This window comes from Nocardia sichangensis (assembly GCF_047200615.1).
Lineage (GTDB): Bacteria > Actinomycetota > Actinomycetes > Mycobacteriales > Mycobacteriaceae > Nocardia > Nocardia sichangensis.
Genome location: NZ_JBJZOK010000043.1, coordinates 1 through 49,174, shown reverse-complemented (window position 1 = coordinate 49,174; position 49,174 = coordinate 1). Strand labels below are relative to the sequence as shown.

Sequence of the window (49,174 nt, the reverse complement as noted above, 5' to 3'; positions counted from 1 at the left end):
CTGGTCACACCACGGCAGGATTCGTTCCGAAGCGGCGTTCGCCTGCCTGGCCGGGGTCAACCCCATCCCCGCCTCGTCGGGCAACACCGTCCGTCATCGCCTCAACCGCGGTGGAGACCGGAGGTTGAACCGTGCCCTCCACATGGCCACGATCACCCGCATGATCCACGACCCCACCACCCGCGAATACGTCGAACGCAGACGCGCCGAAGGCCGAACCACCAAAGAAATCCGACGCTGCCTCAAGCGCTACCTCGCCCGCCAGATCTACCGCCACCTCAACGCCACCAGCGGCAAACCTCTCCCGGCTTGACAAACATAGGAGAGTCCACCGCAGACACTCAGCCCTGGGCTATCAAACCCCCGCGGGATACGCTGCTGCCTGCATCCACCGATAACCGACTCACCCTCACGGTGGACCGATCAACGGGGTCCCGTCAGTACGCCTTGCCGTCTCTTGCTTGCATGATCGCGGCTACCAGCTTGTGGTTAGCGGTCATATCTCACCTGTCGGGAAGGTCGCGCGGACTCGCAACCTGCGCAAACGCCCAGGGCCACAAGTAACATACCGTTAGGTACGGTAATCTAAAAGTCGGTTGCCGGAAGTGGTCTTGAACAGCTATAGTTGACGAGTGTAGTAATCAGACGATAGCCTAGGTATCGTCAAGCTGACGCGACTGCAGGTGACTCGGCATACGCCTGCGGAGCGCAGGTCGATGAGGCCGCTGTGATGGCGTAGATCGTTTTGCAGAGGAGGTCGATGCGCTGCTGCGCATTTCGTAAATGCGCGGTATGGCCAATGCGGCACGCGCGCTTTTCGATGTTGGATCGCGGTGTATGATTCTACGACGCAACTATTCGGCTATTGAACGCGGATAACATGCTTTGCTGCGAAAAGTGAGCAACCTGTTCAGTTTTTGAGTAAACCGCTGCTCGGCTTGGCGCTCTATCCTGTTTCCTGATAAGCGAAATCGATGGCTTTTGTTGCCAGTTCTCCTGTCGAAGAAAATTATGCGCGCCGTGGACGTGTGTGTCGTTGCCGAGTTGATCTGCTAGGAATCGAGTTGGAAGCGATCATGTTGTGATAGCGAGGGTAGCTACTCTCTGGCGAGGTGCCGCTCGGTACGGCGAACCAACCGACTATGTGCGCAGAAGCAGCGCGCCTCCGGTCGTCATATCGACTGTGCTCTCCTTGTCTTCATCCGCTATCGTAGCGACGCAAAGTATGGTCCTGCCTGTCCTCCCTGAGCTCGGAAATTCGATGGGTGTGACACTTGCGGATGCATCTTGGATGCTGACCATTAATATGGTGGCTGCGGCAATATCCACACCACTGCTCAGCTCACTCGGGGATCTGCTGGGCTGCAAGCCAGTTCTAGTCGTCACGCTATGGCTAACCACGCTCGGTTCGGTACTGGTCGCGGTGGCGCCCACGATTGCTTTCATGCTGGCAGGTCGTGCACTGCAGGGAGCGGGCTTTGCCGCGACGCCTTTGGCAATCAGTATAATTCGGTCGATCTTTCCGCCCAAGAAGGTGGCGTCGAGCACTGCGATGCTCAGTTCGCTGACCGGGATAGGTGTGGGCGCAGGGCTTCTTGTTGCCGGAATCATGATCAAGCTCGGCATCACTGCTCAGCACATGTTTTGGATTCCAGCCTTCATAACATTTCTAGGTCTTGGCGGAACATGTTTTTTTGTTCGAGTGGCAAATAATGCGACACCGCTCGATATCGACATTCGAGGGGCCTTGGCGTTGACTAGCGGATTGATGTGCACGATTGTCGCGATCAATCGTGGATCCAGTTGGGGATGGACATCCCGCCGTGTACTTGTGTTGTTTTTGAGTGGTTTGGTGCTTCTGATCGTGTGGGTTTTAACTGAACAGCGGGCCCGGAATCCGCTCGTCGATATCCGATTGATGCGCAAGCCAATGGTTCTTGCCACGAACATTACAGCTTTCCTGACCGGCGCTGGAATGTACGGTGCCTTCGTTCTCATCGTGCAATTCGTGCAGACACCGAGCGCGATGGGGTACGGCTTCGGTGCCGATGCCCTCGGTGCAGGGCTGACCCTACTGCCCCTTACGCTGGGGAGTGTAATCGCAGCTGGAATTGTGTCGGTGCTGATCAACCATGTTGGACCGAAATGGCTCATGCTCACGGGGACTATAGTCGCCTCCACAACGTTCATCTGCTTGTTCTTCTTGCACTCCGAACACTGGCACTTCTGTTTGGCCTCCGGATTGATCGGTTTCGGGCTGGGCCTGTCCAGGGGGGTGATGCCTACCTTGCTGAATAGCGATGTGGGAACTGATCAGACCAGTGTTGCGAATGGTGTCAATCTCACGCTGCGGTCTATCGGCGGATCTATCGGGACCGCCTGCGTGCTGACTATCATCGCCACCCGCACGGGTCCAGGCGATGCCTTTCCCGCACTGGATGCGTACGTGACGGCGTTTGCGGCATCGCTCGGCGTCTGTTTCCTTGCAGTAATCGCAGCTGCGTTGGTTCCATATCGCCATCGTGGTGAGAACATCGGGTTACTCGCCCGATCGGGTACCCTGCGTCATTCTGATCGGACACGAATCTCGCCTCCGGACGAGGTGTAATCGAACTTCCCGATAGTGGAATGGGAGTTTTAAACGGTGCGGCCAGGGGCGGTGTCGATCCCGGTCGCGGTCAAGGCCCGGTACACGCCGAACCCGGTCGGCCAGGCTCGTAAACCGCTAGGACAGGCCTGCCGGGCCAGCCAATCACGCCAGGAGCTGTGCCGGATCCGTGCACAGCCGCTGCCGCGTCAGCTGTCCGGGCTCGTTGTCGATGCCGCACGCCACCACCGACAACACTGCAACTGCCTGACGACGCGGTGCGCGCCTTTCATCTAATGTTGGTGGCCATTTGAGACGCCCCAGTGCGGGACAGGAATTGTCCCGGTGGCGGACAATGGTTTTCCCCATCCGGTGGTTGGTTTATGTCCAGTTGGTGGCGCGGAGGAGGAGGTGGCCGCGTACGGCGGTGGTGGCGGGGTGGGTGGGGCCGCTGCGGCTGGCGAGGAACAAGGTGTTGATAGGTGGGATATCGGGGTGGTGGAGTTGGTGGAGTCGTCCGTCGGCGAGTTCGCCGGCGCACAGGTAGGTGGGTAGGACGGTGATGCCCGCGCCGGCGGTAATGGCGGTGAGCACGCCGCGGAGGTCGGGGACGACGACGGCGGGGGTGCGGGTGAGTCGGGTGTCGAAGACGGTGCGCCAGTAGCGGCGGAGGATGGGCAGGTTTTCGGCGTAGGCGATCAGGGGTGCGTTGTCGATGTCATCGAAGGTCCAGGAGGGGGCGGCGACAAGGGCAAATTCTTCGTCGGTGAGTGCGTCGACGTGCAGGCCGCGGCGGCGGGGTCGCAGGGTGCAGATGACCAGGTCCAGTCCGCCGGAGGACAGGTCGGCCAACAGCTGGTCGGGCAGCCCGAAGGTGATACGCAGCCGCAAGCCTTCGGTGACCAGTCCGGCCAGCGATGGCAGTACGCGGGCACAGACCAGTTCGGCGGGGCCGCCGAGATGGACTGTGTGGCTGAAGGTTTCGCCAGTACGGTGCAGATCGTGGTGGACTGCTTGTCGGAGATCGTCCAGGGCCGGGCCGATGCGGGCGGCGAGGTGATCGGCGGCGGGAGTAGGTGTCATGCCGCGGGCGACGCGCTGGAACAGGGGCCGGTCCAGGTCGGCTTCGAGAGTTTTGATGTGTGTGGTAACGGTGGGTTGGGCCAGGCCGAGCAGGTCGGCGGCGGCGGAGACCGAGCCGGCTCGGTAGACGGCCAGAAAGGTTCGCAACAGGTCGAGGGAGAGGTCGCGCATGACTGCTGTTGTATCAGAATGCTGATATCAGGCAGCAAGAGTGGCTATTGGTTTCCGATAGGTGCGGGCGGGCAGTATCGGACGCGTCGCAGCGCAGGGGGTTGCGGTAGTAGTTCGAGACGAGGAGATCGACCTTTATGTCCAAGCGCATTCTCATCGCCCTCACCAGCCATGCTGTCCTGGGTGACACTGGCCGTTCGACCGGTTTCTACATCGGTGAGGCCGCGATCCCGTGGGAGGTGTTCACCGCCGCCGGATACACGGTGGATCTGGTCAGCGTCGCCGGGGGCAACCCGCCGCGCGACGGCGAGGATCCTGCCGACCCGTTGCAGCGCCGGTTCCTCACCGACACCCGCGTCGCCGCCCAGCTGACGAACACCCCGGCCCCGGATGCGGTGGACACCAGCGCGTATGAGGCGGTGTTGTTCGCCGGTGGGCACGGGACCATGTGGGATTTCCCCGCCAACCCCGCGCTGGCGCGGTTGGCGCGGGAGGTCTACGAACGCGGCGGTGTCGTGGGCGCGGTCTGCCACGGCCCGGCCGCGCTGGTCGGCGCCACGCTGTCGGATGGGTCGTATCTGGTGGCGGGCAAGAAGGTCGCCGCGTTCACCAACGACGAGGAAGCTGCGGTCGGGCTGAGCGGCGTGGTGCCGTTCCTGCTGGCCGATCGCCTCACCGCCCAGGGCGCCACCCACATTCCCGCGGACAATTTCACCGCTCAGGTTGTAGCCGACGATCGTCTGGTAACCGGGCAGAACCCGGCCTCGGCGCGCGGCGTCGCCGAAGCGATAGTGGACGCCCTCGCGCGGTGAGGTTCCGGCTCGGGCCGGGGCGAGTCGGCGTGAGCCGACACCCTGGTCCCGGGACCGGAACTCCAACACGTGTCCGGCCCTGTGTCGCAGTGACATCCGCGGTCGACGAGCGAGGGCTGTCGATGGTGTAGGACACCGGCGAATCTATCGGCCGGCGGCGCGGGTGGGTGGGCCGCTCGGCGGCAGCGAGCGCACCACCCGCCGCGCGGTCGCCGCGCCAAAGACTCCCACCGCGGTGGTCACCGCCGCATCCATCGGTCCTGGGTCGCTGAGCCCGGGCTCTGAATGCAATGAGACTGGGGTGAGTGACCGCGTATCGGTGATCGCCTCACCTCCTTACGTCGGTCAGGAAGTCTTCGTCCGCTGGCACGGACGACGACCTGGTCGTCACGGCCGTCGTCGACGGCACCGCCACTGAAATCGCCGACACCCCGCTCCGCCCCGAGCAACCCGGTCATCCTCGACGAGCACTATCCGAGCAGGTCGATGGTGTCATCAGAGGTGGTCGCGAGTTCGGCGTAGTAGTCGGCCACATGTGGGGTGGTAATGCTCCGAGGGACGCATTAACCTTTCCACTATCTCATGCGGTTGAGTACCAACCTCGGGGTTTTCGCGGTGCGCCGAGAGGCACGGCTGTGGCTGCGCGGGTAAAGGGGAGAGCCGGTCGGCGGCAAAGCAAGGTTCTGCGGCTACGCCCCCGACTTCGCCGTAAGGTACGGCTTCTCTCTGCTCGCCGGCATCCAGCCAGCACGGCATGCGACGCGCTTCGCGATGTCTGACGTGCCTCCAACTCTCTACGTGAACTCACCGCACACTTCACCCTTGCTACCCGATAATGACTCCTGCCGGTTGGTGACGGTGATCCGGGGGGACGACGTTGTACCGCATGCCAACGGCGCGTTGATGACCGACCGGAGCACACCCGGTGGTGGGTGGTCAGCGTTGGATCAACAGGGCGGTCGGGTTGAGTACGACCCACTCCCTATTCGAGAAGGTATCGGAACCGTCGATGGCGTCCCAGCCGCGCACGACACCGTAATGACCGATGTCGGCCAGCGCCAGCTCCTTGTCCAGCAGCGCATAGTAGCGGGCCATCTCTTCGTGCGTGGGGTTGGCTGCGTTGCGCACGGACCGTAGTTCATGGGCGACTTGTGTCAGAGTGCGGGTACGTTCGGACTCGAGTGCACGCAGAGTGGTTATCTTGGCATCAGGGCGTAGTGCCATCCGCAGCAGCCGGGCATGCCGGGTGGCGAGGTCCTGTGTCCGGGTGGGATCGGTGTAGTGGAGTGCGACCTCCTCCAGCGGCGAGGCATATGTGCCGGACCCGGTGGGACCGCCACCAGGTCGCACCGGGCCGGCGATGAAGGCACCGAGGTGGCGGTCCTCCTCGAACCCTCGGAACAGCTCTTGCCCGCCCGCCGCGACTGCCGCGTCGACCTCGTGCTGTGTGGCGACCGTGACGGGGCCGTCGAATCCTTGCAGGCGTTGGATCTCTTCGAACGTCGGGTAGGACCCCAAGGACTCGGTTCCCCTTGCCCGCCGCAGTGCGCTGTAGTCCACTTCGTCGATCAGGTCGCGGCCGCGTACGTAGGTGGAAGACGTTGCGGTGGGTGGCGATACCGCCGGACAGGTCAGAAATGCAGTCCGCAGAGCCGGTGCGTTCGCCGCATCTGCATCCACGGCCCTGGCAATGGTCTCGGTGACGCCGCGGGCGGCGTGCGCGGGCACTGCGGCGACCGCGGCGCTGGCATCCTTGGCTGCCGCGCCGAGCACATCGCGCACAGACCGCCATACTGCTTCCAGATCGCCGCCCATACCCGTCACTGTGCCGCAACGCCCCCGCACGCGCTATGACACCCGCCGCCGCTCCTTCCCCACAACCACATCACGCCTGGAAACTACCTCTCGCCACCTTGTAGCCCATGTGGTGGTGGACCCGCGAACACACTGTGGTTGCGGTCGGCGAGACTCGGCTGCAGCCGCTGGTCTCGCCCGGGGGACGACTGGCCGGGCGGGCGACAGTCCGCTTCACGGCGGTGAAACCAAGGAGGCGTGGGTTGACTCTGGCGGCGGTGCGGGATCTGTGGCAACTGCATGCTCCGGTGACCAAAGATGCGATCGTCGCGTTCAATGCCGATGCTGCTACCCCGGTTCGTGCTGGCGCGCGCGTCGGCGAGACTGGTGGAACCCGAGAGCCGTGACGATGCAATGATCTCGACTTGATGCGGGATCGGTTCGGTTGGCCGTTGGGGGATGCAGCTGGCTGACACGGAGACCTACCTCGAGAAGGTGGTACGGAGGCGAAGGGATCCAACAGGGAGGCCGCAACCGATGTTCTCCTACTTCCGGAGCTGCGCCACAAGGTCGAACTGCGCGATCTCACCGGCCACGTCGTCGATTGCTCGCTGGACGAGATCAACCGCCCGCGCGGATCGGTGAATGCGCGAATGCGGATTCCTCCGACAGCCAGAGAGCGCGATTGTTCGATCGATGCGAAAGAAGTCTGTTGACCCAGCTGTCGCGGCTGGGATTCTCCAGAAGAGGTATGCGGGCGGATGACCGTGCGGAGCGAGGATCCGACGGCAGATGAGGAAGTCCAGATCGACTACGGATATTGCCTCGTGGCACTACCATCCGGTGCGCCGTCGCTACCCGATCCACGTCCTGCGTGTCCGCCCCTCGTGAACCGGTCCCGATACACTGCCTCTTGCGGTCTGTACTCCTTGACTCCGTTGATCTGGATATCGGCGAATGAGTCCGCCACTGCCTCGGACCCGCTTTCGCGGCCATATCGGCTGGTCGACAGCGCGGTGACGCGTGCGAGAGCCAGTCTGAGGCGGACGTCGAGTCGGTCGGCATGGGTCCAGCCGTGCCGCAATATCTCACGACGAGCCCTCGGAGCCGTGACTGCTCGCCGGTCCCCGGATGGGCAATAATTCGTTCAGTCGGCACAGTAGATCGATGAGCAGCTCGCTGGCTCCATCAATGCGGCCGAACGCGGCAGCCTTCCGCTCCGATTCGGTGGGGCGACTCCCGCGCTGGAACATGTTCCCATCCGGCTCTGACTCGGCAGCAACTGCTGCCGCCGGCTCCAGGGGCAGCCCGCGTTTGCCGGCGATGTGGTCTGCCATACGGCGGACGGCACCATGAGCCATGAGCTCGATCGCAGACTCTGCGAACGGCACCACAGCCGCCATGTCGGTGAGTCTTTTTCCTTCACTGAACAAGCCGACGACAATTGTCTTCTGGTCCGTCCCGAGTTGTTCGAGTGCATCCCGCACCATCCACGGGGTCGCCTGGGACATCGCTTCGCTCAGGGCGGCGAACCGCTGGTACTCGGCACTACCGTGAACGAGCGACTCGCCTACCTCGTCCGCGGCCTGGTTCGCGAGTTCGATAACTTCGTCCCAGCCTCGGGACAGCTGCTGGACGATGTGGTCGGCCGGGCGCCCAGCTTGCAGGTGCCGCAGAATACTCAGCTGGTCGGGCAGGATCAGGCCGAGGGCCGCCTGCAGCTGTGGCGCGGTCGCAGCCGCCAGCAGCTCGCGTATATTGGGGTGCCCAGCGGTCTCTGCCAAGGCCGCGCAGAGCGCGGCGCGGAACTCCGGGTGGTTCGGTTGCTGGGCGCGCCGGGGTGGTGCTGTTGCGCCCATCCCGGTATTCGGTGAATCCGCGGACAAGCCGACAGGGTCGGACGTAGGTCTGTGTTGCTCCGACCTTTCTACGATGCCGCTGGTCGAGGGTGGGCCCTCAGGCGTGGGGTGCTCGTCTCGGCTCGTCGGAGTGGTGGTCGGGCCGAGTGATGCTGGCCGCGTGTCGCCCACAGTCGAGAGGTTTTCGAGCTCCGAATGGTTCGACGGCCGGTGGTGGTGTGGGCCGTTCTGAGGGGGGCCTTGGACTTTGCCCCTTTTGCGTGGGAGTGGTTGGTTGGGTTGTTCTGGGTAGAGGTTGGTGACTTTTGTGGGGTTGCCGTCGTCGGTGGTGTGGTGGGCGACAGGGGTGGTGAGGAACGCGACATAGGCCTCTTTGATGTCGACGGGGTCGGACTGTTTCCATTTGTCGCGGGTTCGGACGCGGGGGATGCGGTCGGGACTGTTCAGGTTGTTGGCCGGGTTCGTGATGTTGGTGCTGAAGATCACGATGTGGCCGCCTTTACGGCCGTCGGTGTTGGTGGCGGTGTGGCAGAGCCACTCCTTGCCGCAATTGACGAGGATGACGGCGGTGTCGGCACCGTCTTTCAGGTTCTGGACGTCGTCGATGATGTGGCCGAGGGGGTCTGCGGTGTCGGGGCCGAGGTGGATCTTGACGAGTTGGGTGGCGATCGCATTTCTGAGGTGTTTCCATTCTTTGTGGTGTGATCGGCTATTTTTCCCCGTCTCGAGGCCGAGTGCCCACACTACCTGGGCGTTGATGCAGTCCAGCAACTTCGGGCGACGGAGAAGCTGAACAAGAGACCCGGCAGCGATGGCGCCGAACGCGGCAGCGGTAGACCAGCTCGCGGGTCCGGCTCCCGTTGTTTCGCTCAGGGCGCCAACGATCAGTCCTCCCAGCGCAAATGAAGCAGTGGTTTTCATGGTAAGGAACGACCTCACCCGCGCCGACACCTTCCATGGGACCGCCAGTTCCTGGTAGGTGTTGATCGGTCTACTAGTGGCTCCCTGCACTGCATAGAGGAAAACCGAGCCCGCCGTCGCTACCCAGGGGCTGGTGGTCGATGCCAGCACCGCGGCGGACCCTGCCACGCCGACCAATCTGGTGGTGAGCGCGGCATTTGTGCCGAGTTTCGTCAACCACTTGCGTGGTATCGCATTCCCGATCAGTACACCGGTAGGGCCGATTACCAGTAATGCTCCGGCCTGCCAGGGCGGAATATTTGAGTCATTGATCATCGACAGGAGGTAAAGCGGCTGCGCTCCCGAGTAGAAACTGGTGATCGCTGCGTTGCGGTGGCTCCTGCGGAGCAGCCTATCGTTCCGAATCACAGGCGGTGCTTCGGCGAGTGACCGGCGCACCCTGGTAAAAGCATTGACCCCGTCGGGTTTCGGCGTGGTGGGAAATTCTGGCAAACGCGACACTATCGCAAGGTTCAACCCGAATGAGGCCCCATTGATGAGCCACGGCAGCCCCGGTGTGGCACTCAGTGCCGACGGTCCGGTCGCCTGTCCTGCGGTTTTGACGGTCCACGATTCGAAGTTCTTGTAGCGGCCCCATCCATCTAGTCGTGATTCGTCGTTGCCGACAATTTGTTTCATTACCTTTTGGGTGCTGGTGGCGAAAAGCATGGCGGACGAGCCATCCACAAGTGCCGTCGCCCCCATTATGGGAATGATATACGGAGTTCCGCTCATTATGGCAATCCCCGCGGTGAGCGCCGCTACTCCTCCCCCGAACTGGCTTATCATCAGCATCCGTTTCAGCCGGTGATGATCGGCGAAATACGCAAAAAACGGTGCACCGAATAGAGCTGGCAGATTCGAGATCAGGTGGATAGCACCTGCCGCTGTGGGTCCGCCTTGTTCCAGCACGTATAGCATCGCTGCATATGACCCCACTCCGGTGCCGATTCTCGTGCTGAGTTGGCCGATGGCATGGTAGCGGAACAGGCGGTCGGTACGAAACATGTTCAGCAGTCCGTCGTCCTTGCCCATTGCGGTCTTGCGCTGTGGCGGGTTGGGCGCCTCCGCGCGAGCGGCAGATTCCGGGATCGTGGTGCTCGGCGTCTCGGGTACGGCGTCCGGTCCGGGGCTGGGTTGCGCCGCTTGGTCCGCCTTGCTGTTCGGCCGATCCGACCGCTCGTCGGCCTGCGGTGTGGGTTCGCGATCGTTCTCTTCCGGGGTAGCGCTCTGGGCATTGCCGTGCATGCCGGTGCTCGGTATCTGTTGTTCGCCCGCGTGCCTCGGTCTGTCCGGTCCGGGGGCGTCGCCACCGAAACGATTGAATACCCAGGGCGCCGCACCCCTGTCTCGCCGTCCACCTGCCCGATCGACTGCGACATCGACGAATTCGGTTGTTCTACCGTTGTCCAGTACGCCATCGAGCAGAGATGGTCTGGCGCCCCATGGGGTCGGTCGAGGCTCGATGGTGTTGGTGGCGGATGGTTGTGGGGGTTCGATCGCAGTGCTGGGGGTGTTTGGTCTGTGTGGTGTTCGGTTGGCGGGTTTTCCTGCAGCGGCCGGGAAGGAAAGTGTGTTCAATGGCCAGTTTGCGAGTTGATCTGCGGATGGGAAAAGTCCGAAGTTCACTATGGCCGAGTCGATTTCGAGTGCAGCCCAGATGTCGTAGCTACCAGGATTTGTCGTCGCTCCGGTGTCTATGGCGCGCAGGCCGAGTCTGGTCAGGTCCGGCTTGCAAAGCGCGTTCATCCGCAGATCCGGCGGCTCACCGGCGTCCCAGACGCGGAGGCTGATGCGGATGATTTCGGCTTGGTCGCCGTAGTTGTCCTGATCGTTGACCATGACCATTGTGCACAGCAATGCCGCGCGGGCACCGGGCTCGATCCCGTGGCGAATCATTTCCTCGACAATCGAGTAAACCGTGGATTTGATTTCGTCCGCCCAGAACTCGGACATCACTAGATGAGCGTTGGCGCGCCCCATCCCCTCGGCCGAATCCCTGTCCATATCAGGCTTGATGTCGAGTCCGAGCATTTCCACATAGAGTTTGGTATCCCCGAGCGCGGCGGCGGCGTCAAGGAGCCCCAATCGGTCGCAATCTTCGGATATATTGAAGAGAATTCGTCGGTCGCCGGTAGAGACTTCTGTGCCGTCCCAGACATCTTCGCGGGTAATAGCGAACGACGGTCCGGTAATTGTGATGGCGTCCGATCCCCGAGCGTACAGATTGGCGTAGTGACCCGAAAGCCGACCGGCCACCTCCAACGCCGTACCCGCAGCCGCGTCCTGCGACCCGCTGACCAATGCGGCCTCCAGCAGACGGCGAGTCTCATCGACGACATAATTGCAAGCAGGACCGATCGCCACACCAGACCCAGGGGGTGCCTCGCCGGGTCGTGCGCCAGACTGTGGGTCCTCGGGATGTGCACCCGTGGGATTCGGTAGTGAAGGCGGCGCCTGCCCGGACTGTTTCTTACGGAGGGGGTTCGCGCCGCCTGCGTCGGCCGATGCCTGCATCGTCGGCATCGGCAGGATGGGCTCTGGTCGTTTCGGCTTCGGCTCCTGTTGGTCCAACTGCGTGCGTGGGACTTTTTCAACGGCGGGGATGCCGCTGTCGTCGAAAATGTAGGCGAGGTTGTCGGGGTGCAATTGCGGCGGCTGCGGTGCCTTAGGGGCTTCCGGGTCAGGATGAATGGCGTAAGGGGTGCGTAAGGGTAGTTCTTTTGGCAGTTCCCCGGCTGCAGACAGACCAGTGGTGGGTGCGGCGTCGTGGCGGGGAAAGGGGGCCGAATCGGGTATCGGCAGTGGTCGGTGCCGGTCATTGTGGTGGCCGCGGGGGCCTTCGGGATCGGCCGCGATCGGTGGTGTGTACGCCGGAGGCAGGGCGTTGGGCTGCTTGGGGAGCGCCGGATGTTTGGTATGTGGGACGATTTCGATGGCGTCGTGGGGCGGCTCGCCGGACGCCTTCGGGGCTCCGGGGATCAGTATTTCGGTGGCAGGCGGCTGCTGATATTCCTCCGGTCCCTCGTCGTTGGTCGGGTGTTCCGGTGTCCGGTGGGGGTCTTGGACGGTGATCGGGACGTGCGGGGTCGCATCGGCTGGCAGTGGAGGTGTGAAATCCGGGGGCCGTTGCTGGACTTCGTCGTTACCCGGCTGCTTACCTGCCAGCGTGAAGGCGCCAGCGGGTATCGCGGGCCCGACCGGGTGATTTGACTGCGCAGCCGGATCCGGTGCGGGCGGTATCCCGGCAGCGCCCACCGCTGCCGGTGTGATGGGATACGTAAGGCTGGTTCCGTAATCCGCCAGCGGGCCTGTCGCGGCTACGGCGTCGCGTGAACTCACCGACGATGTCCGAAGGTTCGTTACCGCACCAGGTTGTGACGAGGTGGGACTCGACGCCGACGGGGGTTGATGTGTCGGGGAGATCGGAACATCTGCTTCGAGCGTGGCATTCGCCGATATCGGGGCTACATCGGATGACGGCCGAGATGATTCCGGTGGTGCTGCGGTGCGGGCGGGGGTCGATGTCAGGTCATGTGATACCAATTCGGGCGAACCGTCCAGCCTGCGTTCCGCCGGCGGCGTCCCTTCAGTGCGCGTCGCCGCGTCCAAGGTAGGTGGCTTCCCTCGCGTCGGGGACGGTTCAGACCTGCTGTCGAGATGGTCTATGTGCTCCCTGAATTGTGTCTCGAATGTGTCGAGAAGATCGAGCGGAGGTTCTTCGGCATTCGTCTGGCGCGACGGGTACCGGTCAGCCGTTCCGGGCGTGGACTCGCGTTCAAGAATCGCGGTGCGGTAGCCCATGTTTTCCGGCGCGTCGGTTCCGGATCGGGCTTGGGATTGGCCTCTTTGCGGCTCTACTTCTGGGCGCATCGCCGACCCGGGCTCAGCCTCGTGGAAGCGGATGAGACCCACGGAGTCGACGTGCGGATCGAGCTGTCGAAGCCAGCTGTCGACGGCGTTGCTGTCGTGCACCTCGACGCGGTGGGTTCCGGGGACGCGTCGTCCGTCCGCGTCGACGGCCCATGACTCTTCTATGTTGCCCTGTCGTTCGTGGACCCGGTTGCCGATCCGCTCGTGCATGAGTACCTGGCCGTCGTTCCTGCTGAATACGACGGCGTGCCCGCCGACGTTCTTGAATTGCACGCCCGTGATTGCCACGCCGCCGTGTTGGTGCACCTCGTCGACGACCGCGCGCAGCGAGGGAGCTCCGCCTTTGCGCCAGTCCCCGCCCGTCGCGCGGGCGAGTTGGTCGTAGCTCACACCCTCGGTGGCAGCCTGGTGGCGGTTGATCGCCCTCGGATCGCCACCGTCGTATCCGGTGATCTCGTTGGCGTGGGCTTCAGCTTCCACACCGCAGTTGCGTCGGCCCGCAGCAATATCGGGTGAAGACGCGTAGCCGTCGGCGCCGTCAGCGGACATCGAAGGGCCGCCGCGCGTGTCCGGGCTGTCCCTGCCCGATCCGGCAGGTTGCGGCGAATCAATCAGGCTGCCTGGCGTTTCGGTTGTGTATCGACCCCCATCACCGGGAGCGCCGGTGCCGCCCGCAGCCCCTCGACCGCTGCCGTGCGAAGCACCGCCGTCCGCGGCAGGTGCCGGATGGCCGCCTCTACCGGGTTCGGCTGGCGCCTGGGCACCGGCATCCGTGGTAACCGGGTCGCCCAGGTGGGGGCTGGTCCGTGGCGGTGCGTCCACATGGGGTGCCATCACAGTGGCGCGGGACTGGGCGACGCCGGTCTCGCCGACAGGTGGTACAGAATCCGTCGGACGCCCCGATCCCGGGGCCGAGACGACCGAGGCAGGCCCGTCCTGGCCGACGGAACCGGGTGACCGACCTATCAACTCCGACACCGCGTCCCAGGCGCGCCATGTCCTCGGGCCGCCCGACCCTCGTGTGCCACCCGATGACGGTGACTGGTTCGGCGAATTAGACAGTTCCGACCGTATCGGCGAATCAGCGGCACCGTGCGAGCCGGTGAGATTTTGCATCGCCTCGGCGTCGGCTATGAGCTGCAGATCCGATGGCTCGGCGGCCTCGGCGTCGGCGAAGCCTCGAAGCTCGGCACGGCTGAGTCTGCGCGGCCCCCCGGGTCCGGCGGTGTTGTCTCTACCATTGTCGGAGAAAACTGTGACGGCATCGCGTTCCGCCCCCGGCAGGACTTCTCCGGCGAGCCGTCGCGGGACCTTGTTGATCTCGCTGATGTTGCCGGGGTGCAGCTCTGATGGACGTGGTATTCGGCCGTCCCCGGAGTCCGGTGTAGCCAGCCGCGGGGCCGACCGTACGCGGGGGTCGCTGGCTGCTCGAATGTCGGCTGCCGAAAGACCGGCTCGCCCGGTGCGGAGCGCTGCGGCGGAGCCGCCGAAGAGCCCGCCGCCTATGCCCATCAGCACCATCTCCGCGAGGTTCGCCTTCTCGCCGGTTATCAGAGCCTGTACCCCTGCCCCGGCGGCGCCGCCGGCGGCGCCGCCGGCGGCGCTGGCAATCAGCGTGGCCAGCACTCGTCCGGTCGCCGGTGCGAGGGCAGGCATGACGACGTGGGCGACTGGTGCTCCGATGAGGCCGCCGGCACCGCCAGCGGCCGCGGCCAGCAACACCTTGCCCATATCCATTGATGTCCGGTGTCCGGGATGCCCGTGGCCGTCGCGGATCTGCTTGTACTCCGCGAGTCCGACGGTGGTGCCCATGGTAAGCGCACCCAGCGCCGCCGAACGGGCAGCCAGTACGATCAGCGTGCTCCGGCGGGCCAAGAGCGCGGCTGTTTCGGCGGCCATCCGGTCCGCTGCCGCCGTCGGCGGGAAGACGACGGCGGGCAATTGAGCGGCCAGGGCGATCGCGATGCCCTTGACGATGTACTGCTCCAGTTGGAGCGTATTTGCGTTCTCGTACAGAAATTTCGCCAAGTGGTTCTCGTGATCGATTTGCGCCTGCATCTCGGTGACCCGGTCGCGCACCTGCTTGGGGACTTCGTCGCCGACTCGTCCCTCAAAGGCGGCCGCGGCCGCGCCGGTCTCGAGGCTATGCAGCCGATGCAGTTTCTCGGTCAGAGCCTCCGCTGCGCGGACGTGAGCATCGGCGGCGCGCCGCATCGCGTTGATCTTCGCCACTGGGCTGTGACCGATCAGCCAGCGCAGCAACCAGGCCGGAAGCTCCGGAATATCCGGATCGCTCATGCGGTAGCCGATCCCTGCCGTGCGATATCGACCAGCAGTCGGTGCAGCACCTTCGCTGGCCCGCAGGCCGCTTCACCGAGCACTTCGACCTCGGTGAATGCTGACACCAGCGCTGCGCGGGGGTGGAAGGCATCGGCAGGTCCGCTCGTTCCGGTCAGTTGCGCACGCCACTGCCGGTAGCCACGGACGACTCGAGCCAGGGTCTCGTCGCCGTCCCATGGCCCGCTGATGCGCCGGTACTCGGTGATCAGGAACCGTTGTGCCTGTTGCAGCGGACCTGGGCCGGCCACGGTCACCATGATCTGGCCGAACTCAGCGACAACGACCGAATACAGCGGTCGATTACCAAAATTGGGCGGTACGCTGGCCAATCGCTGTGCGGTACTGATTTTTTCGGCTAGTACGATCCCGTTGCGCGCAGCGTGGCGGTCGAGCAGTATCCATGGTGGCGGGTTCGGTTCCGATTCGGCTGATTCGGCGTTGGCTCGACCCATTGTGACGCGAGAGACGGCCTTGTCGCCGAGATCGGTGATCTCGATGCCGCCCAGTTTGAGGAACGGATAGGTGGTGAGGATGTGGTCGACGGCCGCAGCCAGTTCTCGAACGGCAGCTTCGGAAATACCGGCGCAGTCGAACCCTTCGATACGCAGCCGGTGCCGCGCAGCCAGCGCCCGTGCTGCAGTGAGGGCGGCAACATCAGTGGGAGGGGCCGGTGCTGCCGTCGGTGGCGGTTGTTTCCTCTTGCGGTCCTCTATCTGTCGGCCTGGCTGAGCGGACTTCGCGGGCCGACGCGCCGGACCGGCCGGCCCGGGCGGTATGACTTGTCCGGGTCGAGGCGATAGCGAACGCTCCCTAGGTGTTCCGGACTGGCCCTGTGGCAGCACTATTCCGCTCTGTGAACGCGACCACGGCGTGGTCGAGGACCTCCCGGTCGCCGCCGGCCTGCCGCCGTTCCTCGCTTTATCGGCGGGCTGCTGCGCCACGGCACCGGTCGGCTGGGCGACGAGATTCGGTAGTGCCGAGGGCACTGTTGCGCCGTATCGTTCTGCGGCAGCGCTGTCTGAGTGTGCGGTCGTGCTGCCCGGCTGCGCTGCTGCGTTCGTTACAGGAAGGGGTAGGTCATTGCCGGATCCCGCCGAGGGATCCCGGAAAAGAGCCGCCGGTTGCCCGTCGGAAGGTGAGGGCACCGTGGCACCAAGGTAACTTGTCGGCACCGGCGCGGCAGGATCGGTGCCGTTGTCGAGCTGTGCGGATTGTGCGCCGGTACGCCCCACAGCCGGATCCAAATTGCGGTCTTGGGTATCGGAAGTATTGCTCGGCCAGGTCGGCATGCCGAGCCTCGTGCCGACAGGCGCGATCCTGTCGGTATCGAAAGGGCTCTGCCGGGCGCTACGGATGCGACGGGCGCCATCTCGGTCCTCATCACGGAAGGCGTCGGCAATATCCGCGATTCCTTCGCCCAGCTCACGAATGTTGTCGACTAGATTCCGGTAGGCCCCTAGGCCCTTGCGCAGCTGCGGCAGGTAGGCGTCGCCGACCATCCGTCCGGGCTCGTCGTGACCCCAGGGCTCGCCTTCGCGGTCGAGCGCCTCCTTCAGCTCGGCCAAGTCTCTTTGCGACGACTGCGCGATATCGGCGAGCTCGGTGATCAGGGCATGAACCTGCTCCGCATCGATATGCAATGACTGACTCACGAAGAAACACCTCACCAGTGGAATGGAAAAGGAACTTTCGCAACTGTTCTCACAACCGATACGGCACTGCACTGATTACTAGGACGATAATGGCCCCGGTTCAGAATCCAACGCGGTGCGAAGACTGGGCGCACCGGGTACCAGATCGGGCAGATCCGGTATGTTACCGGCGGCCGAGACGATCGGGGCCATGATCTCCTGTGTCTGCTCCTGCGCGCGTGCTACCGCATGACGCGTGGCTTCACGCACCGATTCGCTGAGCCGCTCCGGGGTGCCGCGCAGTGCTTCCGGTTTGAAACCCACATCCGTGAGTTTCCCGGTCGAGTCAACTGTTACCTCGACCAATCCGTCGGCCGAGCTTCCCGTTGCGCGTGCTGCGGCAAGTCGGTCCTGGGCTTCAGGTATGCGTGCCTGCAGCTCGGTGAGCGCATCGAGCATGTGGTCTATCTGGTTGCGCATCCCGTAGTTGGCCGAGCGTAGTCCCTCGCGTTCCCAGCGATCCACCGGCTACTCCTCTTTCCCGTCGGTGTTGTAAATTTTCAGACCCTGACGTTCGGCGAACCGCTGTTCGAAGTGGGTGATGAAGAGCGGTGGCGCCGTGGAGGACGACGAGTGCTCCAGAAAGCCGTCGTCTCCGATGTAGAAAATCGCTCTGCCGACCAGGTGCTGCCCGTCGGGTACCGGGACGTACACCATCCAGCCGACGCTGAAGCGTTCGGCGATCAACTGGCCCAGCGGGTATTCGGTGGTATCCAAGCGGTGCGCGGCGATGTAGTCCCGGACCCGCGAGATCGCTTCGCCACCTGGCATCGTTTGCGGCGCAGGCATCGTCAGTCCGGCGAGAGCATACTGATAGAGCGCACCGTCGACGTCGGCGCGCTCGTCGTCACCAAACACGCCAGCGAGCAGATCGCGGGTCACTGTGCCTGCTTCGGCGGCGGCGACCAATGCCGCGATCGCTTCCCGAGACCCGCTGTCGCCATGCAGAGTCAAGCCACCGGCGGCAGCAGCCACCGTGTCGCCCGTCCATATGCCTGGAACAGCGGTCGCGCAATCCACCGCTGTCGGTGACTGCCCGCGATACCAGCGTCCCGCCTGCCACCAGTAGCAGAACGAAAGCAAACCGGTCGCGGCTCGCGGGTTCAAGACGTGATCGGTCAACCACTCAGGGGCACCCCCATAGAGCCTCGGCATAGGAGCGCCGTCGTTATAAACCGCGTCCAGAGTCGGTGCGTTCCAAACTCCACCTGAGAGAACCGCACGCCCGCCAGGAAGGACATGAAGTGTCGATCCACTGGCCTCGGCGCTCTCGTAAATCGCAGTCCACGGGGCCATCCGGGGACCCCGGTCCGACCGGGCGGCGACGAATGCCGCGGCTATCGTCGCCCACCGCGCCCACATCACCGGAAACGGCGGAAACTCGTTCTCGGCTAATGTCGCCCACACCTCATCCGCTCGGTCCGAACGCGCCTGCGCTGCGGCTTGCTGCGGAGTACGCAACTGCCTGTCGTCGTGGCCGATATAGGCGGCCAGCCATACCGGAATACGGTCCCGTGGATACGCTGCCAGATCAGCGCGATATTGCTCAGGGGCGAACAGCTGACCCGGCGGGAACGGCAGCTCGCCGTAGTCGTACTCAACCTCGAGTTCACCGGATTTCGTCAACGACAGAAGCATTCGCCACCACGGACCCGCATCCATGGATGCCCAGGCGGCGCGATGTTCCCGGACAGCAGTAATCACCGAATCGGGTGCGCGCGCAGAGATAGATTGCTCGCCAGTGTAATACGTGATGGTTCCAATTTCCTGGCCCACAGTTACCCCGAAGACTGCGTCGGCGCGGTGCCAACCTTCTGGTGCACAAGCCGTCATGGCCCGGCCGATGGGATGCGCGTCGGGAGGCATGCCCGTTTGCTCCGTCATCATCTCCCTAATCACCGGGAACCGGATATTCGTATGACAAACACGGACAGCCGACCGCTAATCGTCGTCTCAAAAGCTGAGCCCCTTGAATCAAATCTTCGCGCCAACTAGGTTGTTGCTGGCTGAGACAGAAGTCTGCGTCGCCATCAGGGTGACCTCGATTAGATGGCGAAACCTGTCCCTCTGCGTAAGATAGGTACACGATGCCCAAGTCGAGCCGCTCGACGGTTGATTGCGGCTGGGGCAATAGCCGTGGCTCATAGAGTGAGGGTGTCAGGCGGGCCTTCTGGCTCGCGAGCCGACGGCAGCTTGTTGCCAACGATCGATATGATGGGGATATCAACGCAATCTCCTGCGACGCCGAGTCGCACTGCACGACCACATGGTTCGCCAAGGATGTAGTGGCGCGCATCGCAACCACGCCCAGCCAGAAGTGACTGACGCACTTGAGCCTGGTTGCGTGAGGGCGCTAGGAGCCAGTGGCAGTTGGACCCACCAGAAAGATAACCGCGCCCGAGCTGGTCTTCGCGGGTGCGTTTCCGGCCTGGGGCGGGCGGTGCCGATGAGGGTCTCGGAGCAAACAGCCGCCGCAATAGTCGATGAGTTGATTGATTGAACTAACACGTCTACTGTTGGCGGCGCTGGCAGTTCTGAGTCGGAAGACTGGTTGACATGAGGTGGTTGTATGTACAAAGCGTTCGTTGCTAGGCAGATCAGACATGCCTTCGCTCAGATGAACGCAGGTGACCTCACGGCCGGGGTTGGCAGGATGGCCCCGGATGCCGTGTATGAATTCGCCGGGGAGCATGCCCTCGGCGGTCGCCGTCACGGCCGGGAGGTAATCACGAAGGGGTTCGAGCGGATGGGGCGGCTTTTCCAAGACGGGCATTTCGAGGTACGCGACGTGATCGTCAAGGGTTGGCCATGGAAAACGAGAATCGTCACCATCGTGGACATCACAGGCAGTCTCGCCGGTGAGCCCTACGCGAACAACATGATCCAAGTGCTCGACATGCGTTGGGCTCGTATCACTTCGATCTATACCTTGGAGGACACCCAGCATCTGGCCGCAGAGCTGAAACGGGCTGGTGATCGCGGGGTCTACGAGGCGGTCGCTGAGCCGATCGTCGGTTGATCTGGGACGTTTCTGCCCCCGGGCATCCGAGCACAGTGAAAGTCCCACCGTCGGTGGGTCTGTACCGGCGGAGTTCCGCTGTCAGGAGCGTGCCGGCAGCGCGGCAACGAACTTCTCTGGATCAAGACTGGTAAGCACAGCTTTACGTTGAAAAGATAATCTGCAATCGAGGAGGTGCAGTTGATAATTAGCAACTTGCAATCTTCTGGGGTGAACTTCCGCGGGACTGAGAAATAGCGTACTGCGGCATTCTCAATCAGCTGTCGCGAAGGGGGTGGTGATCGGCGCGACCAGCCGCATTGCCTCCGGCGAAGGCCTCGATCCATAGGGTTGATGCTCTATTTGATAGTGATGGCGTAGTGGTCTCTCCTGCGGCAGCCTGGTGCGAGGTCGCTGTCGAGTCTGTGAAAGCGCGGAAACCTGCAGGCTTCGGGTCGTTCACTACGTAAAGGAGCGGACAGGTGAGCTGCTTGGCGTGTGCCGCGACACGCTGGGCTTGGAGACTATGTCGGCGAAGTGACAAGCACGGGCTGCGGGTCTCCAGGTCGAAACGGACGATTTCGTCGGCCGCGATCTAGAGTTGGACAGAATTTTCGGGTCGCGCTGTCTTCTGCCCGGCTGATTGCAGCGCCTGGCGCTCGTCACACTGTTGTCGGATCGGCTGCCGATAGACTACCCAGCCCGTAAGGGAACCCAGTTTCGCTGGCATGAGCTCTCGACCGCTGAACAGCAGGTAGCGACATTGGCTGCGGCAGGGCGGACTAATCGCCGCGCTGCGGGGCAAATCGACCTGAACCATCGGTGCGCAGATTGTGGCGATTCTACGGAACTCGTGATTACTTGGCGCGAGGGCATAATGAAACTTGTTCCCGAGGACAGTATGGAGCAGGTGCGGTCGGAGGCGACGAAGCATCAACTCCGATCTGGTAAGAATCAATCCGAGCCAGGGTCGTATTGAGCGATCGGGTGGGCTTTGTTTGCCATTGCAGGGAAGTGTGGCCGTTCGAAGAGGCAGCGGACAACCAAGCCGTACCACACCTACCGATTCCACTGCGGTGGACCGCTTGCCTACATCGAGGGTGGACGCGCCTTATTCGCGCACCGCTGTTCGTGCAGATCGCACATCGCATTCCACTCTTCGGCAAAATTCGCGATCCACTTCTGCGCCAGCTCTGCCGAGCGCATCGCCGGTCTTTCTCCCTCGACTTCGTTCTCCGCGTGCGCAGCATGGTCTACAAATTCCAGCCAGCGTCTGAAGTCTTGGTGCAGCTCGTTATAAATATGGAATTTCATTCCAATCTCCTAGCAGGCCGAGGTGTGAAAACTTCGGCCACTGATCCGAAATACACCGAATGCCGCGGCAGTTTGCCCGATCATGGTTGTGTAAGTGGCCGTGTTCTAACCACTCCCAATGGAAGGCGGAGACGTCGCGAACGTATTTCCTGCACCATTTCGGTGTAGCCCTCATGAGCTTCGCTCAAATGGAACCATGCCTCGTGCCGGCGTTCGACGTCCACGGGATGTAATACCGCCCACCACGCTTCGGCATAGATCCTTGCAATGTGGCTCATCACGTCGCCCAGCGAATGTGTATGTTTGCGCGCGCTTTTAGTGTACGGAACATTCCGGGCTGCCCACTCATTGATCGCGCTCACCACTAGATCGATCCCAGCCCGTAGCCGCTCGCCATCCAAGCCTGCAGGTCGCGAACCTGGGTCGACTCGCAACCGTAGAAGGCTTGCGTGTAGATCGCTGAGTTCTCGTACCCATCCGACCAGAGGCGAGTCGCAGCCCAATCGGCCGGAGAGGGCTTGCAGCAACTGCGCTGGCTCCAATAGTGCCCATGGCGAGTGCATCGAGGATTCGGCACTCGGCTGCTCAGCCATTGATGCGCAACCATGCAGATACATCAGTGGGCCTAACTGGTGGGCGGCTCGTCCGGCGACCAGGTCCTGCTCCTCGGAGCTATCATGGAGTAGGGAGAGCGCTGGCCGTACGTCACACCGCGTGTCACCAGAATTTCGTCGTCGATCATGGGGCCGGTCCTTTCGTCTACAAATTCCCTCAACACTGAGTGTGCATACCTATGGGTGGATCCCACATCGGGAACCGTCAGTGAGATTCTCGACTCACCTAGCGACCCACCTACCTACTCGGCTGGGAATCCTTACAGTGACAGGAGATCGGTCGCCGATGAATCCGGCAACTTATCTGGGAGCTTCGTTCCTATGGTCGGCGCGCCTGTTGCGCGAAGTCCGGGACTTGGTCGTCTCTCTGCGTAGCCGCAACCGGATCTCGGCTGAGACGAGAAGATCGGTCGCTGCTTCAAGGGAAAGCATAAGTAGGCCAGCAAGGATCTTTTCCCAGTCGGAGCTGGGAATAGCTTGGCCGTTGCCGTAACGGGGTATACCCGAAGCGGGTCTCCGCGCGCGGTCAGACGCGGCAGTGGTGTCGCTATCGGCATTGGTGTCGGTCTCGCAGCCCTTTGGCTGCGCCCCGATTTCGTAAGTGTCACGTGAGGGATGCATGGTTGCGTAGTTCTCTATTTCGATGCAGTTGAATGAATGCGCAGGCGCTCCTGCACAATGGACATAGATCCTCATTTCGATTTGCGCGGAGCTGTCGCCGAGTGAAGAGCGCTTGTGGGAGGGCTGCACCGCCTCTCGGTCGCCTACGTCGAGGCCTGGTGAAGGGATCTAGCAAAAGACTAAGTCGCAGTACACAGGAAGAGTAAGTGTCGGATCCGACAGCTTGCGTGCGGTTTCCGACAGATCGCCGGTCGGATGCTTCGGATCCCCGTCCCTGGGTCGTAACGTGGTTGCCGGTTGTGCTGACGTCGGAACGACGACCTACCTCCACGTATGGAGGTTGATTCGTCAACGATGAGCTGGCTATGTTCCCCATATTCATGCGGCGATGTTCTGCGCCCACCACTCGTTGTACATAGTGGATGCCGCGGTCACCTTTGTGGTCATCGCACCGACGGCACATGGACAGCCACTCCCAAACCGGGCTGCCTTGCGCGGCATTCGACGGGCTGAAGCCAGGAGATCAATTTCGTCGTTTTCCGGTAAAGCTGCAAGGGCCGGTCCGCAGGTAGTCGCTCGCCGTAGGTTTCGAAATCGAACGATGCCGACGTCTTGTGGAGCGGGATCGAAACATGCGCCAGTGAACAACTCTGCGCAGTGCGGACTTAGAACGCGCTCGTATGCTGCGCACCTCGACCGAGCACCGCGGGCGGCCTGCCCCTGACACGAACCCGAACTGAGAGGTACCCAAGTACAGAAATGGCACTTGTGCATACAGTCCGGCGATGTCGGGCCAGAAGTGTACGAGCCTGCGACCAGCGGATCGTCACATTCCGGGTCGGACATGGTCAGCCCGACCCCGCCCACGAGCGTCTTTCGCCAAGCTTGCGGGCAAAGTCGGCCAGATTGGTCGCCATGAGGTGCGGGCGTGGCGCCGGTACCATACTGCCTCCCAGCGCCGCCGACGTTTGCGCATACGTTGCGGTGTTCAGTTCCGCTCACCTGAGCCATTAGCGTGGAGGGGAGTACTGGGAGGGAACGTAACCGGGAGCGCCGTCAGGGCTCGGTGGAAGGGGCCGGGACGCCAGGCGGGTGCGCCGGAAAACAGGTCCAGTCGCATCTCGGGGAGTGCATCGAGAAGTTGATCAATCGCGTCCTGGGCGATCATATATGCCATGGGCTGCGCCGGGCAGGCGTGGGGGCCGAGGCCCCAGGCGAGGTGGGATCGATTGCCCGTCTGATCCTCGGTGCGGATCCCAGGGTCGTTGTTGCAGGCGGTTATGCTGATGACGACCGGTTGATGGGCCGGCAGCCAGACGCCGTCGACGAGAATCGGATGACGGGGATAGGTGATCAGCAGGTTCGCCAGGGGCGGGTCGTTGAAAAGGACCTCGTCCAAGGCCTCGCGGGAGGAAAGATTGCCGCCCATCACGCTGTCGCCGAATCGGTCGTCTGTAAGGATCAGCAGGAGAGTGTTCACGATCAAGTTCAGCAAGAACTCGATACCGCATCCGTAGACCTGTGCGACGTGGTTGACCAGTTCCATTTCGTCAAGTCCGGCGGGGTGCTGGAGCAGTCGCGTGGTGATGTCGTCTCGGGGGACGGCCCGTTTTAGTGCCACCAGTTCCAGCAGTGCCTCGTAGAGGATCTTGTTGCCGTTTTCGGCGTCGACGCCCTCTACGATCGCAGCCGTAGCTGCGGCGAGTTGCTGCCCTATCGCAGGCGGGCAGCCGAGCGAGGCGTTGACCGCCGCGAAGACCAGCGGAAACACGTACTGGCTGATCAACTCGGCAGTGCCGTCCCGGCAGAACGCGTTGATAAGCGGGACGGAGGTCTTTTCGACCGTGCCGTGCAGCGCGTACAGGTCGACTGCTTCGAGGCTCGTGGTGATGGCATGGCGGTACCTGGTGAAGTCGGCGCCAGCGCTTCTGCTCGCGGTGGGCCGCCATTCGAGTAGAGGGAGGATGGGGCAATCGGAGGGGATACTCTTCTGCCAGATGCGTGGGTCAGCGGGGAAGTGTTCGGGGTCGTTGAGGATGCGCACCGCAGTGCCGTAGCCGATCACCAACGTGGCCGGCACGTCGGGGGCTAGGGTCACAGGCACCAAAGAACCATATTGTCTTCGCATTTCGCGATACGAGTCGTGCGGATCGGCGGCGAATTCCGGCGCGTGCAAGGCCACTCGAGGACCGTTGGAATTGATCGGCGAACCGTGAACGACCGGACAGGTTTGGGGGTTCAGGGACGGCAACATATTCAAGAAAGGAGCTCCAGTCAGATCGTGTGCAGTGCGGGAGTTCGGTACGGGTGTCTAATTCTCGCTGCTCGCGACATTGTCACTGATTGTTCGCTTTCATGGCAGAACCTATCCGGCGATCGGATCCTCAGAGAGCTGAATTCGCTTCGGAGCTTCTGACAGATACCTGTGCTCTGTGCTCGGATCCTCTCGCTGTTCGACTGGATATGGCTGCCCGAGATGCGATTTGTCGGGCAGCCGCCACGTATCTGAGTTGCTGTAGGTGCAAGCACCGCGTCAAGCTGGTAGCGCCAATAGCATGGCTTCCGGACATAGACTCCATGAGGAGGCTGTCTCGTAGATGTAGCTGACTAAGGCGTGATCGAAACCAGCGTCGTACAACGCCATACGAGCGGCCTCACCCGTATCGGGCAGTCCCGGCGAGAAGTCGGCGCTTCTCGAATCTCGTCATGCCCGTCTCCACGATGAAGCTCGCTCGATCATAGCGTTCTTCCTTTCCCGATTGGCGGCTTCGCTGACTGGAATCACAAAAAATGATGCGGCTCCTCTACCTTTGACCTAGTCACTCGACTGCTCGGCTGTGATCGCTGACGAGTTCGAAGAATGCGATCGCTCTACTGTCGGTGTCGAGGACATCGGTCGGTTGCCACGAGGGCATGGCGCGAATCATTCGTTCTCGCACCTCGTCGAGGTCAGCTGTCTCGATGTCGTATACGGCGAGGTATTCATGCATGCCCGAATCGAGCCCCGTGCCCACTTGCGAAGCCCGGTATCGGCTCACTCCCGTAAATCCTTCCACCGCGAGCACCTCGGGGACATGAATTTTGTCATACCACTCGTTGAACTGCTCATCGGTTGCTGTCGAGCTTCGGTTGGTTAGCGCCACCATTACTGCTCGCAAAATATCTCCTTTACCGCTTCGAGGCTGCTTGCGCTGCAATTTCTTCAAGCACGTCGCGCATGTGATCAATAATTGCCAGGTGACCGGCATCCGGCCAAACTGTCAATAGTGCGCCGGGAATGGACGCCGCTAGCCGTCGCGCGTCGTCGACGGGACAGTTCCGGTCGAGGGCTCCATGCCAGAAATGAACCGGTACCGAGATGTTCTTTATCTCGATTCCCCACGGCTGACTGAGTAGCCACCACTCGTAACCGGTGGCAACGTCGTCCTTGGCCAACGCTGCGGGAATTGCTTTGAATATCTCAGCCAATTCTGGCCGTTGCATCATTTCCATGTCGACATCCGCCAGTCCGGCCTCGGCTTGGAAGCCATTGCTGTCGCCGGTAGCCAAACGGTCGACGAGTGTCGACGACTCCCGTGCGGTGCTGGGGCTCGGAGATGAAGCGCTCTCGTCCAGCTGTGTGCGCAGTTTGCTGACTTCGCTGGCCGAATGTGTGGCGAGGCCTGGTTCGCCGGGGCCGGAAACGATGTGGATTGACGTCAATCGGTGGCCGAGGAGCGCGCACGCCAGTGCGTGGGGTCCGCCGGCGGAGTTGCCTACCGCAGCGAAGCTGGCCAGTCCGAGATGGTCGGCGACTGCACTGACGTCGGATGGCCAGTCGGTGAGCCGACGATCCGGTTGTGGGTCGCTGTGTCCATAGCCCGGCCTGCTCAAGCAGATCAGTCGAATGCCGAGTTGTTCGGCATCACGGCCGTGTGCGGCTCCGGCAACCATCACGACCGGGGCGCCAGGGAACAACATGACAGGGACGCCATTCGGCGTGCCGAACTCGGCGATGGTCAGGCGTCGGCCACCGGCAGTGGGTACCGACTCCTCGTAGCGTGGGACTGGCAACGCCACGGCGAACTCCTTTGATGACGCGCATGGTTTTCGGATTCCGGTCCGCGGAGACAAGATGGATCGTCGCGATCGTTCGCCGGAACCATGTCTTCGTCGAGGACTCAAGCCATGCTAATAAGCGATTACATCACGTGTCAATATGACTCTAGACGCGGCTGGGATCGACATCTGGAGCCATGTATCTAGCTAATGCCTTATTACTTGCAGCAGTCTCGCAGCGCCCCCGATGTCGCGGTCGGCTCGGAGCGTGAATCTTTAGCGCGGGTGCAACGCGGTGCCGCATCTGCCTGACAGTGGTCTTGCGTGAGCCGCATTGCGGTTGCGAAGACGATGTTGGCTGGGATGGTCGTTTCCGAGGGGGTACCGGCGGCCCCTGGCAGCCGGTGACGCTCGGATGTGACTACGTCGCGCGGAGCAGGATCTCGAGTCCGATCTCGACCAGGATGTCGTCCAGGTCGGCCGGAATCGTCATTGTCGTGCTGCGTGCGTTGTCGTCGACCATGCCGACCACGCCGTGAGTGAGGAAGATGGCCTCGGATTCGGTCAGTTCTGGTCGGAGTGCCAGGATGAGCCGCGCCCACTCGGGCAGATAGTCGTCATGGACGCGCCGGTAGGTGTCGGGCGGTGCTACTTGCTCGCGCAACATGAGACTGGTGAGATCGGCGTTGCCCAACACGAAGGTGACGTAGGAGCGCAGCAGCCTTTCGAGCTTCTCTTTCGAAGTTTTTCCCGACGCCAGCGCGTCCGACAAGCCGAGCTGAAGCCACTCCGCCCCACGGGTGAGCACGGCATCGAGCAGAGCTGTCTTACTCGGGAAGTATCGGTAGATGCTCGGCCCTCTGATGCCTACCGCCGCGCCGATGTCTTCCATGCTCACGCCCTGAAAGCTGTTATCGGCGAAAAGTGAGATGGCTGCTGTAACGAGCATTTCGCGTCGAGAGGCTCGCGGCACCAGATGATTGTCGGTGCTGACCGGCCGCGTGCGGAAAGTGAAGTCGTGGGAATCGAGCGTGGAAGCATCGGACGACTCGCGGGGGAGCGCCGTCGAGGTGAGGATGGCCGTGGCCATCCCGTAAAGCAACGCCTCGGCGCGCTTCCGCGGGAGGACGATCGCATGGTACGCGGGGCTTGCCAGGACCGCGAATACACATCGAACGAGGCGGAAGGCATCGTTGTCTCCCAGTTCAGGACGCGTGACCTGCAGCAAATTCTTGAACCGCGCGAAGACGGTGCCGACCCGCGTACCCAACTGTGTGAGCGTGGTGGCGTCCAAATGGCGCGATTCGCGCTGAAGAAGCAAGCTGAGGCTGCGCCGTTCGTAGAGAAGCTGGATTACCGAACGGATCGAACTGTCCAGCGCATGGCGCGCGACCGGCTCATTGTCGATGATCGCCGCATCGAGCAGATCCATCGCGTGGAGGACAACATAGCCGAGAAGCTGCTGTTTATTGGCGAAATGCTTGTACACCGCGCCCGAGGTGATGCCGACTTCGGCGGCGATGTCGTCGATGCCGACGCTGTGATAGCCGAATTCGCTGAAGGCGGTCGCCGCCACGGTGGCGATCTGGGCCTTTCGATCACGGGGCCGTGCCCTGGCCACCGTGATGTCAGCCGACCTCCGCTGGCCTGGCATCATCCTCCTCTGAAGTAGTGACAACGATCGTACTGCACCCGTGCCACCTTCCCGGCGCAGGGGTGAACGCGCTGCCCTGTATGCCAGCTGGCTTTGGCCGCCGATCTGCCGCATCAACCTTGGCCAGAGGAGAGATAGATCGCTTCGATCTCACGTAGGGACCCGGTGAGTTCGTCGCGAGTGCCGCTCAGTGCGATACCGCCGGAGCCGAGCACATACCCGCGGTCGGCGATCTCCAAGATCAGCCCTGGGTGCTGCTCCACGACAACGACGGCCACGCCCCCATCAGCAGCTGTCCGCACAGCCTGAAGCAGCCGCCGGGTAGCCATCGGCGCCAGGCCTAGAGAGAGCTCGTCGATGAGGAGCAGCTTCGCGTCGGCGGCGAGACTACGAGCGAACGCCAGCATCTGCTGCTCGCCCCCAGACAAGAGACCCGCGCGCCTGTTCATCAACGGACGCAATTCGGGAAAGTAGTCGAGTGCCTTGGAAATGCTTTTGGATCCCAGCCGGAGGTTGTTGGCGACAGAGAGGCTGCGGATGATCGCTCGTTCTTCGGGAATGTAGGCGATGCCGCGTCGCGCGCGCCGGTGTAGTGGACCTTGCAAGGAGGACCCTTCGAACACAATCTGCCCACCCAATATCGGCAATTCGCCGGCAAGGGTCCGCAGCAGCGTAGTCTTGCCAGCGCCATTGCGCCCGAGTAACGCGACAACCTCCCCCTGTCTGGCTGCTATGTCCAGCCCTGCAAGCACCTCTCGCCCACCGTGGCCGACGCTGACGTCGCTCAGATCGAGGCACTGGGCGTTCATTCTTCTCCCGCCTTTCGCACTGATACCGAGTCGACCGATATCTCCGTCTTACCGAGGTATGCCTCGATCACGCGCGCATCGAGACGGACCTCGGCGGGCGGGCCAGAGGCAATGATCCGCCCGAAGTCCATCACGATCACCCGATCACACGTTCTGAAGACCAGGTCGATGTCGTGCTCCACCAACAGCAGACCGACACCCCAGTTCCGGGTCAAATCACGCAGGAGTTGACCGAGTCGTGCACGATCTGCGCCCTGCAGGCCCGCCGCTGGCTCGTCCAGGAGGATCAGCGATGCGTCGGAGGCGCATGCCCGCGCAATCGACAGCAGATGCCGCCGACCGTAGTCGAGTTCGCGGGGCAGCCGGTCGGTAACGGCGTTCAACCCACAGGCCGTGATAACGGACAGAACCTGCGTGCTCGGAGGGCGGTTAGCTGGTCGCAGCAGATCTGTGGCGTAGCGCCACCACGGGGTGTGATCGGCGGCCAGCCGCACGTTCTCCATCACTGTCAGGTCCTCAAACAGCTCGAGTTGCTGGAAGGATCGGACCAACCCATGGTGGGTACGCGCCGCCGGGCCCAGGCGCGTGACGTCCTTTCCGTTGAGGATGACGCGTCCCGAATTCGGTCGGCGAAAGCCCGATAGCGTGTCGATCAAAGTGGACTTTCCAGCGCCGTTCGGACCGATCACCCCGACGATCTCACCGGTGGTGAGCACGATGTCGATATCGTCGAGTGCCGCGACGCCACCGAAACGTACGCCGACGGCCTTCGCGGTCAGCGTCACCGGCGGCCGGACTGCAGGGGAGCCCAATGTGCTTTCCAACGCCAGTGGAGTGAGTTGGTGTCGGTGTGTCATGTGGAGACGTTGTCTCAACGTCGTTGCCTGTGCGGAGATCAGCGCGCTTATGCCGTCCGGACTGCACAGGATGATGACCAGCACGACGAACGCGCCTATCAGCACCATCCAGCCACTGCCACCCGAGCCGTCGCCGGTGAGTATCTGCGCCTGCACCGTACCCGGTGCTCCGGTCGTCCCGACCAATGCTCCGGACACCCACCCGACGCCGCCGATGGTGGTATTGAGAATGGCGGTGATCGATCCGAAGACAGTGAAACCGGTCAGGTCGGTGGTCTCGACCCTGGCCTCCATCAGCGCTCCAGCTCCGGCCGCCACGCAGGCGGCAAGGCAGAAGGCGTAGATCTTCACGGATACGACCGAAACGCCGAGCGAAGCGGCCGCTCGTTCGTTGGCACGCACAGCGAGCAGTCGGCGGCCGGTTGCGCCTCGACGGAGGTTCGACATGACCACCGCGATGACGGTCACCACCAGCAGGACGAGCACCGCGAATGCAGTCGGATGGTTGACTGCGTCGAGTCTTAGTTCGCCGACCGCCAGCGGGCCGATCTGCTGGCCTACCAGCGCACTGAGCCGTTGCGGGTTGGCGATGACGAGTGCGTCGATGGCGACTGCCAGTCCGAGCGTTGAGATCGCGAGGCTGGCGCCGCGTGATCTTGCCGCGACGATACCGATGAGCAAGCTCACCGGTATGCACAGCGCGACCGCAAGTGGTATGGCGAGTGCTGTGGGAACATCGGCCTCGATCGAGAGAACTGCGGTGAAGTACGCACCCAAGCCCGCGATGGTCATCTGCGCGAGCGAAAGCTGTCCGGAGTAGCCGGTAACGATCACGATCGACAACAGGATGATCGTGAGTAACAGTGTCGCGGTGATCGAATCCAGCGCCGAAACAGGCGCGGCGACGATCAGTGTCAGCGCTGCTGCGAAACCCGCAACCGCCGGCCATCCGACTCTTCCGCTGCCGACGGACGGACGTCTTTCGGAAACGTCGTCCTGACTTGGCAGATTCGATCCGCGCACCGTCAAGACCACGACCACGAGCAGTAAAGGCGCGGCGGTTCCCCAGCCCGGCGTGGAGACATAGCGGGTCAATTCGGACTGGGCGATGCCGATCATCAGTCCACCGGCCAGAGTGAGCGGCAGCGATCGGAAGCCGCCAGTCAACGCAGCGGCCAACGCGGGTACAACCAAGAAGGTCAGCGTGCCGGTGCTCAATCCGGACAGTGGCGCCGTCAAGATGCCGGCCACTGCTGCGAGGGCAGCGCCGGACGCCCAGGTAAGGTTGCCGATCGCATCCGGAGACCAGCCCATCGACGCGGCGACGAGCCGGTTTTCGGCGACTGCGCGGGTCGCCAGGCCGAGCCGTGTGTGCCGTTCGATCATGACCAGAACGAAACACGCAAGAATTCCAGTCAGTACGAACAGCAGCCGGTCGGCAGTGACCGATATCGACGACGCGATCGTGAGTTGCGTTTCGGGAAATGGCGACCGGACCGAGAGAACCGTACCGCCCTTGGCCCACGTCATGTCGACTACTTGCAGCATCAAGGTCATCACCGCCAATGTTGCGACCAGTCGGCTGGTGGCGGGCGCTGAACGCAGCGGGCGGATGACGAGCTGGTAGGTCACCGCGCCCACCGCGCCCATTGCCAATAGAGTGATTGCCAGCGCGAGGACACCCGGAATTTCGTAATCGTCCCGCAGTCGATAGAAGAGGAACGCGCCGAGCATGGCCTGTGCGCCAGCGGCAAAATTCAGCACGCCCGATCCCTTGTAGACGACGACCACCGACTCGGCGAGCACAGCGTAAACTGCTCCGAGACCAAGGCCGAGGATCGCGAACTGGATCAATTCCATGTGGGCTTCTCCTCAGTCGCTCAATCCAGTGTTTTGCCGGTATACGGATCTATGAACGTCGGCGAGTCGAGCACCAACTTTCCGCCGTCGTAGTGGGCGAACACCACGCCGGAGTTGAACAGTCGCGGACCGATCGGGTTGGTCGCGGGGCTCGCGAAAGACACTTTGGGAAACACGCCGGGATCGTAGTCGGTGAGTTGATTGAGTTCGTCCAAGATCGATTTCGCGTTGATTTCGGGAACGCGTGCGGCGACATCTGCGAACAGCTTGACCGCAGCCCATGCATTGGCGCTCTCGGCACCGTAGTCGCGATTGGAGCTGTGGGTCTCCGTCTCCTTCACCCACTTCGCGACGCCAGGGTCGGTGGTTGCTGCAGATTTCGGCAATGCCAGGTTGACGACGTTTACCCCGTCGAGCAGTGAGCCGAGTGCTTTGACCGATGCTTCGGACAGCTGGGCTCCGAGCGTGATGATCTTCGCCTTGGGGGCGACGGTGTGCGCCGCTTTGATCTGGGCGACGACGTCGGCCGGCATAGCGACGAGCAGCAGGCAATCAGCCCCCGCTTTGGTCGCCGTCGCGATTTGCGACGTCCAGTCAGGAGTGCCGGCGGGTGCTGAAATCGGATCCCCGGTATCTACGCCTGCGGCACGCGCAGCCCCATACGCAGCGGCCGCGGTCTCACCCGCGCTCGCCACTGCTCCAGCGTCGGTCACCATGGTCGCCTTCTGACAGCTGAGTCGGCCCGCGGCTGCGCCCAACCCCACCAGGTTGCCGGCCCCACCCGCCCACAGTGGGAAGGAGATGGGTGAGGTGAACTGGGCCGGTGACGTCATGGACGCGCCGACGTCGGCGATATTGGCTTCCTGCAGGATGGGGGTGAATGCCGTTGCCCCGAAGGAGAGATCCATGACTGCAGGTGCGCCTGCCTCGATGGCGCGACGCGCGCAACTCGCAGCAGTGTTCGGATTCAGTGCAGTATCGCAAATTTGAAGTTCCAGCGGGCGGCCGTGAACACCTCCCGCAGCATTCACCGCATCTGCCGCCGCCTTGTATTCGGCGACCACGCCGTCGTATGCACCCTGCGTGTTCGATTGGTCGATCAACACCCAAGGAGTCACTGGCTTGCCGTCGAGTCGTGCGGCTACATTGCCGCTGGCATCAGGTGAACTCTCCGACGCCCCCCCACACGCGCTCACTGCGACGCAGCAGGTCGCTACTGCGGCATACCACAGGCTGGCTCGCATCTTCTATCCCTTCGCTTGCGCCGGTTGTCGACTCCGGCAGTAGTTGCGTGCGCCCGATGCTTCTGCGTGCTGGTGGAACACACGCGATATCCACACGCCGCCACTTTGGTGTTGCAGAGACGCAGGCGATCCGGAGGAGTCAACAACCGGCGCTGTCGACCGCTTCTGCAATGTAATCGACTATTAGCGGTCGGGGCGCGATATGTACTTCATATTATGAAGGTGTACTGCATATTATCGGTGGGAAGTACACAGATGATAGTCTGTACCCCTCGGGGATGAGTGTCAAGCATCACTTCGCGTCCGCGGATCGCGGAATTGTGTGCAGCAACAGTTGGCAAGCAGGCCGTTCCAGCGGCGGAGTCCTCGACCTCAACCTGGGGCGGTGTGCGAGGCGAAGTGCCGCCGCCGGGCATCTGGTCGCCGGTCCAGCGATTCGGCGCCGATTCAAACTCGGCCGTTCTATCGCGGATCCGCAAGGCGTCGTGGCGGTTCCGGGTGTTGGCGGGTGGCCCCATGGCTTTCGTCAAGCGGCTACCGTCTCCGGCATGAGGTAGGGGTGGTTCCTCGGGCATGGCGTAGAGGACGTCGCAGCGTCGTCGGATCGGGCGGATGGGGCGGCGTTGCCGGATCGGAGGGGGTGCCCGCTGCGGATGGTGCTTGTCGGTGCGGTTGCTGAGCGAGGCGATGTCGGCGTAGGAGGCGGGGTGGTCGGCTGAAGCGAAGGCAGAGCCGTCGCCGACCATCAGCAGATGCGGGCGCCGGCCCTGACTTCACTGCTGGGCATCGAGGGCACCGCCTCGACAAAGGGTGATGATGGAGCATCTTCTCGATATCGGCAGCAACTTTTCAGGGAGCCTGCGAGTTGCGGCAGCACGATCCCCGCCGGGGTCTATTCCTACCCTCTGCGTGCAGCCCGCCGACTCGGACTGCAGCAATCACCAGTCCCTGAATATTTGAGATACTATGTGTAGCTTGAGTTTTGGCGTTCCGACAGTATCCAAGGAGGCAATCATGGCAACCGAACCCGACGCTCCCACCCCGCAGTCCGCATGGCGCGGAGCGCGGATATATTCACGCCCCCTGTTGTCCTTCTACGACCTCGTCGTCCTTGGGGTCGTTACCCCGAAGGTGTGGGGGGTTCCCATTCGCCGCATCCTCGATCTCTACGACCGGAATGTTGGAGCCAGGCATCTGGAACTCGGTCCTGGTACCGGATACCTTCTTCGGCGCGGCAAGCCCGGTTCCGCCCAGACTCAGCTAACGCTGGTGGATCTCAACCAAAACGTGCTCACTCACGCCGCGCGTCGCCTGGCGGCCTGGCGGCCACAAACCTATCGCAGAGATATACTTCGCCCATTCCGGCTCGGTACAGCCCGCTTCGATTCGATCGCATTGAACTTTGTCCTGCACTGCTTGCCGGGATCGATGGCAGACAAGGCGGTCGTGTTCGACCATGCCGCCGCAGTCGCTGCTCCCGGGGCCCGGATCTTCGGCACCACTATCCTCGGCGACGGGGCCGCGCACACCTTCGCGGGACGCCGCATGCTCGCGGCGTTCAACCGCACCGGAATGTTCCACAACACTGCCGACACACTCCAAGAACTGGATCGTCAACTTGCGAGTCGATTCACCAGCTACAACCTCGACACTTACGGAACAATCGCCTTCTTCGAAGTACGGTGCGACGAGAGTGACCCGCATCCCGGCGGCCTGCTCCGCTGATGAGAACTGTCTGCGAACTCGCGGATGTCACAAACACCGGCGCACCAGTGAACTGGTCGGGTATCGACGTCGACGACCTCGATGAGGACGGACGTATTCAGGAAGTCCGCGCCTACTTCGACCAGGCAATCTCCGAGCCCAGCTCGACCGACGACGTCCAGCTTGCCGGTAGCCCACGGCTCGGTCCTCCGCAGCCTGGAAATCGAACGACGAGATCATGTGGATCTTGGCTTCTACTCCCTGACTGGTTGCCAGGCAAGCCGCCGAGCTGGCTGCCTGTTGTCACCCATTGTGTGCATCTGCCAGAATTCCGGCGGGTGTAGCCGACGCCGGGTTGCGGCCCTCCGCCGAAGATTCGATCTTGTGGTCATGCTTCTCTTCGGTCACGCCGCGAACGCAGGCCGCGTGGCGCGACATACCCCCGCAGAGTCAGCCGAGAATCATTCGGCAACAGGAACCTCAGGAGTCGAACCGCCCGGCCCGCTACCCCGACCACGAAACCGGTACCGGAGATATGAGTCGGAACCTCACCTTCCACTTCAGGATTCTTTGGCCGGGGCAGACAGCACAGTCCGTCGGTGACGAGCGCGCCACTACGCGCTGTATCTCCGTGGTGTGATCCACACGCCCTCTGCCCGGGCCAGACATTCCGGGCCGCTTGTAAGCACTGCTGTGAGGAATACTTTGCGACGTTGTACTCGCTCCATGGTGGCCGTGTATCGAACGGGCGCCAGCAGCGGTACCGGCTTGACAAAGCGGGTTGTCAAGGTGCCAGTAACGCCTGCATAGCCGGCGGAATGCGCGGCCCAAGCCATCGCGACGTCGAAGCCCGCGGCTACGAAGCCGCCGTGTACGCGGCCTGGAATGCCTTCGTAGGCTGGGCTATAGGCGCCGACGACAATGGAATGACCGCCCCGGTGCTCGAGTAGTGTGAGAGGGGGCGCCAACGGACTGCCCAGGCCGGTGAAAGGGTGGGTCTCATTCCAATGAGATCGTCTTTCGGACTCGTGCGGGGACTGCGCCAGACGGACTTCGAGTCGATTGGCGAGTTCCGCGAGGTCGTCGGCGGCGGTCCGCAGGATCGCCTCAGAGACGTTGGTAGTGACGAGGGTGTGAGCGAGCTGGCGCAGCGCCCTTCCGGCTCGCTGTCGTTGAATGCTTCTCATCGACTGACCTGATGGGCGCGTCGTAGTTTTGGTGGTTCAGGTCTCCACCTGGAAGCGAGATAATACTTCTTCATGCTCTCACGCGATCGATCAGAAGCGACACAGAGTTATATACCAATTCGTTGTGCGAGTTGCTCCCGATGATAGATTCCGTCGCCGAACAGCACTTCGGAGGCCTTGGCCCTCTTGAAGTAGAGGTGAGCGGAATGTTCCCAGGTGAATCCGATTCCACCATGGATCTGTATGTTCTCTGCCGCTGCATGAAAAAATGTGTCGGAACAATGTGCCTTGGCTAGCGATGCCATGACTGGTACTTCGCTGCTCGACTCGGCGGCGCATGATGCCGCGTGGTATACCGCCGACTTGGCCGACTCGAGGCCAATGAGGATGTTCGAACACTTGTGCTTGATGGCTTGAAAAGAGCCGATGGGGCGACCGAACTGGATTCGATTCCGCGCGTGTGTCAGCGCCATGTCCAGACACCGCTGTGTCCCACCCACCTGTTCAGCAGCGAGGGCGATCGCAGCCAGATCCAGTACCTGCCCGAGGACCTTCCAGCCGGTTCCTTCAGCGCCGATCAACCGACCTGGCGCGCCGCGAAATTCCAGTCGCGCCTGCTTGCGGGTTCGGTCCATGGTGTTCATGGAAGTCCGCGTCAGTCCGGGCGCCGATGCGTCCACGGCGAACAGTGAGATGCCTGCATCAGTGCGAGCACAAGTGATCACCAGGTCGGCGGTGCAGCCGTCGAGTACGAACATCTTCGTACCATCGAGCTTCCACTCGACGCCGGACTTCGATGCACGCATGGCTACGCCGGATTCATCCCATCGTCCCGATTCCTCTGTGAGGGCGATGGTGGCTATGAGTTCGCCTGCGGCAATGAGCGGAAGGTATTCTTTCTGCATGGCAGCATCTGCTGCCTGCAAGAGGGTGGTGGATGCCAGTACCACGGTGGAAAAGTACGGAGCGCACAACAGCGCGGCTCCCATCTCTTCCATTGCGATGCACAGTTCGACGAAACTTGTGCCCGAACCACCCAATTCTTCCGGTATCGTAAGGCCCAAGAGTCCCAGTTGAGTGCCCAACTGCTGCCAGACATCCGGATCGTAGCCCTCTCGAGTCTCCATCAATCTACGTACTTCTGTCTCGGGAGACTTGGTCTCGAGAAAAGCGCGTACTGTGCGCCTGAGGTCTTGCTGTTCTTCCAGCGATGAAATCGTCATGCTCGATCCTCTATCAGTCTGTGAACTGGCAGCGTCCGTGGCTGATCACGACATCGCCTCGCTGAGTCTGGGTCTGAAAATGAGCGTAGTTATCGTCCACCCATAGCTTCACCGTCAGTGTGTCGCCGGGGAGCGCTGGCTTGGAGAAGCGTCCTTCCATGGAGACGAAGCGACTCACGTCGGACCCGCACAAGCGATCGACGAGAGCTCGCGCGGTGAAACCGTACGTGCACATGCCATGCATGATGGGTCTGCTGAAACCGGCACCGGTGGCAAAGGTGGGATCGGTGTGAAGAGGATTTCTGTCTCCGGTGAGCCGATACAGAAATGGCTGTACTTCGACCGTTTGATACGTGACTTCGTCGTCGGCCCTCCTATGCGGCAGGGTATTTTGTGCGCCCGAGGGACCGCGGTCGCCTCCGAACCCGCCGGCACCCCTGATAAACCAGGTGCTACCCGTTTTGTAGAGCAGGTTGCCGGTGGCGGCGTCGTGCGCTCGAGACTCGGTGCGCACGACAGCCGCCGAACCTTTGTCCCAGATGGAGAGAACCTTGGTCCACAACTTGACCCTTGCTTCGGTCGGAAGCGGCCCAGCCAGCTCCACCCGCTGCTCACCGTGGAGAAGTGAACTCAAGTCGACCTCGCCGAACCCACCGTCGAAGATGGGTGGCCGTTGCCTCGAGGGTTCATCAACGGTTCCTGGCTCCACCGCGAAGGCTCTGGCCCCACCGGCGACACAGGCGAAAGTGGGAAGCACCATTTGCCGGACACCCACTGAATTCTCGGTCAGGAATTGCAGGTCCTCTGGGGGGCAGCCAACTGCGGCTGCATAGAGAAGGGCATGCGAGCTGTTCCACCAGACCTCCCGGGGGCCTGTCTCGCGGCCCACGCTCGTAAGGTCGATCGGCATCGGAGTCTCCTACGTGGACGCAATTTTTGGGAAGGGGTTTCGCAAGTTGAACTTTGTGGCCATGAATCGAGCCGCTTGGTTCTCGAGCTCGCTGACCGTCCACATCGTCTCGTGCTCGATGTCATCGACAATCGCCCAGGGTTGGAAGAGACTCACGCGTCCACCGCGAACAAAGAAGATCCTTCCTTCGATCGGGCATTTCTCTGTGGCCAGATACGCGACAAATGGCGAAATATTTGCGGGATCGCCGGCATCGAAATCGTTTGGGTCAACTGTGGGCTGTGCCGTCGGAGCGCCCGGAATGGTCATCGTCAACCGAGTCCGCGCCGCCGGTGCAATCGCGTTCACGCGTACCCCATACCGGCCGAGCTCCATTTGGTTGATTATTGTCATGGAGGCGATGCCGCTCTTGGCGGCTCCATAGTTCGATTGACCGATATTGCCGAACAATCCCGACGTGGACGATGTATTGATGATCGATGCGTTGACGCGGCGCCCGGATTTCGCCTGGTCGCGCCAATACACGGCGGCCCAACGCGTTGGTGCGAAGTGGCCTTTGAGGTGCACTCTGACTACATCATCCCAATCGTCCTCTGTCATGTTGACGAGCATCCGGTCGCGGAGGATTCCTGCATTGTTGACCAGGACATGCAGATCACCGAACGTATCGACCGCACTCTGCACGAGCCGACGCGCGCCGTCCCAATCGGCAACGTCATCGTGGTTTGCGATTGCTTCACCACCCGCCGCACGGATCGCATCGACCACCTCTTGAGCGGGTGAAGTATCGGCTCCTGCGCCGGCCTCGTCACCTCCCAGATCGTTGACCACGACGCGGGCCCCTTCGGCGGCGAACAGCAACGCATGCTCGCGTCCGATTCCTCGACCGGCTCCTGTGATGACGGCTACTCTGCCGTCCAAAGCTCCCATTCTGGCCTCTCCTTCGTTTACGTGCGGTAGTTGAAAGCTGATGGTGCGTATCGGTGCACCGAAAGTCCTCGAGGTGGTTGTCGACGGGGCCTATCGTGGCCTCTCGCGGAAGGGAACATCCTTGTCGAGCCGCGGCTCGCGTGGCAACTGGAGAACTTGCTCGGCGATGATGTTTCGTTGGATCTCGTCGGTGCCACCGGCGACTCGCCATCCGGGTGTGCCCACCACGTGCTCGGCCCACGCGAAGGTCCCCCACTCGCCCGTGTCCGCGATCAACCGCGGGCCGAGAATCGCAGTCGCAACACGATTCAGAAGTTGATAGGTGTCGGTGCGGAATACTTTCCCGATCGATCCTTCTGGTCCAGGCAGCTCTCCGGATCGAATCGAGGCGCGGACCCGGCGTCCCGTCAGATCTTGAAGTACCTCGCATGTGTACGCACTGGCGAGAAGCTGCCGTATGTGCGGGTCGTTGTTGACACCGAGGTGCTGGGCCAGGTCGATCAGCCTTGTGGTGCTTTGCAGCGTGTTCGACACCTTGCTGAAGCTTCGCTCGAAACGGAGTGTGGTCAACGCGACGCGCCATCCCGCCCCCACATCGCCGAGCCGGTTCTCATCGGGGACCCGTACGTCGGTGAAGAACACTTCGTTGAATGAGGAGCCGCCGGTCATCTGCCGAAGCGGGCGTACGTCGACCCCTTGGGCCGTCATCGGGACCAGGAAAGCGGTGAGGCCCTGATGCTTGGGGGCGTCGGGGTTCGTTCGACAGATGATGTATCCCCAGTCGGCGAACTGCGCTCCAGAAGTCCAGACTTTCTGGCCGTTGATCAGCCAGTCGGAACCATCGCGCGTCGCAGTCGTGGAGAGCCCCGCGAGGTCCGAGCCCGCCGAGGGTTCGGAAAAGAGCTGACACCACACCTCGTCGCCGCGCAGCATCGGCCGCAGGAATCGCTCCCGTTGGCTTTCGGTGCCGATCTCGCGGATGGTCGGGGCGATTATTCCCCGCGTGATACCGACACACTCGTGCAGTGGTGGAACGACGTAGCGCCGTTCTTCTTCGTCGAAGATGTGTTCGAACTGCTGGGGGAGCCCGCGGCCACCCCACTTCTGCTCCCACGAAACGTTGGCAAAGCCGGCATCGAACTTTCGCCGGATCCACTGACGGTGGGCGTCGACCACGCCGCGTTCATCCTCGTGACTCAAGTGATGGAACAGTGCCACCGAGTCGGAGCCCACGCCGAAGCGCTGATTGTTGTCGTCGACGGGACGCAGGGTGGCACTGCTGTCCAGCCACTCTCGGACTTCGAGTCGGAAGCTATCCAGTGATGGCGCTAACAAGGACTCCCACACCTCTCCAGAACTGAAATAGAGCTAGTACCTATATACTCTTGAGTGTCCATCGAGTCAATCTATCTGCGTAAACGGCGATTTGGAAGATCTTGATCAGGCTAGTGACAGTTTACCAATGGAGAGGTATGGTACGGCGGTGCAGCAGTTCCAGGACATCCGGTTCGACGTCGACGGCGGCGTCGCAACGCTCACTCTGAACCGCCCGGCGATCTTGAATGCCCTGTCTTGGGCGAGTTGGGCGGAGATCGAAACCGTCATCGCGCGGGTGAACACAGACGACGACGTGAAGGTCCTGATAGTCACCGGCGAAGGCCGGGGCTTCTGTTCGGGAACGGACTTGTCCGGACTGGATCCAGGTGCTGCAGCCGACTCACGTCCGCGCCGCGGCCGGTCCGGCAAGATCCGTAGTCGAGAACTCACTACCGCTGACGTGTATCACTGCAAAAAGCCGGTCATAGCGGCAGTTAATGGGGTGGCCGCCGGAGGAGGGTTGTCTCTCGCGCTAGCCTGCGATATCCGAATTGCATCGACCAACGCTTCGTTCTCTGCTGTCTTCGTTCGCCGCGCGTTGGTCGCTGACACGGGTACCACCTGGTATCTGCCCCGGATCGTCGGCGTGGACCGGGCGCTCGAGCTCATATACACGGGTCGGATGATCGAGGCGGCCGAGGCTCTCGAGATCGGGCTGGTTACGGAAGTTGTCACACACGACATGCTTCTCGAGCGGGCCACCGAGCTCGCTCGTGAGATCGCTGCGGGTCCCTCCTTCGTCATCGAGCTCGACAAGCGACTGGTTCGCGAATCGTTCGGTCGCAGGCTCGAGGATCAAATCGAGTTGGAGCAGATGATGCGAATACGAACACGAGACACCGAAGACGCCAAGGAAGGAGTGCAAGCCTTTCGCGAAAGAAGGAGACCGATCTTCAGAGGGCGCTAGCAGTGAACGATGCAGCCGAACACGAACTTATCTGAACGAGACAATGTCCAACCGAACGGATGAGCACGAAACTGCGGTTCGTTGGACATTGCTGGGCGAGTGGAAACTTATGAACAACACCATCCCATTGGTTGATTACCTGGTCCTGGGCGCACAGCCGCATCTGATCGCGCGAGAATGCACGGGGTGCAAAGCTCGTTATCTGGACCGGCGGAACGGATGCGCGGCGTGCTGTGGTGACAGCTTCCACATGGTTCCGATCCCGACCAAGGGTGTACTGCGATCGTTCACCATTGTTTGGCATGCGGCACCAGGCGTTGCGGTACCGTTCGTCGCCGGCATCGTCGACTGCGCGGGCACGTGGGTGCGCGCGAATATCCTCAACGTAGGGTCGGATCCGGAGCGCGTCCGGCTCGGAATGCAAGTCCGTCTGACCACATTCTCGGTTGGACTGGACAAGGACCGGATCGAGGCAATCGGTTTCGGATTCGAACCTACTCAGAGTGGAGCGGAAGATGTCGAGTGATGACCTTTGGATCCTCGGAATCCATATGACGAAGTTCGGTAAGCACGCCGACCTCGACAGAGTGGACCTCGCTGCGGAGGCCGCCCGGGGCGCCCTTACCGACGCCGGTGTGAGCATGCGTGACATCGGCATCTTGGCGGCAGGAAACCTCATGGGTGTCGGCGGTATCGGGCAGCTGTTGCAGAAACAGATCGGCCAAACCGGCATACCGGTCTACAACGTCGCGAATGCTTGCGCCACAGGCGCGACCGCACTACGCACTGCGCTCATGGCGATCAAGGCAGGCGAATGCGATTTCGGCCTTGCTGTCGGGGTCGAAAAGCTCTCGGGCGCGGGCCTTCTGATCGGGGGGACGCGAGCCGCCGATGGCGAGACATGGATTCCCGCGGGCCGTTATGGAGCTGTCGCTCCCGTCGACGGCCGGTTGGGCACCGAAACGATGCCGGGTGTATTCGCCCAGATCGGCATGGAGTACGGCTATCGTTACGGCGGAACGAGCTTCGATTTATTCGCGAGAATTAGCGAGAAGAACCATGCGCACTCAACACTGAACCCACTGGCGGCATACCAGAAAAGGTTCACTCTCGATGAGATCAAGAACGACGTCATGATCGCATACCCGAACACCCGCCCGATGTGCTCGGCAAACTGCGATGGCGCCGCAGCTGCTGTTGTCGTTTCCGGTGCCAAACTGCGGACACTGTCACCGGAGCAGCGAAGGCGTGCAGTCAAGATCTCAGCGTCGATACTCGCCAGCGACCCCTGGCGGGAAGGTTGCCAGGTCCTGCCGGACATCAATACGCTCACACGAAACGCCGCGACGCAAGCTTACGAGGCTGCGGGAGTCGCTCCCGAGGACCTCGATCTTGTCGAATTGCACGATTGCTTCGCGACCGCCGAGCTTGTGCACTACGACAACCTGATGCTGTGCCCGCAGGGCGAGGCCGTGGCATTCTTCGAATCCGGCGCTACCTGGCGTGATGGCCGGACCCCAGTGAACGTTTCCGGAGGACTTCAGTCGAAGGGGCATCCGATCGCCGCTACCGGTATCGCGAACATCTGGGAGATCTGCTGCCACCTGCGTGGAGAAGCTGGGCAGCGTCAGATCGAGGGAGCCAAGGTCGGGCTGGCGCACGTAATCGGTCTCGGCGCGACCTGCGGGGTGCACATCCTGGAGAAATCGGCGTGAGTTTCATTCCGAGTGTGTGCGGGGCGACGTCCACTGAGCGCGCCGTGGGTTTGGCGATCCATCGGCCTGAACTCGTCTTTCCCTATTTTGCCCTGCAGGGCCTGATCGGCGCACAGTCTCCGAGATGTGGCTGGCTCCGGCCTTAGGATTCCGTCGATCGAGACACGGGAGCGTCCCGTGGCAGGATGCTCGACGTTTGGGGACGGATGGCCGGCGAAAGATCGGTGTCAATAGACGGACGAACAGACCCGAGAGTCGCTGCTGCAGGTTGAGGGAGCGGTCGCTCGCGAAGAAGGGGCTCCCTGCTTGAGGCAGTCTTCGCCGCCCACGGCGCAACGAAGGTGCTGCAGATTGGGCAATGGCCCGAACATGGTCTCAGCAGCGCTGCCGCGGCTCTATGGCGATCGAGTGGGATCCTTTGTGTTCCACCTTGTGCGCTTGGAAGACGGCTGCATAGAGACATTCAACGCGAAGCGTGTGCTCGACGCGCGGGGTGGTCGGCAAGTTGTAAAACGATCCGACGGCCTCGACATTCGTCGCTGGGATATCGAATGTGGGTCGAGTATTACCACGGCCTGCTGTTCGTCGCGACCCGCGCCGTCCCGGCGATGCTTGCAGAGATGGTTGTTGGGAGCCCGTCGTGCACCTTGCGGGGGCATGCAGCGTCGTTTGTGAATGACCGATAGCCTTGCCTGTCGTCCGAAAAACGGATAACACCCGTTTTTGAAGGATGCTTGACTAGAATGGTGAACGATTAATAGACTAAGTGGACGGTAGATGCGATCATTGCTTCGGGTTCACCGAGACCCGATGTTCCTGCTGAGCTGTGGCACAGTCGCCGACTGCTGACGGCAACCTGGGTCGGGATGCTCGGCGACAGGAGTCTCGGTGGTTCGTGCTTGGTCGGCGGGAGTGGCTGGATTCCCCCGCCGGACGTGATGCTTGCGAGCTTTTCGTGCCACGAATTGGTACGACTGAAAGGACATATCACCATGCTCAGAAATTCCGCGGATGCGCTGGTCCGTAGCGGTAAGCTCGGCGAAATGGATTTGCCGTGACGGGCGTATTAGTTGTTGGCGTCGGAATGACAACTTTCGGAAAGTTTCTGAACCGGGGGATCAAGAGTCTGTCGTCGGAAGCGGTCGCCGCTGCTCTTGCCGACAGTGGCTTGAGGGCGGGTGACGTCGAATTCGCCGCGGTGGGAAATGCGATGGCCGGGCTGATCACGGGGCAGGAGTGCATTCGTGGTCAGGTGGTATTGCGTGAGTGCGGGATCGGCGCAATACCAATAGTAAACGTGGAAAACGCTTGTGCCAGCAGCTCCACGGCATTCCACGTGGCCTGGCAGGCCGTCGCGTCGGGTGCCGTAGATATCGCCCTCGCTGTCGGTGTCGAAAAATTGACACACGAGGACAAGACAGTATCACTGAAAGCCTTCGGCGGAGCCGTGGATGTCGAACTGAGTACGGGGAAGCCGGGCGGCGGGACCAGCATCGGCGGTGCGACCGAGACGCCGAGCAGATCGGTCTTCATGGACCTCTACGCCGCAAGTGTCCGGGCGCATATCCAACAGTTCGGAATGACCAAGGAACAGATGGCAATGGTGACAGTCAAAAATCGCCGGTTCGGTGCGCTGAATCCATACGCCCAACACCGTCAACCGGTGACTGTGCAGCAGGTTCTCAACGACCGAGTCATCGCTGAGCCGCTCACGCGCATGATGTGCTCGTCGATCGGGGATGGCGCGGCAGCGACGATCTTGATGTCGGCGTCGGCCGCGTCGACGCGGGGCTTGCGGAATCGTCCTCGTGTCCTTGCTTCTGTGCTCACATCTGGGTCGCTGCCGGCTTCGGATTTGCCGTCCGCCGAGAGGCGAGCAGTGCTGTCGGCATACGAGTTGGCGGGTGTCGGCCCCGCCGACCTCGACGTCGTGGAGGTCCATGATGCAGCGTCACCTGCCGAGCTGATGGCATATGAAGAGATCGGATTGTGCGAACCGGGCGAGGGTGGCACGTTGATCGAGTCCGGCGCTACGGATCTCGGCGGCCGGTGTCCGGTCAATACGTCCGGGGGGCTTGTCGCTCGCGGACATCCCGTTGGCGCTACCGGCCTCGCGCAGATCTGTGAGCTGGCCTGGCAATTGCGGGGACGGTGTGGTAGCCGCCAAGTCGATGAAGCAAGGCTTGCCCTCGCGCAAAACGGTGGGGGTTCGCTCGGAAATGATACCGCAGCCCAGGTGGTGACTATTCTTGCCCGGTAATCCGCACACAGTAGATCATGAAATCAGGCAAGCTGCCGACAGTAGAGGGGATCGCCGGTTTCTCGAATTTGTCCCTGGGAAAGGGGATGCAGATGGCCGCGGCGGAATCCACGAGTGGACCGCAACATACGGCGAACTCGAGGAGCGAACAGGCTGGGTCGGAGCCGCGTTGCGCAGGATCGGTATCAGCCGGGGCGAACATGTCGCGCTTCTTATGCGTAATCGTCCGGAGTTCGTGCTCTCCTGGTTAGGTGCTAGCCGCGTCGGCAATCCGGTAATCCCGGTGAATGCTGGCTTGAAGGGCGATGGTCTCGCCTACGTTCTCAACCACTCGGACGCAGTGGCCGTTATTGTCGAAGATGAACAGGCCTCGGCGATCGCCGCGATACGCGATGATCTCCCCAACATCAGGCACTTTATCGGGGTGGGAGAATCATACGTAGATGCGTTACCGGACGCTCGACCATGGTCAGACCTCATGGAGGTGCGTCCGCTGCCTGATGTCGACGTGGCTCCGACGGATCCGATGGCAGTCATGTACACGTCCGGAACGACCGGGCTGCCGAAGGGGGTGTTGCTGCCTCATTCCCGCATCATGACCGGCCGTATGATTCTGCGATGGGCAGGTGTTGTATCGGAGGACAAGCTCTACACATGCTTGCCGCTTTTCCATGCGAACGCCGCACTCATCTCGTTCTGGGGCACGTTCGGCTTGGGCGGGCAACTCGTGGTTTCTCGGCGCTTCTCGGCATCACGGATGTGGGGCGAGATCAGTCGAACCGAATCGACTGTTCTCACTGCGCTAGGCGCGATGATTCCGATCCTCGCCAAGCAGTCCCCGCGCGCAGGCGATGCGAACAATACTGCGCGACTGGTGATTTCAGCGGCATGCCCTAAGGACATCTGGCGTGACTTCGAGCAGCGGTTCGGAGTGTCGATCGTAGAACTCTATGGAACGGTCGAAGGTGGCTTGACCATCGCGGGGCCCGAGGCGCCCATCGGTTCGATCGGCAAACCTCCACCCGGAGTCGAGGTGCGTATCGCTCGCTCTGACGGAAGCGTCTGCGGCCCGGGTGAGGTCGGCGAACTGGTCGCGCGGCCCAGCGAGGGAGCGGCGGAGGTGAAGTACTACAAAGATCCAAGGTCCAGTGCCAAGAAGACCAGTGGTGGATGGCTGCATACCGGGGATCGGGCGTATCGGGACGCTGACGGGTACTTCTGGTACGTCGATCGTGATGAGCACTTCATGCGTCGGAGGGGAGAGAATATCTCCTCGAGTGAGATCGAGCAGGTCGTCGCAATGCATCCATCCGTTCTCGAGTGTGCTGCATACGGCATTCCGTCAGAACTTGGTGAAGACGAGGTAGCGATAGCAGTCGTTCTCCGGCCTGAAGTTGAGATCCCACCGCACGAGCTCGTCGATTTCTGTCGACCTCGCATGGCGGATTTTCAACTTCCACGCTTCATTCGAATCGTGACAGAGTTGCCTAAGACAGAAACGCACCGCGCGAAAAAGGTGTCCTTGCGCAACGAGGGAATCACACCGGACATGTGGGACCGCGAGCAGCCGACGACCTTGCCTCTATCGTGATGGTATCGACGGGATACATTTACAACGACTGCTTCATACGTCCCGACCTGGAGTCTCCGAACGCTCCCGAGGCGCATGAGAAAAGTCACAAATAAGAAATTGGTGGCTGGGATGATGCTCCGTGTGGAAGATTTGCGACGTTCTCCAGGCTGAAATGCGTGGATTCAGTGGATAGTAGGCTTACGCGGACGAGCTGGCGAACTACCGTGCCGGCGTCGAAAGTGCCGCACATGGTTTCAGTTTAGGAGATGTCAAATGGAACTCAAGCGAGTCATCGGGTTACGGCGTTCGGTGCGCTTCCTTAATCCAGAGCGACCGGTGGAGCGTGCGAAGATTCAGATGATGCTAGAGGCCGCCCGCCGAGCGTCGCATTGGGGTAATGTTCAAGCATTGAGGGCGGTGGTTATTGAACGAGCCACTGCGCCGAGGGAGGTTCTCGAAAGATTCGAAGGCTTGGCCAACGCATACCAAGTGAACTTCGCTCCGATCATCATTGCTTGGTACCTGGACACAGCTGCAGTCGACGAGCAGCCGGAGCGCCTCCGAGAAATAGTCGATGCTCGGGCAATGGGGGTGAACTACGATAAAATGAAAGATTATCTCGAACGTACTCTGATCCCGTTCTTTGTCAGAGCGAATGAAAATTTGAAACTGCCAGGACCGTCAGAGATCGACTGTGGTCAGGGAATTGCTCAGGCCACACTCGTGGCATTCGACGAAGGCCTCGGCTGCTGTCTGCTCGGCGGACAGAGGTTGAACCGGCTCGGTAATGACCTGGGGTTGCCGGCTTCGGCCCGAATTTTGCTTCTCCAGACCGTGGGCTATCCCGCCGAGGATGTCGAAGCATCCGGGCAGCGTCCTCGACTTCCCTTCGAGGAACTGTTTCACCTGAACCGCTTCGGTGTCCCGTTCCCGCGCGATACGAAAGTCGTGCAGGACCTTGAGGACGCAGGGATGATTCAACGAGTCGGCCCCGATGATAGAATCCGCCGCGACGAGGAACTGGCGGCACTTGCGCTCAAATACGGATTTCCGAACCATTGAGCCGAACGCGGATAGCGGTTCTGTCTGGTGGACTTGGAGGAGCCCGCCTCGCGCTGGCTCTGCAAGCGGCGGGGCTGGAAAGATCGACATGTTTCATCACAAACGTGGGCGATGATCTCTGGCTGAATGGGTTCCCGGTATGTCCTGATACCGACTCGGTTCTCTACGCACTGGCCGGATGTTTCGACGAGGAGCGAGGTTGGGGGGTTCTCGGCGATGTTTTCGACGACACGCCGCACACGGAGTGGCCTTGGTTCCGGATCGGACAACGGGACGCCAAGCAGCATCAGCGACGGGGCTCCATGTTGCTGAGTGGGAAAACCTGTAGTGAAGCTACGGCCGCTCTGGGCGGCTTGCTCGGCGTGACAGCACGAGTACATCCCGCTACCAATGACCGACTCGAGACCCGAATCCGGATCGGCACCGAATGGCTGAGTTTCCAAGAGTGGCTCGTACGGGATCGCGCCCGAAACGGAGTCGAAGAGGTGCTCTATGTCGGCGCCGCGGGCGCCGTGCCCAGCCCTGGCGTGGTGGAGGCCCTATCGACAGCGGAGACTGTCGTACTCGCGGCGTCCAGTCCGATTGCATCGCTGGCGCCTATCCTTGCCATACCGGGAATTGCTGACGTTTTGCGCGCCCGGCATAACTCAGTGATAGCGATTAGTCCGCTTGTTGCGCGGCGCCCGCCAGACAGCGAGAGAGATGTACACCGCTGGCAGGCCCGCGCGGCCCTGCTGGCTGCCTTCGGTCTCGAACCTACCCCGGTGTCAGTTGCCGGTTGGTTGTCCGCGCTGGGTGTTGCAGCCACCTTCGTCCTGGATCCGGCCGACAGCGAGGATCGGATGGCCGTCGAATCCCTCGGGCTACAAGTTGTCGTTGCCCCCACGATTGGATCGGACGCCGTAGACCGAGCGAAGCTGATCGCTGCGATTGCGTCAGCGGTTCGAGTTGTGTAGCACTCCGACATGGACGATCTTCTGCCGCGCATTGGGAATAGTGGAGCGCATGAACGTGGGTGACCGGGTGACGGGGCCCCGGTGATCGGTCCAGGTGATCTGGCCCCTGCTCGTCGGTCCGCGCTTACGAGAGTTGAGGGCTTGGTTGGGTGTCGAGCCACAGCGTCTCATACTCTGTGGGGCTGAGGTGG

The 49,174-nt window shown here is 62.0% G+C and carries 32 protein-coding genes; 13 read left to right on the top strand and 19 right to left on the bottom strand.

All coding sequences use genetic code 11. The features are described 5' to 3' along the window. Together ACL03I_RS35945 and ACL03I_RS35940 are read left to right on the top strand one after the other, a co-directional pair. Positions 1–313: transposase (locus ACL03I_RS35945; protein WP_412808205.1), on the top strand; the 313-nt coding region annotated here is incomplete at its 5' end. Positions 314–1,081: 768 nt separating this feature from the next. Next, the gene (locus ACL03I_RS35940; protein WP_412808204.1) at positions 1,082–2,608 is read left to right on the top strand and encodes an MFS transporter; all 1,527 of its coding nucleotides are present in this window, start codon (positions 1,082–1,084) and stop codon (positions 2,606–2,608) included. A gap of 360 nt (positions 2,609–2,968) precedes the next feature. On the opposite strand, the gene ACL03I_RS35935 is transcribed toward ACL03I_RS35940, so the two are convergent. Beyond that, positions 2,969–3,841 (bottom strand): LysR family transcriptional regulator, encoded by an 873-nt coding sequence (locus tag ACL03I_RS35935; protein WP_412808203.1) that lies wholly within the window; start codon positions 3,839–3,841, stop codon positions 2,969–2,971. 137 nt (positions 3,842–3,978) lie between these two features. On the opposite strand from ACL03I_RS35935, the gene ACL03I_RS35930 reads away from it, so the two are divergent. Further along, positions 3,979–4,653, top strand: a complete 675-nt coding sequence (locus ACL03I_RS35930; protein WP_412808202.1) for a type 1 glutamine amidotransferase domain-containing protein — start codon at positions 3,979–3,981, stop codon at positions 4,651–4,653. A gap of 936 nt (positions 4,654–5,589) precedes the next feature. On the opposite strand, the gene ACL03I_RS35925 is transcribed toward ACL03I_RS35930, so the two are convergent. Next, the gene (locus ACL03I_RS35925) at positions 5,590–6,468 is read right to left on the bottom strand and encodes a hypothetical protein (RefSeq protein ID WP_412808201.1); all 879 of its coding nucleotides are present in this window, start codon (positions 6,466–6,468) and stop codon (positions 5,590–5,592) included. A gap of 242 nt (positions 6,469–6,710) precedes the next feature. On the opposite strand from ACL03I_RS35925, the gene ACL03I_RS35920 reads away from it, so the two are divergent. Then, positions 6,711–6,854 (top strand): hypothetical protein, encoded by a 144-nt coding sequence (locus ACL03I_RS35920; RefSeq protein WP_412808200.1) that lies wholly within the window; start codon positions 6,711–6,713, stop codon positions 6,852–6,854. A gap of 681 nt (positions 6,855–7,535) precedes the next feature. On the opposite strand, the gene ACL03I_RS35915 is transcribed toward ACL03I_RS35920, so the two are convergent. From ACL03I_RS35915 to ACL03I_RS35900, 4 genes are all read right to left on the bottom strand, one after another. Then, positions 7,536–15,437, bottom strand: a complete 7,902-nt coding sequence (locus ACL03I_RS35915) for an MFS transporter (protein WP_412808199.1) — start codon at positions 15,435–15,437, stop codon at positions 7,536–7,538. Then, positions 15,434–17,131: a hypothetical protein gene (locus ACL03I_RS35910; protein WP_412808198.1), complete on the bottom strand. Its 1,698-nt coding sequence runs from the start codon at positions 17,129–17,131 to the stop codon at positions 15,434–15,436. The genes ACL03I_RS35915 and ACL03I_RS35910 overlap by 4 nt, the downstream gene beginning before the upstream one ends. Before the next feature lie 78 nt (positions 17,132–17,209). Beyond that, positions 17,210–17,635: a YbaB/EbfC family nucleoid-associated protein gene (locus ACL03I_RS35905; RefSeq protein ID WP_412808197.1), complete on the bottom strand. Its 426-nt coding sequence runs from the start codon at positions 17,633–17,635 to the stop codon at positions 17,210–17,212. 3 nt (positions 17,636–17,638) lie between these two features. Next, positions 17,639–19,036: a hypothetical protein gene (locus ACL03I_RS35900; RefSeq protein WP_412808196.1), complete on the bottom strand. Its 1,398-nt coding sequence runs from the start codon at positions 19,034–19,036 to the stop codon at positions 17,639–17,641. Between the two features lie 703 nt (positions 19,037–19,739). Here ACL03I_RS35900 and ACL03I_RS35895 point away from each other — a divergent pair. Continuing rightward, positions 19,740–20,189 (top strand): nuclear transport factor 2 family protein, encoded by a 450-nt coding sequence (locus tag ACL03I_RS35895; protein ID WP_412808195.1) that lies wholly within the window; start codon positions 19,740–19,742, stop codon positions 20,187–20,189. A gap of 1,068 nt (positions 20,190–21,257) precedes the next feature. On the opposite strand, the gene ACL03I_RS35890 is transcribed toward ACL03I_RS35895, so the two are convergent. The 8 genes from ACL03I_RS35890 to ACL03I_RS35855 form a co-directional block, all read right to left on the bottom strand. Continuing rightward, positions 21,258–21,482, bottom strand: a complete 225-nt coding sequence (locus tag ACL03I_RS35890; RefSeq protein ID WP_412808194.1) for a hypothetical protein — start codon at positions 21,480–21,482, stop codon at positions 21,258–21,260. Positions 21,483–23,705: 2,223 nt separating this feature from the next. After that, entirely contained in the window at positions 23,706–24,971 is a 1,266-nt protein-coding gene (locus ACL03I_RS35885; protein WP_412808206.1) for a cytochrome P450 family protein, read from the bottom strand. A gap of 565 nt (positions 24,972–25,536) precedes the next feature. Continuing rightward, complete coding sequence (locus tag ACL03I_RS35880) at positions 25,537–25,875, bottom strand: hypothetical protein (RefSeq protein WP_412808193.1); 339 nt, start codon at positions 25,873–25,875, stop codon at positions 25,537–25,539. Positions 25,876–25,885: 10 nt separating this feature from the next. Next, positions 25,886–26,776 (bottom strand): alpha/beta fold hydrolase, encoded by an 891-nt coding sequence (locus ACL03I_RS35875; protein WP_412808192.1) that lies wholly within the window; start codon positions 26,774–26,776, stop codon positions 25,886–25,888. 400 nt (positions 26,777–27,176) lie between these two features. Then, complete coding sequence (locus tag ACL03I_RS35870) at positions 27,177–28,331, bottom strand: TetR/AcrR family transcriptional regulator (RefSeq protein ID WP_412808191.1); 1,155 nt, start codon at positions 28,329–28,331, stop codon at positions 27,177–27,179. A 191-nt stretch (positions 28,332–28,522) separates the two neighbouring features. After that, on the bottom strand, positions 28,523–29,218 hold the full coding sequence (locus ACL03I_RS35865) for an ATP-binding cassette domain-containing protein (RefSeq protein WP_412808190.1): 696 nt from the start codon (positions 29,216–29,218) through the stop codon (positions 28,523–28,525). After that, positions 29,215–31,935: an ABC transporter permease subunit gene (locus tag ACL03I_RS35860; protein ID WP_412808189.1), complete on the bottom strand. Its 2,721-nt coding sequence runs from the start codon at positions 31,933–31,935 to the stop codon at positions 29,215–29,217. The genes ACL03I_RS35865 and ACL03I_RS35860 overlap by 4 nt, the downstream gene beginning before the upstream one ends. Before the next feature lie 20 nt (positions 31,936–31,955). Then, positions 31,956–33,041, bottom strand: coding sequence for an ABC transporter substrate-binding protein (locus ACL03I_RS35855; protein ID WP_412808188.1), 1,086 nt, complete (start codon positions 33,039–33,041; stop codon positions 31,956–31,958). Positions 33,042–34,193: 1,152 nt separating this feature from the next. Between ACL03I_RS35855 and ACL03I_RS35850 the strand changes: the two genes are divergently transcribed. Continuing rightward, positions 34,194–34,904: a class I SAM-dependent methyltransferase gene (locus ACL03I_RS35850; RefSeq protein ID WP_412808187.1), complete on the top strand. Its 711-nt coding sequence runs from the start codon at positions 34,194–34,196 to the stop codon at positions 34,902–34,904. Positions 34,905–35,497: 593 nt separating this feature from the next. Here ACL03I_RS35850 and ACL03I_RS35845 read toward each other — a convergent pair. From ACL03I_RS35845 to ACL03I_RS35825, 5 genes are all read right to left on the bottom strand, one after another. After that, positions 35,498–36,070, bottom strand: a complete 573-nt coding sequence (locus tag ACL03I_RS35845) for a PaaI family thioesterase (protein WP_412808186.1) — start codon at positions 36,068–36,070, stop codon at positions 35,498–35,500. Between the two features lie 107 nt (positions 36,071–36,177). Beyond that, entirely contained in the window at positions 36,178–37,293 is a 1,116-nt protein-coding gene (locus ACL03I_RS35840) for an acyl-CoA dehydrogenase family protein (protein ID WP_412808185.1), read from the bottom strand. 13 nt (positions 37,294–37,306) lie between these two features. Then, positions 37,307–38,203: a MaoC/PaaZ C-terminal domain-containing protein gene (locus ACL03I_RS35835; protein WP_412808184.1), complete on the bottom strand. Its 897-nt coding sequence runs from the start codon at positions 38,201–38,203 to the stop codon at positions 37,307–37,309. Positions 38,204–38,212: 9 nt separating this feature from the next. Continuing rightward, a complete protein-coding gene (locus tag ACL03I_RS35830; protein ID WP_412808183.1) occupies positions 38,213–39,133 on the bottom strand; it encodes an SDR family oxidoreductase in 921 nt (306 codons plus the stop codon). Between the two features lie 90 nt (positions 39,134–39,223). After that, the gene (locus ACL03I_RS35825; protein ID WP_412808182.1) at positions 39,224–40,480 is read right to left on the bottom strand and encodes an acyl-CoA dehydrogenase family protein; all 1,257 of its coding nucleotides are present in this window, start codon (positions 40,478–40,480) and stop codon (positions 39,224–39,226) included. 136 nt (positions 40,481–40,616) lie between these two features. On the opposite strand from ACL03I_RS35825, the gene ACL03I_RS35820 reads away from it, so the two are divergent. The 7 genes from ACL03I_RS35820 (at position 40,617) to ACL03I_RS35790 (ending at position 48,983) form a co-directional block, all read left to right on the top strand. Next, on the top strand, positions 40,617–41,417 hold the full coding sequence (locus tag ACL03I_RS35820; protein WP_412808181.1) for an enoyl-CoA hydratase/isomerase family protein: 801 nt from the start codon (positions 40,617–40,619) through the stop codon (positions 41,415–41,417). A 43-nt stretch (positions 41,418–41,460) separates the two neighbouring features. After that, a complete protein-coding gene (locus ACL03I_RS35815; protein ID WP_412808180.1) occupies positions 41,461–41,943 on the top strand; it encodes a Zn-ribbon domain-containing OB-fold protein in 483 nt (160 codons plus the stop codon). Further along, on the top strand, positions 41,933–43,132 hold the full coding sequence (locus ACL03I_RS35810; RefSeq protein WP_412808179.1) for a thiolase family protein: 1,200 nt from the start codon (positions 41,933–41,935) through the stop codon (positions 43,130–43,132). The genes ACL03I_RS35815 and ACL03I_RS35810 overlap by 11 nt, the downstream gene beginning before the upstream one ends. 1,054 nt (positions 43,133–44,186) lie before the next feature. Further along, complete coding sequence (locus tag ACL03I_RS35805; RefSeq protein ID WP_412808178.1) at positions 44,187–45,392, top strand: thiolase family protein; 1,206 nt, start codon at positions 44,187–44,189, stop codon at positions 45,390–45,392. Next, positions 45,382–46,983 carry an AMP-binding protein gene (locus tag ACL03I_RS35800; protein ID WP_412808177.1) on the top strand — a complete coding sequence of 534 codons (1,602 nt, stop codon included), beginning with the start codon at positions 45,382–45,384 and terminating at the stop codon, positions 46,981–46,983. Before ACL03I_RS35805 ends, ACL03I_RS35800 begins: the two co-directional genes overlap by 11 nt. Positions 46,984–47,238: 255 nt before the next feature. Beyond that, entirely contained in the window at positions 47,239–48,027 is a 789-nt protein-coding gene (locus ACL03I_RS35795) for a nitroreductase family protein (RefSeq protein WP_412808176.1), read from the top strand. Next, positions 48,024–48,983: a 2-phospho-L-lactate transferase CofD family protein gene (locus ACL03I_RS35790; RefSeq protein ID WP_412808175.1), complete on the top strand. Its 960-nt coding sequence runs from the start codon at positions 48,024–48,026 to the stop codon at positions 48,981–48,983. The genes ACL03I_RS35795 and ACL03I_RS35790 overlap by 4 nt, the downstream gene beginning before the upstream one ends. Positions 48,984–49,174 lie beyond the last annotated feature (191 nt).

Bases quoted from the DNA above. Each gene is read 5' to 3' on its own strand.
- ACL03I_RS35925 (WP_412808201.1), bottom strand. From the start codon at position 6,468: ATGGGCGGCGATCTGGAAGCAGTATGGCGGTCTGTGCGCGATGTGCTC.
- ACL03I_RS35915 (WP_412808199.1), bottom strand. From the start codon at position 15,437: ATGAGCGATCCGGATATTCCGGAGCTTCCGGCCTGGTTGCTGCGCTGG.
- ACL03I_RS35890 (WP_412808194.1), bottom strand. From the start codon at position 21,482: ATGAAATTCCATATTTATAACGAGCTGCACCAAGACTTCAGACGCTGG.
- ACL03I_RS35865 (WP_412808190.1), bottom strand. From the start codon at position 29,218: ATGAACGCCCAGTGCCTCGATCTGAGCGACGTCAGCGTCGGCCACGGT.
- ACL03I_RS35840 (WP_412808185.1), bottom strand. From the start codon at position 37,293: ATGACGATTTCATCGCTGGAAGAACAGCAAGACCTCAGGCGCACAGTA.
- ACL03I_RS35845 (WP_412808186.1), bottom strand. From the start codon at position 36,070: ATGAGAAGCATTCAACGACAGCGAGCCGGAAGGGCGCTGCGCCAGCTC.
- ACL03I_RS35885 (WP_412808206.1), bottom strand. From the start codon at position 24,971: ATGTTGCCGTCCCTGAACCCCCAAACCTGTCCGGTCGTTCACGGTTCG.
- ACL03I_RS35835 (WP_412808184.1), bottom strand. From the start codon at position 38,203: ATGCCGATCGACCTTACGAGCGTGGGCCGCGAGACAGGCCCCCGGGAG.
- ACL03I_RS35810 (WP_412808179.1), top strand. From the start codon at position 41,933: ATGTCGAGTGATGACCTTTGGATCCTCGGAATCCATATGACGAAGTTC.
- ACL03I_RS35860 (WP_412808189.1), bottom strand. From the start codon at position 31,935: ATGGAATTGATCCAGTTCGCGATCCTCGGCCTTGGTCTCGGAGCAGTT.
- ACL03I_RS35900 (WP_412808196.1), bottom strand. From the start codon at position 19,036: ATGCCTCCCGACGCGCATCCCATCGGCCGGGCCATGACGGCTTGTGCA.
- ACL03I_RS35795 (WP_412808176.1), top strand. From the start codon at position 47,239: ATGGAACTCAAGCGAGTCATCGGGTTACGGCGTTCGGTGCGCTTCCTT.
- ACL03I_RS35830 (WP_412808183.1), bottom strand. From the start codon at position 39,133: ATGGGAGCTTTGGACGGCAGAGTAGCCGTCATCACAGGAGCCGGTCGA.
- ACL03I_RS35930 (WP_412808202.1), top strand. From the start codon at position 3,979: ATGTCCAAGCGCATTCTCATCGCCCTCACCAGCCATGCTGTCCTGGGT.
- ACL03I_RS35935 (WP_412808203.1), bottom strand. From the start codon at position 3,841: ATGCGCGACCTCTCCCTCGACCTGTTGCGAACCTTTCTGGCCGTCTAC.
- ACL03I_RS35850 (WP_412808187.1), top strand. From the start codon at position 34,194: ATGGCAACCGAACCCGACGCTCCCACCCCGCAGTCCGCATGGCGCGGA.
- ACL03I_RS35815 (WP_412808180.1), top strand. From the start codon at position 41,461: ATGTCCAACCGAACGGATGAGCACGAAACTGCGGTTCGTTGGACATTG.
- ACL03I_RS35895 (WP_412808195.1), top strand. From the start codon at position 19,740: ATGTACAAAGCGTTCGTTGCTAGGCAGATCAGACATGCCTTCGCTCAG.